The organism is Exiguobacterium abrahamii, assembly GCF_015645365.1.
GTDB lineage: Bacteria > Bacillota > Bacilli > Exiguobacteriales > Exiguobacteriaceae > Exiguobacterium_A > Exiguobacterium_A abrahamii.
On the sequence record NZ_JADOYC010000001.1, the window covers coordinates 1,708,771 to 1,765,401 of the forward strand.

Here is a 56,631-nt window from a genome sequence, read left to right on the forward strand (position 1 = left end):
CAGCGTTTCCTTGTGGAGCCGTCAACGCTTTTTTAAATGATGTATGAACATCCGTTAAATCGATCCGGTCTTGTGGACGTTTTGGTCCAGCAAGGGCAGGAACGATCGTCGAAAGATCAAGTTCGACTGTTTTCGTGAATGTTGGATCTTCGTTTTGTGGCGTGTAGAACAAACCGTTTGCTTTCGAGTAGTTCTCGACTTTTTCGATCAATTCTTCATCGCGACCTGTCAGACGAAGGTACGTCAATGTTTCTGTGTCGACTGGGAAGAATCCACATGTTGCACCGTATTCTGGCGCCATGTTCGCGATTGTTGCCCGGTCAGAAAGAGACATCAAGTGGAGTGATGGACCGAAGAACTCGACGAACTTACCGACGACGTTCTCTTGACGGAGCATTTCCGTTACACGAAGGGCAACGTCTGTTGCTGTCGTTCCTGGGTGCATCTCACCTGTGATGCGTACACCGATGACTTCAGGTACTGGGAAGAATGACGGCTGTCCGAGCATGCCCGCTTCCGCTTCGATCCCACCGACTCCCCAACCGAGGACGCCGAGACCGTTGATCATCGTCGTATGTGAGTCCGTTCCGACGAGTGTATCCGGGTACACATCAACTGTACCGTCTGCTGTTTCCTTTTCGAGGACGACAGATGCCAAGTACTCGAGGTTAACTTGGTGGACGATCCCTGTTGCGGGTGGTACGGCACGGTAGTTATCGAATGCCGATGTCGCCCAGCGAAGTAATTTGTAACGCTCTTCGTTACGTTCGAATTCGAGATCCATGTTTTCTGCAAGTGCTCCAGCAAAACCGTAAGCATCGACTTGAACCGAGTGGTCAACGACGAGGTCGACTGGTACTTCTGGGTTGATGACCGATGGGTCTCCACCGAGATCTTGCATGGCTTTACGAAGTGACGCGAGGTCAACGACCGTTGGAACACCTGTGAAATCCTGAAGGATAACGCGTGACGGTTTGAACGGAACATCGACATCGTTCGAAACTTGAGCTGTTCCCCATTTCGCCAAGTTCTCGACGTGTTCACGTGTGATCGAACGACCATCTTGTTGACGAAGTACTGACTCGAGTAGGACACGAATCGAGTATGGAAGACGTTTGACTTCCGTCAATCCGAGTTCTTCCAATTTTTCAAGACTATAGTACTGATAATTCTTACCGTTTGCTTCAAACGAACGGCGTGCGCCAAAGACATCTTGCGACACATCTGTTTGCTTCATGGTGATTCCCCCTTTAAGTGTTCACGACATCAAGCCCCTGATACCGCTTACTTGTACAGTTCTATCATAGTATAATATGGATTCCGTTACAATTTGAAAGAACAAAAGACTTTCGATAAGTTTTACTTATTGCCGATATTAGAAAATTATTCTGTTGTCCTGTTTTTCTCATATTTCCAGTCTCGCGTTTCCATTTAGAATGTTCAGGGTACTTAAAAAGTGTAGTATGATATCCGATTCTTGTGGAGGCGTTTATTATGGCGAAATATAAAAGCGATGCAACGCACGTTATTACGACAATCATTTTTAGTGATTTAGAAAAAGCAAAAACAGGCTTTGCGATGATTAAGGACCTCGAGGCAATCAAGGAAATCGAGATGGATCAGATGGTTCTCGCAAAACGTGACGAAGCAGAGGGTTTCTCTTTCATCGATGCCATCGACTTCACGCAACAGGACCAATCCTTCAAAGGCTCATTGATCGGCATGGCGATCGGTGTCGTCGGAGGTCCGTTCGGTATGCTCGTCGGTTCCGTTGCTGGTTATTTGATTGGTGCGAACAGGGATGAAAAGAACGAACGGGAATCGTTTGATTTATTCAACCGGACGCTGAATCAGATTGATCCCGACCATTACGGTGTCATCTTGATCAGTGAAGTCAACGAAGATTCAGAAGCCGTCAATGCGATCGCCGCTGAACTCGGAGCGACGATTCGCCGGACAGGTGAGACATTACCGGATGGTACAGTCTAATCAAATCAGAGTTGTCTTCTTTGCGTTCTCGTTTTAAACGGGAACGTTTTTTAATTCCTGGATTACCTGTTTTGCTGCTTCCTGCGTCGTGTTTGAATCGACTTTCTGTAAAGCATTTTGTTGCACGGTTATGAGGATATTTTTGTAGCTGATGATGAGGAGCTCGCCGTAATCACCGTTTGATTGATACTGAACCAAATCATTACCTATGTATCGATCCGTATACGCAAAATGAATCGCTAACTGCGTATCTTGTTTTTGGTTTTCAAAATAAAGTGTCTCCTGGGTCGATGGCGTGTCAATCGTTCCGTCAACCGTTAACCATCGTCTTTTCCCAAAACTCAAGGATTGGTCGACAGCCGTGAAGTCTGCACCGATCGTACTTCTCTTCAACTGAAACTGATCCATCTTCAAGTGTTCATTCATATGATTGAAAAGCTTTTCATACTGAACTGGATTTAAGATGGCGTGTTTCGTCTGATTCGTATGCGTAGTAGTTTTGACTTCTACTTTTTTCTGTTCCGTCGTGACCGTCTCATCCGTGCATCCAGCGATTAAAAACACACTTGAAAACAGAATCAGCATAGTCCCCTTATAGTTCATAGAACATCCTCCCCCATTGTTGATATCCTTCTATCACTTCGCCTTAAAGTTATACAGCGGTTTAATGATCTCGACGACATCGACCGTTTCTTTCGTGTTACGGATGATTTCATCCATCGGTTTGTAGACGAACGGCGACTCGTCACGCGTCGATGCGACGACTGAACTTGACCAGACATCGGTCATCGTCTTTTCGAACGCATCCAGTTCAACCGTTTTGAATGCTTTTGACCGCGACATGATGCGTCCTGCTCCGTGTGGCGCGGAATAGTTCCAATCGGGATTTCCTTTTCCGACGACGATCAAGGAACCATCACGCATGTTCATCGGAATGATTGCCCGCTCGCCGGCTTTTGCAGAGATGGCACCTTTTCGTAGAATCATCGCGTCAAGATCAATGTAGTTGTGGATCGTATCGAACTGATCCGCAGCCGTCCACCCCATCGCTTCAAAAATAACTTCGGTCATCGCCTGACGGTTCAATGCCGCGTATCGTTGGGCAATCTTGAGATCATGGAGGTAACGCTCCATCGCTTCGCCAGAAACAGATGCTAAATCTTTGTTAAACGTAGACCGTTTTTCCTTCAATTGCTGTAAGGTGGCTTGAATATCCGACTCGCGCCCTTGTTGCTTCAATTCGGCGATGACTTGGTCCGCGTCAAATTGGAAGCGTGCCGTTTCCGCTTCTGCTTGATAATGTTCGGCAATCGTCTTCCCAAGATTGCGACTACCAGAATGAATGACGAGATAGCGCTGTCCTGCTGCATCCTGGTTCAGTTCGATGAAATGATTCCCTCCACCAAGCGTACCGATTGATAATCGTGCCCGTGTCTCGTTAAACGGTGCAAGCACTTGATCAAACGGTACCTGTTCTGATAATGGATGAGCTTGCTGACGTACCGACATGCCACTTGGAACGAGACGCTGAATCGTCGCGTCAAGTTTTGCATAATCGATTGGTTCTTGTTCAGCAAGTCGTGTACATAACATGCCGCAACCGATATCGACCCCGACGAGATTCGGTACGACCTCGTCCGTCACATGCATCGTCGTTCCGATGACAGACCCTTTTCCAGCATGGCAATCCGGCATAATCCGGACGCGACTGTCTGTCGCAAATTGTTCCTCTAACATAGCTGCGACCTGCTTAATCGTCAGGTCGTCGACGTTATCTGTGAAAATCTTCGCTTCCCCATACGTGCCTTGAATCGTTTTCATACAATCTATCCTTTCTTTCCTGTCTGTTGATCAATCTGCTGTTTCTTTCATGATTTCAATGAATTGTTTTGTCAGTGTCGTCGGTCCCGTCTCCGTCAACCAGACGAAGGCTGTCGTACTTGCGGCACCGGATAGGTATGTCTGGTGCAGTCCTGTCATATCCAGTTCCCGCAACGTACTCTCCGGCAATACAGTCACCGCCTGTCCACTGCGGACAAGTCCGATCAGCGTCAAAACATCGGAACACGTCTCTTGCGATACGACGCCGAGCCGTTGACTTAACGTCTGAAAGACACCGAGTCCTTCTTGACTCGGAATGATGAGATCCGCGGTCGGGTGATCGGGGTGCCAGACTTGATGAAACGGTTCTTCTTCCATCCATTCAATCGAAATCCCTTGCGCATCAATCGGTAGACGGACGAACGCCGCATCAAGCGACCGTTCTTTCAACCGTTCGATGAGCGCACTCGATTCTCCTTGGTGGACTTGTAAGATGATGCCAGGATGCCGTCGTTTCATCTGTTCAATCCATTCGACGAGCCGACTGGCTGACAATGTGTTGACACCAATTCGCAAAATCCCTGTTCGCCCGGCTTCGATGTCGCTCACTTCCATCCGTGTCTCCTGCTCGAACTGTAGCAAAGAGACTGCTCGTTCATATAAGCGGTTGCCGCTTGAGGTAATCCGGATCCCGCGCCCTGCCCGCTCAATCAGACGAACACCTAGCTCTTCTTCCATTCGCCGAATTTGCTGCGTCAAGGCAGGTTGCGCCATCCGCAAGCGCTCCGCTGCCCGCGTGACGGATTGTTCCTCGACGACCGCACAAAAATAGCGGTACTGACGTAAATCCATATTCATCATCTCTTTCATATGTTTTCATGTATAAAGATATATGAATCATAACATCATTCATATGCTATGATGCAGGAATATCTGAAGTTTAAGAAAGGAGCTTTTTCATGAAACAAACGACTTCTACCTTCCAGTGGATCGTCTTTTTACTCGCGAACACGATCGCCTTACCAATCGTCGTCGCCAGTCTGTTCGACCTCTCTTCAGTCGAGACAGCTGCTCTTGTCCAACGGTCGTTCTTTGTAGGCGGGATTGCCTGTTTCCTACACGGAGCCTTCGGCCACCGGCTTCCGATCGTATCGGGACCTGCCGGATCATGGGTCAGCATCTTCGTCGTCATTGCCGCACTACCGGTCGATTCAAAAACGGCCTTTACGATCGCGATGGCAGCCGTCGTCATTGCCGGCGTCGTCCTCATCATTCTCGGTTTGACAGGATGGACGAAATACTTATTACCCGTCTTCACACCGCTCGTCAGCGGAACGTTTTTGCTCTTATTATGTATTCAATTAACAGGCGTCATGCTCGGTGCCGTTCTTGCCGTCGAGGCAACACGTCTCGCCGGAATCATCACGTTCTTGCTCGTACTCGGACTCAGCCAGTTTGGACCGAGTCGCTTACGTCCGTTTGCCTTGATGATCGGAATCATCGTCGGTTGGCTCGTCAGCCGTCCGTCGCTTCCTGCGTCGTCTAGTTTGTTCGCACCACCGCAAGCGTTACCGTTCGGATGGCCGCAGTTTGACGGTAGTGCGTTTCTTGTCGCAATTCCGTTCGCGATCTTGCTCGTCGTCAATTTGATTGCCGCTTTAAGCGCCGTCGAAGCGACGCTTCAAAAACAAGGACGTCTGCACCAAGGGTTATCCATCGAAGGCGTCATTCATTTACTCGCTGCTACATTCTCGACGCTTGTCCCGGTGCCGTTACCCATCACGAGCGGATTCATCGCGCAAACGGGAAGCCGGAAACGTCGCCCGTTCTTGATCGCCTCACTCGTCATCGCACTGATCGGTTTCTTCCCAAGCTTGATCGGAATCATCGCGACATTACCGCGTAGTGTCGCGAGTGCCGCGTTGCTTGCGACATTGCCGCACATGTTCCTGATTGCCTGGCAGTCTGCTGAAAGTAACATGGAGAATAGCCGTCGCCGCCATGCGTTTGCAATCAGTGCTGTCATCGGTATTAGTATCTTGTTACAATCAACCGTCATCGCAGAAGTCCTGCCTTTGACACTTCGTCCGTTCCTCAGTAACGGATTACTCGTCGGTACGATGCTTGTGCTCGGTTTCGAAATCATCGAAAAAGTGCGTTCTCGTCGTGCGAAACAAGCGGATCGATTGGCGAGCTAAATGAGATTGTACTACCGGACGATGTCATCATCCTTGCTTTCCTGTAAGGGTCGAGGATGAGCATCTCGTCTGTTTATTCACCTAAAAAAGTAGCCTTTTCGATGTGATTCGAAAAGGCTACTTTTTTATCATTTCATTCAATTAAAATCAAAAAGCTATCTTACTCAACGCACTTCCCGCCACCATTTTCGTGTCGTGCTCTCGGGTGTCACACTCTCCCCGATCATTGGTGTCAAAACTGGAATCTCATCGCGTTTTGCTTCCTTGAGCAACCGTTCGACCGGCTCGAACCATGCATGGAACGCGAGGATGAAGGCAGACCAATGAATCGGCATCAAGACGCGACCTTTGACGTCACGATGTGCTTGAACCGTTTGTTCCGGTAACATGTGCGAATTGGACCACCGGACATCATACTGCCCACATTCCATCATCGTTAAATCAAACGGACCATACTGTTCGCCAATCGCTTTGAAGTGTGGACCATACCCACTATCACCACTAAAGAAGACTTTTTGTGAGCCTTCGATAACCCATGACGCCCACAGCGTTGAAAATTGATCAAGACCATTTCGCCCTGAATAATGGCGCGACGGAGCCGCTGTCAGCTTAATGCCACCGACTTGCGTCGATTCATGCCAGTCGAGTTCCGTGATTCGCTCCGCCGAGACGCCCCATCCACGGAGACGACTACCGACCCCGAGTGGCACGATGAAGCGACCGACTCGATTTTTTAAGGCGAGGACGGATGGATAATCCAGGTGATCATAATGGTCGTGCGAATAGACGACGACATCGATCAACGGCAAGCGTTCGAGATCAACGGTCTGCGTCGTTTGAAAACGTCCTCCCCCCAGTTTCGGGAACGGTGATGGTGCGCGCCCGAGCATCGGGTCAAAGAAAATCGTTTGTCCATCGAGTTCGAGTAAAAATGCTGAATGTCCGAACCATGTAACGCGTGGTGCTTCACTATCGTCTTGACGTCGCTGATACGGAAGCGTCGGTAACGCTTTGACAGGACGCAGATTCGGAATGTTTCGTCCGTAATCCTTTAAGATGCTTTTCATCGAGTCCCATTCCATCTTCAACTGGAAATCCATCTCATTTTTGAACTTCCCGTCGACAAAACGATCTGATCGTTCAAAACTCCGCCGCTCTGCACGGCTTGGTCGTCTCCCGAACACCGGATATCGGTTGATGAACCAAGCACTGGCAAGACCGATTCCTGCTAAAGCTGTCACTATTTTTTTCATGTCTTATCACCTCTTCGATGCTCTCAGTATAGCACCTCGATTCCCCACACATCTCGCTTTGCGACTCCGGACGCGAGAAAAAAGTGAAGATCACCGATATGGCGCCTTCACTTCTAGGTATTAGTCGAGATCGTCCGCTTTCCACTTCGCCCGGTCGCTCTTCTCACCGTCCCCGCGGTGATCGGATTCATAGGCATTGTTCCCCGGATTTTCGACCTTATTGTCATCGTGCCGATGGTCATGATCGTGGTCATGGTGATGATGGTGCTCATGGTCGTGGTTATGATCATGGTCGTGATTTCGATCCTTGACGAACAATGCAAGACCGCCACGCTCGACTTCTGCGTAATGCCGTTCTGCCTCATCGTCCGAATGTCCGACACGTTTTAATGTCTCGCGGAGCGGTGGTTCTTTAGAAAATTTTGATTTGACCTGATCAATCCAACTTGCACCCGATGCTTCGTCTGCCGCGTCATCTCGACCGACGACAGAAAAATCCGAATCATGATGCCCCTGTTGTTTCAATTCCTCGATTTTTCGTTCCAGACTCGATTGATCCTGATAGATTCCAACAAACCGTTTCGCCATCACATGACACCTTCCTTTTTCATATGAATTCAAACTCGCTCTGTTTTTACCCTTGTTCGCTTGCCATCAAACGAGATTTCAGAAACGAAAAAACGGACCACTTCGAAAAGTAGTCCGTCAAAAACTTAGAGTTGTTGCGGTGAATCGACCAATGTGATCGTTCCTTCGTTTTTCTGAACGAATCGCTCGTAGACGAAATCATTCGCGAATAACAACACAGCATTATCCCAACGGTCGTAGACGAGAACCGTCCGTGAATCCGTCAATTGTTTGACGGCAGCGACTTCAGCTGGCTTGATCCATTTCGCGACTTGGAAGTTCGCAGCATCCTTCAAGATGTCAACGCCATACTCACCTTTGAGCCGGTGCTCGAAGACTTCGAATTGGAGTTGTCCGATCGCTCCGAGGATGATTTCGTTGTATTCCGTCTTGTAGACCTGGATCGCACCTTCTTGCGCGAGCTGTTCGACACCTTTTTGGAACTGTTTCGACTTCAAGGCGTTTTTCGTGTAGACCTTCAAGAAGAGTTCTGGTGCGAACGTTGGTAGTGCTTCGTATTGCAATGATGGATCACCGTTCGTGATCGTATCACCGATTTGATAGTTGCCTGAGTCGTACAACCCGATGACATCTCCTGCGAACGCTTCATTGACCGTTTCCCGCTCATCCGCCATGAATTGTGTCGATTGCGACAGTTTCATTTTCTTGCCTGTCCGTGTCAGGACGACGTCCATTCCACGATCAAATTTACCCGTACAAATACGGACGAACGCAATCCGGTCGCGGTGGTTCGGGTTCATGTTCGCTTGAATCTTGAAGACGAAACCGCTGAAGAAGTCTTGTGCCGGCTCGACTTTCCCTTTGTTCGACTCGCGTGGTGTCGGTGAAGGGGACAAGTTCAAGTAATGTTCGAGAAGTGGTGTGACACCAAAATCGACGAGGGCTGATCCGAAGAAGACCGGAGTCAGTTCACCTTTTGCGATCAATTCTTCATCGTATTCGTTACCTGCGCCGTCGAGTAAGTCAACTTCATCCATCAACGTCTCATACATTTCCGAGTTGATCGTCGTCGCGAGTTCTTCGTTCGCGAGACCTTCCTCACCGAGTTCGATCGACTTACGATCGTTCTTGAAACAATGGAATTGTCCTTTGACACGATCATAGACCCCTTCGAACTGTTGACCTGAACCTGCTGGCCACGTCACAGCAACCGACGGGATACCGAGGACTTCTTCGAGTTCTTCCATCAATTCGAGTGGGTCACGTGCTTGACGGTCCATCTTGTTGATGAACGTAAAGATTGGAATTCCGCGCATCCGACAGACTTGGAACAGTTTCTTCGTTTGCGACTCGATCCCTTTCGCCGCATCGATGACCATGATCGCTGAGTCAACCGCTGTCAGGATCCGGTACGTATCTTCACCGAAGTCCGAGTGACCCGGTGTATCCATGATCGAGACGATCTTTTTGTTGTATTCGAATTGCATGACCGAAGACGTAACGGAGATTCCGCGTTGTTTTTCGATTTCCATCCAGTCCGATTTCGCAAATTTCGAGTTTTTCCGTGCTTTGACAGAACCTGCCTCACGGATTGCCCCTCCGTGCAGGAGGAATTTTTCAGTTAATGTCGTCTTACCCGCATCCGGGTGGGAGATGATGCCGAAAATCCGACGCTTTTCGACTTCCGTTTGTAGAATGTTTGTCATGTATGGTAGTTCCTTTCACCGATATATTCAAAAGTCCGATCAATCTTTTTCGCAACTAGTCTATCATACCGAATTTTCAAGGTCTCGTCCATTTCACTTCATTGACTCAATTTTCAGATTTAAAGTTGACAATTCATCACGATCTTCTTTACGATGACTAGGAAGTTCACTATTACAGAAGGAGGAGACGTACAATGGTATTCCATCAAGCCCGGACATCTGTCCACACTGTCTTTGTATCGACTACAACTGTACGTCACCCAATCGTTTAATTTTTAATTAAGCAGGGTGTGCGTATGCGTATACGTACATGCTGCCCTCTTATATTAGGACGGGTATGCCCATATTTGTGCGTATCCGTCTTTTCTATTGTCTAAAAACGGAATATAAGGGGTTTTCACTATGTTTAACGCACTCAAACAGCTTGATCGCAATATCTGGATCCGGTTCGTCGGGGAAACGATCACGGGGATCATGATGTTCATGATCGCACCATTTTTAGTTCTTTATTATGCGGATCGACTCGATTCCTACTTCTTGGTCGGTGTCATCATGGCGACCGGACCGATCATGTCGCTCGTCGGCGCCGTTCTCGGTGGTCACTTCGCCGATAAATTCGGTCGAAAACCACTGATGGTCCTCTCAATCATCGGTGACGTCATTGCTTTAATCGGTTTTTCGTTCGCTGATTCATTCGGACCACTTCTCGCTTTGAACGCGTTGCTCGGTTTATCGAGTTCACTGTTCCATCCCGCGGCAAGCGCGATGGTCGCGGACGTCACACCACCAGAACGCCTGAACGAATCATTCGGTCTGTTGCGGATGGGACATAACGTCGGGGCCGCATTCGGTCCACTGCTCGGAAGTGCCGTCCTGTTCGTCGACCGTTCACTCATCTTCTACTCTGCCGCTTTCGTCTTTTTCCTGTACGGACTCGTTCTCTACTTCTTCATCGAAGAAACGAAACCAGAGTATATCGAAAAGACGGACGAAGTCAAAGTATCACCGCTCACTGTATTGCGGAAGGATCATGTCTTTTTAATCTTCATCGGGGCGGGTGTCTTCATCTCGATGGGATTTGCCCTCGTCGAGAGTATGTTGCCGGTCTTCTTGAAGGAAGCACTACCGGGATTACCAACGAAACAAAATCCGTTCCCTTATCTGATGGCTCTGAACGGGATCATGGTCGTCTTGTTCCAGTTCCCGATTGCTGCTCGCTTGTCCGGCAAAGCATTCGGAAAAGTCATGTTGCTCGGGGCATCGATTTTCGGCATCGGCATGATTTTCCTCGCGTTCGTGCCGTCCTACCTGTTCTCACTCGGAACGAGTTATGTTGTGCTCGTGACGGTATTACTTGCGATTTATGCGTTCTATACGCTCGGTGAGATGATCATGTCCCCTGTGCAGATGACGTTCATCGCTTTGATCGCCCCGGAACATCTCCGCGGAACGTACAACGGTGCTGCGAGTCTCCAGTGGTTGATTGGCGGCGTCACCGCACCGCTTCTCGGATCGTTATTCCTTGATACCGGAAAAGGTGACTTTGCGCTCGGATTTGTCGGACTGCTGTGTTGTGTATCAGGTGGGGTCTATCTCGCACTCGACCGGTCGATTCAACGCGCAAAGCGCTTAACGAAATCAGCTTAAAAAAGCGATGTGTCATGCTCCGACTTTTGTCAGAGCGTGTCACATCGCTTTTCTCGTTAAGAGGGTAATTGATTTGCCGCTACGAACGGACCGAACAGGACCGGTAACGGATCGAGTCGTTGCTGGATTTCTTCAATGAAATTCGTCGATCCACTGACGAAGACGATCGGATCATTTGCCGTGATCATCGTCAAGAATTCGTGCATCTGTTGTTCCCATCCTTCTTGACGAATGTGGTGAACGACCATCCCTTTCGTCGTCAAAGAGAGGACATTCGCTAACATTCGTTCTGCCAGTTCCTCAGCTGAGACATGTAACAAGGTCGTTTTGCGACCACTCAGAAGCGCATGCCGGGCTTCGTCAATGACGGCTCCGAGATGATGGTCTTCTGCAATCAACAAAATATCTTGTTGACGCCAGTTCTCAGCACGGCGGTATTTACAAAAATGGCGGCACGTATCGACGAGTTGATGGTGAACAATTGCCCATGCTTGAAGTAAAGGTGCATCTTCTTTAAGATCATATTCGATTTGAATAGCTTGAAGAATTTCACGACTGATAATGTCCGGGTACGTCAGTAGAAACGATTTCGTTTGATTGATTTCGTTCAATAAAATCAATTTAAACAGTTCACTCGATTCATGCTGATTGGTAATCTGGTTCAGTAGTTGACTCAAGCGTAAAATCCGCAAGGCGCGAGTTCCGTCCTGAGCCCCCGCTTCTCGAAGCGCGCGCAATTCTTCTTCGTACGTCGCCTCAAGCGAGTCATAGAAGCGCGTCGCGATCCGCAATCCCTTTTGCTCCATCGATGGTCCGAGCTGTTGCAAAAGGTGTAATGCCTGATCGAAATGCATAATTTAACCTACCTTTCACCGTCCATTATGCGTGAATCCACCCTCAAAAACAATCTCTAAAATGCATCTTAATTTTTGCACATTGAGAGTTGATAATGCTTGCGTCCCCCCCTAGTATGTGTGTTAAGTAGGTGATGAAAATGCGCATGACACGTTATACGGATTACGCGATTCGGTCCCTGCTGTTCGCAGCAGCCCATCCCGATCGTTTAGTCCGAATCCAGGAAGTAGCGGATTGTTACGACATTTCTAAGAATCATTTGATGAAAGTAGTCTATCGTTTAGGACAGAGTGGTTTGATTGATTCTGTCCGTGGTCGTGGAGGTGGGTTCCGCTTAGCAGGTCCTCCAGATGCAATTCATATCGGTGACGTCGTACAACTGTTTGAACCAACCGTTCATTTTCTCGATCCGCAAGAAGGCATTCACGAGGTCCCTTCGCTCAATCCGGCACGTGATGCCTTCGATGATGCCATTGCGGCGTTCCATCAAGTACTCAATAGTTACACGGTACATGATTTGCTACATCCGACAGCTGATACTCATCCACAAATACTTGAAATGATTCCGAACCGCGATTGAGCCGGTTCGGAATCTTTTTTTATTCCATCCTCGCTCAATTGCGATTTCTCAAAACGCTCGTGGTATACTTATATAAGAAAGGAGGGGTACAGATGAACCCTCAAGAAGAACTCCATCTCTTATATCTTCGCTTAAAGGAAGAAGAACCCTCCGTTGCACGCGGTGAGGCCTTATGGGCCATCTTTGAGGAAACAGCTGATGATTCACTCCGCTTCCTCTCCTTATGGGCATTTTCACAAAATCAATTTGATTTAGGACACTTCCGATCGTTTCTCGTGTCTTTCACGCTCTTGATGGAATGGATCCGAAAAGATGAGATGACACTGACTCCCAAACAAGAACTTGATTTGTACTGGAACTACAAGTCCTACTTGATCTATATGGCAGAACAAGAAGACGTGACGGTCTCGCTTCTCGAAGAAGATCTTGATCGCTTCATCGATTTCTGTGACGCGCATGGCTTTATTCGGACACGTGACTATATCAGCTTCATGGTCTACAGCAAACTCGGTGACGAGGAACAGGCTGATCATTATCTATCGGAATGGGTTGACGCGCCAAGTGACGAACTCAGTGATTGCCCGTCCTGTGAAGCATTCAGCCGGATGACGTATGCGATTGATCGTGGCTTCGAAGATCGTGCCTTGCTGCTTTATGCAGCACTGCGGCATGAACGCGGTTGCTCGCGGATGCCGGATCAGGCTCATCCATACATCCTACCGTTGTTCCTCAGTCGCAAAAAAGAACGCTTCGATTGGAGCGAACGCTTGATCGAAGAAGTCAAACGGGGTGAAACCCTCTTTACAGGCGGTGACGAACCATATCACCTGTATGCGAAGATGTATTATGATACGAACTATACTTGGTCGATGGAAGAGAAAAAACAATTGATCCCGTTCTTGACTGATCGTGGATATCTTCAGTTCCTACTCGCTCACTATGCCTTTGCTCATCGTCAATCGCTTGGTGAGGAAGCGTCGTATCTCGCAGCGCTTCGGACGAATCTCTATGAGATTGCACAGTCTCTCGATCGCCGGATCGAAGGTGTCTTCTACTTGAACCTCGTCGAACGTGAACTAAAACGAATCACCCAGTTCGTTGCTTGAATCTCATTCGTAAAGGAAGTGTCTTCATGTTAGATCATGTCCAGCTCGCTATGCCGAAAAACGAAGAAGATCGCGCCCGTGCATTTTATGCCGGGCTTTTACATATGAAGGAAGTCGAAAAACCGACTGGTGTTCAAGCCAGTGGCGGTGTCTGGTTCGAGAATCATGGTGCAGCACTTCATCTCGGCATCGAGGAGCCGTTCTCCCCTGCTAAAAAAGCGCATCCTGGATTAACCGTCGCTGCGTTCGAAGCCTTGAGCGATGCTCTTCAAGCTGCCGGTTATCCGGTTGAGCATGACACACGCCTTGCGCCACGTCGTCGTTTCTTCACAGCCGATCCCTTCGGTAACCGGTTAGAAATCATCGCTGCTCATCTGCCGACGTTAACACCGAAGAAATTGACGGATGGTTCTCATGTCCGTTTAGTCGCACCAGCCTCCAGTCTCTCGACAGTCGAGATGAAGATCATCGATGGTGCGATTCAAACCCTCGAATCACTTGGATTACGTGTCTCGATCAGTCAACATGCGCGTGCTGTCAATCCGTTTGGTTCCAGTGATCCTGAATTACGGGTTGCAGACCTCCATGCTGCGTTCGCTGATCCGAACGTTGATGCGATTCTGTGCGTTCGCGGTGGATTTAGTACGAATGAACTCGTCGACTTACTCGACTACGAATTGATTCGGACACATCCGAAAATCCTGTGTGGCTTCTCCGATATCACAGCACTCAGTCACGCCATTCTAACGAATACCGGCTTAGTGACGTACTCGGGACCAATGTTACGGGCTTTCCGTGATCGCGACGCCTATACGATCGATTACTTCAAGCAAGTGTTGTTTGGAACGGATCCCGTTACGATCAAGCCTTCGGTGCATTGGCGCGATACCGATCGCGGACACGTCATCACGTTACCAAACAAAGGACCGATTCTATTATCTCCGGGACAAGCAAGCGGTCGACTGCTCGGCGGGAATCTTTGTACGCTAAATCTCCTGCAAGGCACACCGCACTTCCCTGATTTACGGAATACGATTTTATTCCTTGAAGATGATTACGAAGTCCATCCAGCAACGTTCGCCCGTGATTTCGCCTCTTTGATGGCACAACCGGGCGCCGAAACGATTCGCGGGATCGTCTTCGGACGCTTCCAACTCACAACGAAGATGACGGAAGAGCATCTGCGATATCTGATCTCACTCTATCCATTCCTAGAGTACGTACCGGTTCTTGCGAATGTCGACTTCGGACATACGAGTCCTTTGTTCACGTTCCCGATTGGTGGTCAGGTGGAACTGCATGACGAGGTCATCCGACTTCATATTTCTTGAATATCAAAAGAAGGAGACGCGGCAATCCGCATCTCCTTCTTTTTTAATAGTCGAGCAATCTCGAAGCGTCGATTTGACGTTTCGACCCATCCGCAAACATCTCGAGTGTCGCGAAAATCTGGTCATTTGCCCATTCATAGTGAAGTAACGTGAAGTCTTCAAGAGTCGAGACCGTCTTGAACGTTTTCCCGACCGTAAACGCACGCTTCCGGCTCGCATCTTCTGCCGGAACGGTGACGAAGATGACTGTGATCTCCTCACCCTTCGTATCATAATAGAATTCAACGATCCGACCGTCCGCTGTTTCAGGTAAGACACCTTTACGGGGCTGTCCGGTCTCGTCCAATTGTACGTATGGTTGCAGCATTCTTTCGCCTCACTTTCTCCGTCATTCATCATAGCACGTCCACCTGATTTATGCTAATCTATATTTGATGTGAAAGGGGGATGAGTCGCGCATGGAATGGTTCATGAACGGGATTCTGCTCTGGGGCTTTATCATGATCACACTCATGGCAATTGGCGGGTTTTTCATGTTCCGGAAGTTCCTCAAGAAGTTACCGAAAGAAGACGGTAAATCGATGATGGACTGGGAAGATGAGTACATCGACCAAACACGACATCTTTGGACGGATGAGACGATGGAATTATTGAACGCTCTCGTCATGCCGGTTCCATCGGCATTTCGTGATGTCGCACGCCGCAAGATTGCCGGGCGAATCGGACAGTTCGCACTTGAAGAACGGGCGACAGAGATGACATCCGAACTGGTCGTCAAAGGATATATTTCTGCGACACCGAAACGCGATCATAAATTCTTGAAAAAAGCACTAACGGAGCACGCCATCGACTGGCGAGACTACGCATTATACTTCCAAAATTGAAGGATGCACGAAAAACCGCCGAAGTCGCCTTCAGCGGTTTTTTTAGTGAGGTAAGTGCGCAACCGGCACGGTGCCCGACTTGACTCGTTTGTATTTCATATACATCGCGAAGCGCCACGGTGCAATCATTCCAAAGGCAACGAGATAAAAAATCCCACCCGTTTCGAAGATATCGATCTGTCCGCCGATGAAGAACTTCGCAACCGTCCGAACGAGTAAGATGCCGAATAAGACGATGAAAAATGCTTTCGAACGTTGCAAATAAATTTGCCCTTCCGCTTCATAAAAATTGGATGTCTTGATCAAAAAGATACTGAAGATGGCTCCAACGAGCAATGCTTCTGCTACCTCCGTCCATGTCAGACGGGATGCTGGGTATAAAAACTGCAGCATCCCCGTCGACATCGCAAAAGGCGGGATCAAGATTTTTTTAGCATTCGTCGGTTTTGCTGATGCCTTCACACGAATGAAGCTGATCAGCAATCCCATGACGAGCGCTACCCCAGTTGATATCCAAATCATCCGATCACTTCCTTGATTAAAATCCAGTGAATCCGACGATGTCACTCATCCATGCTGCGAATTTACTCAAGCCATCAAAATACAGCATGACTCCGAACACCATCATCAAGGCTCCCCCGAATTTCGTTAATTTCAGACTATACTGCACGAACAAGCGCGAACGACCGACGAAGAACGCCATCAATAAGAACGGAATCGAGAAGCCAAGGACATACGCGAGCATGTAGAACATGCCTTGACTCGGATTGGTCGCAGCTAATCCGATGACTCCTGCGAGAATCGGACCTGTACACGGTGTCCAACCGGCTGCAAAACCGATTCCGACGAGTACCGTCCCGACGTATCCTCCTTTTCGTTCCCCGAGATTCAGTTTCTTTTCACGCATCAAGAATGTTGGTTGCCATAATCCGACGAGAACAATCCCAAAAACGAAGATGACGAGTGCCCCAACCATCCGTAACGTATCCCGATATGTGATAAAGACATCTGCGAACAACGATGTCGATAAACCGAGTACAACGAATACCATCGCAAAACCAATGAGGAACGCTAACGTATGAAACAAGGATCGTTTTTCTCGTACGCCCCGTTCTTTTAAATCCGTTACCGACACACCTGTGATGTATGAGAGAAACACAGGATACAGTGGTAGCGTACATGGAGAGACGAAAGATAATAATCCTGCTCCAAACGCTAACCATAATGAGAGCTCCATATGAGCATCCCCTTTCTTTACTACTATAGAAGAAGTTCCTCCTCTATTTTGCCAAACTCCTCTGCATTTAGCACCTATTATCTCACAGAAAGTTGCAAAAGATTCGTGTCCGCCAAAATTACAAAAAAATTACATTTCATCGATTTTACTGAAATCTCATTGCACCTAGTAAATGGACTTGCTAGAATATGGATACGACACCAATGTAAGGGAGACTGCTATGACGACACAACAACTATTGACGTTAGCCATCGAAGCCAAACGTAGCGAACTATATCATCAAGCTGACCAGTCCAGCTTCACCTCCCCGCGTGTTTTACAACTTAGCCATGAACTTGACATCCTGCTTTTAGAATATTCACGGACAGTCCAAAACTACACCATTCACGGTTCGAACGAACCGCTCTTATCTTAATGCACAATTTGGTCAGCATTCGAGTGTGAATGCTGACTTTTTTATGACTTTTTATTTCTGATGGAGGTGCTTCACGTCCGCTCTTACATTCATTGCTAGTTCTCGTCCCCTCTATATACCTGACGATCTCCCTCAACTATACGTACATGAAGTCGAACCGCTTGAATATGTCTCATTGAAGCGAGGTCGATTCACGATGCCTTACTTGTATACGATCGAAGGTGCCGATCAATGGGAGTTCATGATTTATCTACAGCGTTATATGGAAGAAGGAGATATCCTCGAGCTGCTCTATATCGAAAATCAAAATGACAGCATGCATGACCATCTCCCGTCCACTCCGCTACTAGAGCCAATCGAAATAAATATTCGCCAGCGAACGTACCAAACGATTCACGGCACGTTTCAACTTTCCACTAACGATTGGATGCAGGAATTGTATCATCGTTCTTACCTGACAGCGTTCGGCGTGACGACGATCTTCAAGTATTGATGATCCACTTCACTTTTTCATCATCAGACGATCGAAGGATTCAACACTTTCTATTTTTAAGACTTTTTTCTGTTGAATTGTGCGAATTTTTTATATTTAGTAAGCCAAAAGACCTATAAACCTTCGTTTTTCATAATCAGTATGTCCTATCGATGACAAAAACTGCTCTTTTGCAATCTTGTTGTCACAAAAGCCCGGTTTGTAACTCGAATGACATTGACCTGTAAACGCACAGGTCAGATTTGCCGTGTAAAGTAGGAACAGTAAACACAGCATATGTCAGGAGGACATCAATAATGAAAAAAGCAGTTTTCGCTGCCGGTCTTGCAGCAACAGCTCTATCAGTAGGATTTGCCCAAGAGACAGAGGCTGCCTCAGAAACGGTAACAGTAAATACACCAGTACTCAACGTACGCACAGCACCTACAACTGCATCAGCAGACGTAGGCAATGTATATAAAGGTCAAACATTAAATGTCGAAGGACGTTCTGGCGCATGGATCAAAACAACAGTTAACGGTCAAAAACGTTATGTCCATGGTGCGTATACGTCTGCAGCAGGCTCATTCGACTTTAAAAAAGCGACAGTTACTACGGCAGTACTAAACGTCCGCACACAACCAACGACAAGCTCGAAAGATGTCGGTAACCTCTATAAAGGCGAAAAAGTCAACGTAGAAGGTAAAGTTGGTGCATGGATCAAAACAACAATCAATGGTAAAACACGTTACGTACACAGTGCATACACAACACTCGGTAGCGTAGCAAAAGCTCCAGCAGCACAACCAGCTGCTAAACCAGCTGCGAAGCCAGCACCAAAAGCAGCAGCTAAACCAGCTACTGCAACAAAACAATCAACACCTGCAAAATCAGGTACAAAAGTGACGATGAACGTCAGTGCTTACACGAACGACCCATCAAGCAATGGTAGCCAACTTTACAACGGTCGTGCGTTGACAGCAAGCGGTTATGACGTTACGAATACGATCACGTACAATGGTATGCGTATCGTAGCAGCTTCTTCACAATACCCAATCGGTACACGTATGCACATCGAAGGCATTGGTGAAGCAATCGTACTCGACCGTGGTGGCGCAATCCAAGGTAACAAACTTGACCTTCTCGTTGGTTCACAACAAGAAGCACTCAATTGGGGACGCCAAAACGTTACAGTTACAGTCTACTAATCAAAACAAACAACCTGCCGGGCGAGACCGCCTGGCAGGCTTTTTTTTGTCTATTTTTTAAGAAACCGTGACATGACCGGATTGCAACTGATACATCTTCTTATACAGACCATCTTGTGCGATCAATTCTTGGTGATTTCCTTGCTCGATCACTTCCCCTTGATGCAATACAAGAATCAAATCTGCATCTTGAATCGTCGATAGACGGTGGGCAATGGCAATCGTCGTCCGCCCTTGACGCATCCGTTCAAGTGCGACTTGCACTTTCTCCTCTGTCTCCGTATCAATCGAACTCGTCGCTTCATCGAGGATCAGGATTTTCGGATCCCGCGCCATCGTGCGTGCGAAGGAGATCAACTGACGTTCCCCAGCTGAGAACGTCGCCCCCCGTTCCGCAACGGGACTGTCATATTGCTGGTCGAGTTGATTGATGAATCCGTCCGCTTGTACGAATTTAGCAGCCGCTTCGACACGATCAAAGGAAATCGAACTGTCGAATAATCGAATATTGTCAGCGACTGTTCCCGTGAACAAGAATGAATCCTGCAACACGAGTCCGACATGCTGTCGTAGTTCTTCTTCCGATAACTGCTCAAGCGGTTGACCATCGATCAAGATCCGACCCGATTGGTACGCGTAAAAGCGCATCAAAATATTGATGATTGAACTTTTTCCACTTCCCGTATGACCAACGAGCGCAATCGTCTGCCCTTTTTTCGCCTCGAACGAGATCCCTTTCAAGACATCCTTCTCTCCGTCATAACTAAAGCGCACGTCTTCAAAGACGATATGTCCTTCCGATACTCGTGCATCCCCTTCGAGTTGTTTCGTTGGTTCCGGCTCATCCGTATCGAGGACCTTGAATACACGGTCTGCTGAGACGACGGCTTGTTGGAACTCGGACAACCGTTGCATGATTTGCTGTACCGGTTGGAAAATCCGCTCCATGTAGCTGATGAAGGCATAGACGACACCGACTTGGACCGTTTGCGAGAACGATAGGACACCGAAATACGTCACGAGTGTCGCAATTGAAATGGCGAGTAACAATTCAATGATTGGTCGCAGCAACCAACTATCGAGCTTCAAGTTCTTATAACGTCCATTCTGGTGGGCGACGTTTGTCTCCTCGAACTCTGCCATCAAACGTTTTTCTTGGCGGAATTGTTGAATGATTGCCATCCCGTTGATGGATTCGTTCAGTTGGGCATTGATTTTCGACAATAAATCGCGGACTTCCGCGTAATACTTCGTCGAATACTTCCGGTAAATCCAAATGATGAAATAAAACAGCGGTAACAATAGTAACGCAATCGTCGCGAGTCGCGGCTCTAGTAGATAAAGGAAGATATATGTTCCAATCAACTGAACGCCGCTTTGCACGAATGTCGACAGGACACCGATGTAGAGCTCCTTGATCGCTTCCGTATCGTTCGTGATCCGGGATACGAGCACTCCAGCAGGCGTCCGGTCAAAATAGGCAAGCCGTAAGTGCATGACGTGCCGGAACACATCAATGCGTAAGCGTTGAATGACTTGCAAGGCAATCTTTTGGAATTCGAACGCCTGCAAGTAATCAACGATGATCCCTGTCGTATGAAGTAACAAGTACGCTGTAAACAAAAGTGCGACTTCCTGTACCGGATACGTACCCGGTGCGACGTATTCATCAATGAAAATCTTGACGAGATACGGTCCCCCGAGTTTTGCCGCTGTCGTAATGAACAGCAGGATGAAGGCGATGCTGACCTGCTTTTTGAACGGTTTGACGAAATCAAGCAATCGTTTCAGGACGGCTTTTTCATTGATATCATGATTCATTCGGAACGCCCTCCTTGTTCGACAAGTGATTCTAGTTGCTGGCGATCGTACGTCTCTTTATACCAACCGTCATGAGCGAGTAACTGCTCATGCGTGCCCCGTTCGATGATCCGACCGTCTTCAAGGACGATGATCTCATCGGTATGCGACACAGCCGACAGGCGATGGGCAACGATGATTTGTGCCTGATCGTGATCCGCCGTGCGGAAGTGGTGGATGATCGCTTCCTCGGTTTTAGCATCGACTGCAGACAAGGCATCATCGAGCACTAAAATCGGACAGTCTGCTAGTAATGCCCGGGCAATCGAGATCCGTTGTTTTTGACCGCCGGATAACGTCACCCCACGCTCCCCGACCATCGTCGCGTACCCTTCCTTAAACCCAAGAATATCATCATGAACCGCTGCGATCCGCGCTGCTTCCATGATGTCTTCCATTGATGCCTCCGGTTTGGCAAAGGCAATATTATCAGCAATCGACGCGGAGAATAAGAAATGATCCTGTGGAACGATCGCTACTTGACGACGGACGGTATCACGCGTCAATTGTTTGATGTCTCGTCCACCAATCGTGATGGCGCCTTGTTTGACGTCGTATTCGCGAGACAATAAGCGAACGAACGTCGATTTCCCGGCACCCGTCTTCCCGACGATTCCAAGCGATTTACCGGGCTTCAACGTCACATCGATGTCTTGTAAGACCGGTTGTGTATCATAGATGAAACGCTCAATCCCAACGTGGAGTTCTGGTGAGGAAACACTTGTTGCTGCTTCCTTCGCGTCTTTAATTTCCGGTTCGATCGCAAGCATCCGCTCGATCCGATCGTAAGAAGCACGACCACGCTCGACGATGTTGAACAACCAACCGAAGGCGAGCATCGGCCATGTCAATAAACCAAGATATGTAGTGAATGAGACGATGTCACCGATTCGGATTTCACCTTGTTGTAACAGATACGCACCATATCCGACAGCGATGATGTACGATAAACCGACTAATCCAAAAATCGTCGGATCAAACAGCGCGTCGATTTTTGCGACACGACGGTTCTTTTGGACGACGTCATCCGATAGATCCGTAAACGTCTGTACATCAGACTCAACTTCTCCTGTTGCTTTTAAGACACGGACACCACTAATGCTTTCCGCGACCTTGTCATTCAAATCGGAGAAGGCTTCCTGCGCGTCATGAAAACGCGAATGTAACATTTTCCCGTAGCGTGACGTCAAGTAGACCATCAGCGGCATCGGTAGAAGTGATACGAGCGTCAATTTCCAACTGATCGTCGTGACCATCGTGATGATGACGAAGCTCCCCATCGTCACCGAGTCGACGAGCGTTAGAATACCGGCACCTGCTGTCATCGATACCGCCTGTACGTCGTTCGTCGCATGCGCCATCAAATCCCCGCTCCGATATTTCTTATAGAACGATTGATCCAAATCTGAAAAATGACCATACAGTTGACTGCGTAACAATCGACCGAGACGAATCGATGCCCCAAAGATATGAAAACGCCAAAAATAACGAATAAAATACGTCGCGACCCCGATGAGCAACAATGTACCTGCTAGACGAATCAAATCATTCTTCGTCAAGCTCCCCTCACTTAGACCATTGACTGTCGTCCCGATGATCTTCGGTGGAATGAGTTCTAACGCTGCTACAAAAATCAAGCAGACGACCCCAAGACTATATGCTTTCCATTCTCGTCGGAAAAACCAACCGAGTTTCCTGAAGACTCCCATTCAAGTCTCCCCCCTTTTTTAAATCCTATGATTATTTGAAATAGTCTCACATTTTAGATTAGTTCTCTTTCTAAAAAATAGCAAACAAAAAGGAGACCATTTGGTCCCCTTTCGTACAGCTTATTTTTTAGGTGATTTCATTGAACCACTCATTGAACGCATCACTTGGTTGACTTTCTTTTGTGATGGCTTTTGACCCATTTGCATCATCAATGTCTTAATCATATCTTCGTTGATTGGTGGGTTTTGCTCCAAGTAGTTCATCATGTATCGACGAGCGATATAGAAACCAAGGGCGACACCTGCTACCAAGCAAAGAAGGGCAATTAAAATCCAAATCCATGTAGCCAAGTTGCTTCCTCCTCTAACTTAAAACGTCGCTTTTTACTATACTATAATTCCAATTGTTTGCATAGATGATAATAGATGAAAAACGAGCCCGACGTAAGATCGGACCCGTTTTCCGGAAGTGATTATCCGAGTTGCTTGACTGTCGCTAAAACGTTCTCAACAGACATGCCGTATTCTTTCAAGAGGAAGTCCCCAGGAGCAGATGCGCCGAAACGATCGATTCCGATGACTTGTCCTTCTGTTCCTACATATTTGTACCAACCGAGCGAAGCGCCTGCTTCGATCGCGACACGTTTCGTGATGTGTTTCGGAAGAACTGATTCTTTGTACTCTGCTGACTGTGCTTCGAATACTTCCCATGATGGAAGCGAAACGACAGCTGCTGATTCACCAAGTTCTTTTTGTGCTTCGACAAGAAGATGAACTTCTGAACCTGTACCGAGCAAGAGCGTGTCTGCTTTCGTGACGTCACCAGCGATGACATAACCGCCTTTTTCAGCGCCTTCTGTCGTCGTGCCTTCAAGCTCTGGAAGACCTTGACGTGTCAAGACGAGAAGTGTCGGTTTGTCTTTCGCTTGAACCGCTGTTTTCCATGCAGCAATCGTCTCTTTTCCGTCTGCTGGGCGGTAAACTGTAACGTTCGGCATTGCACGGAAACTCATCAAGTGTTCGACTGGCTCGTGTGTTGGACCATCTTCACCAACAGCGATCGAGTCATGCGTCAAGACGAAGATAGATGGAAGCCCCATTAATGCTGCAAGACGAACCGCCGGACGGAGGTAATCCGAGAAGACGAAGAATGTCGCACCGTAAGGAATGACGCCGCCGTGAAGGGCCATACCGTTGACAGCTGCAGCCATTGCGAATTCACGTACTCCGAACCAGATGTTACGACCGCTTGGATCAATGTCGAAGTCTGCTTCGCCTTTGAGCATCGTGTTATTCGATCCTGCAAGGTCAGCTGAACCACCGAACAATGTCGGAACGTTCTTCGCTAGACCATTCAAGACTTCACCACTCGTTTGACGTGTCGCTTTTTTCGACGACAAATCGTACGTCGGAAGATCCGCTTCCCAGTTGCTTGGCAATTCGTTTGCGATCGCGCGAACGAGTTCCGCATGCAATTCCGGGTGAGCTGCTTCGTATTGTTTCATCGTCTCGTTCCATGCGTCTTCCGCAGAAGCACCACGTTGGACGATGCGCTCGTCGAACAATGATTTGACTTCTTCAGGGACGTAGAACTCTTCGTGATCCCATACATAACTAGCTTTCGTCAATTTGATTTCTGCTTCACCGAGTGGCGCACCGTGAGAAGCCGATTTCCCTGATTTGTTCGGTGAACCGAAACCGATGACTGTCTTGACTTCGATCAATGTTGGTTTTGTCGTCTCTGCTTGTGCCGCCGCGATTGCTTTCGAAATCGAATCGATATCCGTTCCGTCTTCTACGCGAATGACTTGCCAGTTGTACGCTTCGAAGCGCTTTTGGACGTTTTCAGAGAATGATTTATCGAGATCGCCGTCAAGTGAGATATCGTTTGAATCATACAATACGACCAATTTCCCGAGACCTAGGTGACCTGCGAGTGAAGCCGCTTCAGCTGAGACACCTTCCATTAAGTCTCCATCTCCACAAATCCCGTATGTGAAGTGATCGACGACGTTGAGCTCGTCACGGTTGTATTTTGCTTCAAGATGACGTTCTGCCATCGCCATACCAACTGCCATTGCAATCCCTTGACCAAGTGGACCTGTTGTCGCATCTACACCAGCCGTGTGACGGTATTCCGGGTGACCTGGTGTTTTTGATCCCCATTGACGGAATGATTTAAGATCATCCATTGATAGATCATATCCCGATAGGTGGAGGAGTGAGTAGAGAAGCATCGAACCGTGTCCGGCTGAAAGTACAAAACGGTCGCGGTTGAACCATTCTGGATTTTTAGGGTTGTGGTTCATATGATCCGCCCAAAGCGAGAATGCCATCGGTGCTGCTCCCATTGGCATACCTGGGTGACCCGAATTCGCCTTTTGTACGGCATCAATCGATAAGGTACGAATCGTATTAATTGCTAATTGTTCTACTGTCGTCATGTTCGTCAAAACAATCATCCTCTCTCTTTTTCACAAATTCCTACTCATTTTAGCACACTCTTAAATGTGATACAACTTTTCTAAATAGTATGTCACATTAAAATGAATGCGCTATCTATAGCCGTTCTATCGACTCATACAGGATGCATGAATTGATGAAAGATCGTTATTAAGATGTATTGCTATCGTGCAATGTTTCCTCATCTAACAGCGCTAAACAAAAAAGAGGTCCGCTTAACGCGAAACCTCTTTCTTCTATAGAAGGAACAAACGATTATTGTTTATTCCGTTCTTCTTCTTGTGCTTGTTTTAATTTCTCAGGTGTTACGTCTGTGCCCTCTTCATCAACGATCTTCATGCCCATGAGTTGGTTTTTGAACGATCCACGGAATGCTGCGAGATACGCTGCACGTAACTCTTTTTGCTCTGCCGCTTCTGCTTCTGATAACGGCTCGACTTTTGATTTATTCGCTAATGCATTGATTCGATCTAATTGTTCTTGTGATAACATGGAATCCCTCTTTCTCTATGACTCAAACTTGAGTAGTTCAATTGTATTCTTACTGTAAAAGAGCTTACTAAAAAAAGCAAGTTAACCGCGTCAGTCGACGGGTTACTTGCTTCTCATTCCGGGCTAGGCGTCAATTCGCGGTATTCAAGATATCGACGATTGACTGTTGCCTTTGAGATATCATGTCCCATCCCGCGAAGCGTAATGGCGATATCTGAAAACGTCAATCCGAGTTCTCGAAGACGTACGATTTCTTCGATTGGTACGTCTTTTCGACTACGCCCAGCGTTCTCTCCTTGGCGATTGAGATTTCGTTCCGGGCGAAACCCTTGTTCGACAGCTCGCCGCATGCCGCGCGCGATTTTTGCGTTATGCAGTTTCCGTTGATATTCTTCCACCAGTGAGACGATCTCAAGGACCATCGCTTCTGCATCTGCAAGCTGGTATTCTCCATCGGAATCAAGCGTCATCAACCGAACACCGTGCTTCTTAAACGTGTGCAAAATAGCGATTTTCGCATTCCCACGACCAATCCGTGTATCATCCGTCACGAGGACCGCATCTACCGCGTCACGTGTCACATGATCAAGAACCGTCAGCATCCCTTCCCGATCGACGTCATAGCCACTCTCTTTTTCAGAGACGACATCCACGACATCAAAACCCTTTTGAGACGCGACCTTCGAAAGTTCCATCCGTTGGCGTTCAATCGAACTATCTTGTGCTTCTTTTTCGGTCGACACCCGACAATAAATCACGACCTTCATCGTACCTCACATCCCTGTTCGTTCTTTCACAACTTTTCCATTTTGTCATTGTTGTGCGATTGGTACAACGATTTTGCTTTTTGAAATGACGTGTTTTGTCTCGACATCATTATTTTTAATCAACCAGTTGACGTATTCTTCATTTGACATCGAACCATCATTGTAGACTTCAGCAATTTGTTCGACTGTAGCGTTCTCATCGACCGTAACGGAAGCAGTCATCAGTTGCGCCACTTTTTCATCCGGGCGTGGTGTGAGTAAAAAGATCACGAAGGCAATACTTAATGCATAGAAGAGAATTGAAAAAGCATGAGTACGAATCGTATGAATCATCATGAATCCCTCCAAATATGAAATGAATGAGTTAGAATAAATGTTCGCGGAACAATTGTTCGCATAACTCATAATAAACACAGAACCCGTGTTCGGTCAACACAAAATGTCGAACAATTGTTTGTACGCTCATTTGTTCTATGTTATAGTGAATCTAGAAACATATATTCTTACATTTCAAACTTCAATCCAGAAAGAGGTGGCAATTCGTATGCGGAAAATGTCTAAGCGCCAACAAGAGATTCTCGACTACATCGTCTCTGAAGTGAAACTGAAGGGGTATCCACCATCAGTTCGTGAAATCGGAGAAGCAGTCGGACTCGCGTCTAGCTCGACGGTACACGGTCATTTGGATCGACTCGAGAAACGGGGAATGATTCGCCGTGACCCGACGAAACCACGTGCGATTGAGATATTGCTTGATAAGCCTGAAGAAATCACGGAAGCCATCGTCCATGTTCCCGTCATCGGGAAAGTCACAGCGGGTCTTCCGATTACAGCGATTGAAAACATCGAAGAACAGTTCCCACTCCCTGCACATTATGTAGGAAACGAGACGGTCTTCATGTTGACGATCGATGGTGAATCGATGATTAACGCAGGTATTCTTGACGGCGATCGTGTCATCGTGCGCCAACAAAACACAGCAGAAAACGGAGAAATCGTCGTAGCTATGACCGAAGATAGCGAAGCGACGGTGAAACGGTTCTTCTTAGAAGATCAACAGGTACGTCTACAACCAGAAAATGACTCGATGGATCCGATGTATTTCGATAATGTCTCCATTCTTGGTAAGGTAATCGGCGTGTATCGGACGATTCATTGACGGAGGGACCAGTTACGACTGGTCTTTTTTCATGCCTTCAGGAAATGTTCATGATACCGTCAATACCGTCGCACTGACGGGTTACGTTGCGTATTCGGTCGCAACGCAACAAACCGATTGGTTACCAACCGCCATCGGTATCGCTGTTGGTACCCTTTGGTTGTCACCCGACCTCGATTTAAAGTCAGAACCGTATTATCGCTTTGGACCATTTCGAGTCTTGTGGATGCCTTATGTCAAGATCATGCCTCACCGATCGATTTGGTCGCATGGACTGATCATCGGAGACATCATTCGGCTTCTTTATAGTGCGGCGATTCTGATTCCGCTACTATTTTTAAGTCTATATTTTCAGGTTCTTGATTCTGCTACGATTGATTCGTGGTTCGCTTCCCTGCCTGCATTCGTCGTCGGGATCATGGTGGCGAGTACGATTCATATCCTACTAGATTATTCCAGCAGTTGGTTTCGACCTAAAAAAAGAAAAAAACGTCGTCGGTAACACCTCTTTTGCTTGCTTGCAAGCAGAATGAGGTGTTTTCTTATCCACTTTTTCGTATCTTTAAACATCAAAATAAAAAATTTCCATTCCTATATTTCAATTATATGTATTGAAAACGTTCTCAATTCGGAGTAATTTAAAGTAGAAAGGCCATTATCTGCTTTAATCCAAAGGGAGGGTTTTTGCATGAATAACTTTGTACTAGAAATGATTGGTACGATGATCCTCATCCTGCTCGGGGATGGAGTCGTCGCCGGTGTCGTCTTGAAAAAGACGAAATCGGAAAACAGCGGATGGATCGTCATCACGTTCGCTTGGGGTCTTGCCGTCATGACAGCAGCATTCGTCGCTGCTGAAAGTGGAGCACACTTGAACCCCGCATTGACGATTGCACTTGCTTTGAACTCTGACCTACCGTGGGCAGACGTTCCGATCTACATTGCCGGACAACTTGTCGGAGCTTTCATCGGCGCCATTCTCGTTTGGCTTCATTACATGAAACATTTTGAAGCGACTGATGATCAAGCTGCAAAACTCGGTGTGTTCGCAACAGGTCCAGCGATTCGTCATACGCCGTCGAACTTGATTTCTGAGATCATCGGGACATTCGTTCTTGTCTTCGGTATCTTGGCACTCGGTTTAACGACGTTCGGAGACGGCTTAAAACCACTCATCGTCGGTTTACTCGTCGTCGTCATCGGTCTATCGCTCGGTGGTACAACAGGGTATGCCATCAACCCGGCTCGTGACCTTGGACCGCGTATCGCGCACGCTATCCTACCGATTCCGAATAAAGGTTCATCTGACTGGGGCTATTCATGGATTCCTGTCATTGGTCCAATCATCGGTGGAGCGATTGCCGTATTCATCTATCAATTGATCTACTAAGATCACGTCTCACTAACACATAATGCTCAAGGGGGATTTCGAAATGGAAAACAAGTATATCCTAGCACTCGACCAAGGTACGACAAGCTCACGTGCAATCATCTTCGATCACGATGGGAAAATCGTCAACTCGGCACAACGGGAATTCAAGCAATACTTCCCACAACCAGGCTGGGTCGAGCATGATGCAAACGAAATCTGGGGTTCGATTCTTGCGGTTATGGCCGAAGCACTCGGAACGGCAGATATCAAACCTGAGCAAATCGCTGGAATCGGCATCACGAACCAACGTGAAACGACGGTCGTCTGGAACAAAGAAACAGGCAAACCTGTCTATCACGCACTCGTTTGGCAATCGCGCCAAACGTCTGGTATCTGTGACGACTTAAAAGAACAAGGCTTGAACCAGAAGTTCCGTGATAAAACCGGACTTCTGATTGATGCCTACTTCTCTGGTACGAAAGTCAAATGGATCCTCGATAATGTCGAAGGTGCGCGTGAGCAAGCGGAGAACGGTGAATTGCTCTTTGGTACGATCGATACGTGGCTCGTTTGGAAACTGTCTGGTGGAAAAACGCACATCACGGACTACACGAACGCTTCACGAACATTGATGTACAACATCTACGAACAAAAATGGGATGAAGAGTTACTCGATATCCTCGGTGTTCCTGCTTCGATGTTGCCAGAGGTTCGTCAGTCGAGTGAAGTCTACGACAAAACGGTACCGTATCACTTCTTCGGTTACGAAGTGCCAATCGCTGGTATTGCGGGTGACCAACAAGCAGCACTCTTCGGTCAAACGTGCTTTGAAGCGGGTGAAGGAAAAAACACCTACGGAACAGGTTGCTTCATGCTCATGAACACGGGTGAGAAAGCTGTTTCTTCTGACCATGGACTCTTGACGACGATCGCTTGGGGCGTTGATGGAAAAGTCGAATATGCGCTGGAAGGTTCGATCTTCGTCGCCGGTTCTGCGATCCAGTGGCTCCGTGATGGACTCCGTATGCTGAAACACGCGAAAGATTCGGAAGATTACGCAACAAAAGTCGACTCAACAGACGGTGTTTATGTCGTTCCTGCCTTCGTTGGTCTTGGTGCGCCGTACTGGGATTCAGATGTTCGCGGAGCAATCTTCGGATTAACACGCGGAACGGATAAGGAGCACTTCGTTCGGGCAACGCTTGAATCACTCGCTTACCAAACACGCGACGTGTTAACAGCGATGGAACAAGATTCTGGTATCGAACTGAAGACACTCCGTGTCGACGGTGGTGCTGTAGCTAACAACTTCTTGATGCAGTTCCAATCGGATATTCTCGGCGTTCCTGTTGATCGTCCAGAAATTAACGAAACGACAGCACTCGGTGCAGCTTACCTTGCTGGATTAGCTGTTGGTTACTGGAAAGATAAGGCGGAAATCAAACAACAATGGAAGCTGGATCACCAGTTCAAACCAGAGATGAAAGAAGACGATCGCGAGCAACGCTATGCTGGATGGCAAAAAGCGGTGGAAGCGACTATGGTCTTCAAACCATCAAAATAAAACAATTGACCCGGTCCCTTTTGCAGAGGGACCGGGTTTTTGATATCCAATAATATAAAAAACCACTCTTCGCTTTATTGCAAAGAGAGCTCAGACTGTAGACAAAAGGGCTGACACCAAAAATGATGCGTTTTTTCACGCCCTTTCCTCAGGCGAGACATAAGCCAGCTTTCCTGCTTCATTCAAGCAGGAAAGCGGGTCTTATTTGTCTCTGACAGCGCAAATATGCGCTTGTTACTGTAGGAGTGGCGTGTGACGCATCTTTTTTTATATTCGGAAGAAAGATCAGAGAAGCGTTTTGTTCACTCGACATCGCTTCCTAGGGAAAAACAAACAAGAGCGACCCTGCAGCGAAGCGAAGCGGCGCGATGCTTGTCCCAGGAAAACGATTCGAAGCGAACAAAAAAGCGCAATCCTTCTCGTTAGAGAACAATTGCACTTTGTCTTCAGTATCGAGGGCTTCACCAATTATTTACCGAACTCTTTTTTCAATCCGTCTTCAATCTCATCAACGGATTTCGACTGTCCGCTAAGAACAGCCGCTAAAAACGCGCCTTCGACGAGTGGTGCGTCGATAAAACGAACCGTCCGTTCGCCACTATATAGTTCAAGGGCCAGTTCCGTGTTCATCGTCGCAGAACCGATATCCGTTAAAACGACTCCATCATCGTCCAGTGTATTTAGTGTTTCTTCGATTCGCGTCGCGTCCGTTCCAATGCTACCGTCCTCAAGACCTGCCGCTACTAAGACTGGCGTATCCGGCGCCATCTCTGCTAACAGTTCCTTTAGTCCAGCTGCAAGTTTTTCACTATGGGAAACGAGTACAAGATTAACCATGAAGCACCTCCGCGATTTCGCCGAGTAACAAAGCACTCGATAGACTACCTGGGTCCTGGACGCCTTCCGTCGCTTCACCGAAGTAAGACGCACGACCTTTCGTTGCGATGCGCGCTTTCGTATCAGCAAGCGCTTGATCGATTGCCGCTTTCAAATCCCCTTCTTGCGAGAGCGCCTCTTGGAACGGTGTCCAGATATCGACCATCGTCTTTTGACCGAATTCCGATTTCCCACGCGATTTGATGCCTTCCGTCGCTTCATGGAAAGCATCTGCGAGCTCTGCACCTTCGACTTCCGTTTTCCCTTTGAACGCACCAGCGAACTTAACGAAGGCTGTGCCGTACAATGGACCCGATGCTCCACCGACCGTCTTGATCAGCGTCATCCCGACTTCTTTCGACAAAGCTCCTAAGTCCTCATATTCACCGTGTTCTTCTAACGTCTTTTGGACTGCTTGGAAGCCGCGTGACATATTGATCCCGTGGTCTCCGTCGCCGATTTCCCGGTCGAGGTCCGTCAATTCATCCTTGTGCTGTTCAATCTGTTCCGCGGCTTTAATGAGCGCGCTTCGCAACTGTTCCGTCGTCAACTTCATCTTTGTACACCCCGTTTATCTAAATTAGAATCCAATCGCTTTCGTTTCTGCATCGAGATACCCAAGCAGTTCATCATCTACTGGTAAGAGCGTGATTGAGAATCCGTGCATCTCGAGCGACGTCATATAGTTTCCAACGAACGAACGGGCAATCTCGTAACCATGTGCCTGAAGTTCTTCCGCGACATATTTATATGTGATATACAGTTCGGATTCTGGTGTTCCACCCATCCCATTCACCATGACGGCGACTTTTTTGTCTGGTACTTCTTTTGTCAGACGATCGAGCAACTCTTTAACGATCGCATCAACGGAAGCGACTGCTTTTCGTTCAAGTCCTTTTTCACCATGGATCCCGATTCCGATCTCCATCTCGTCATCGTGCAACTCAAATCCTGGCTTGCCGCTCTCTGGCATGTAACATGGTGAGAGTGCCATTCCGATCGAACGAACGCCCTGGATGACTTTTTCCGCGACTGCTTTGACTTCACTCAGTGATTTCCCTTCTGCAGCTGCAGCTCCGGCAATCTTATGGACGAAGACGGTTCCCGCGACACCACGACGATCCTCTTCCTTTTTGATCGCGATGTCATCATTGACAACGACCGTGTCGACTTCGATGTCCTCGAGTTCAGCGAGTTCCTTCGCCATATCGAAGTTCATGACATCACCCGAGTAGTTCTTAACGACGAGTAAGACACCTTTTCCACCATGGGCTGCCTTGATGCCTTCGAGCACCATGTCCGGTGTCGGTGACGTAAAGACTTCCCCGCAAACAGCCGCAGCAAGCATACCGTCACCCACGAATCCAGCGTGCGCTGGTTCATGACCACTTCCTCCACCAGAAACGAGTCCGACTTTTCCATCAAGTGGTACTTTCCGCGCGACGACATTGACCCCTTCGACCTTTTTATACAAATCAGGGTGAGCTAGTACGAGTCCGTCGACCATGTCTGAAACGAACCGGTTTGAATCTTTCATTAATTTGTGCATGAAAAACGCTCCTTTACCTAACTGATTTTTGCCGTACCACTTAGTCTTTACCACCAAATCAAGTCGAATATGTCGAAAAAAATGATGAAAATATTGACCAGTTGGTGACGATATTCCGCATGAATGCTATGCTCTTAAAAAAGAGGAGGAATCGAATGTCATTAGCCTTTCAAGCAGGTGTCCGTGCCTGTCTACCCACTGTCCTCGGATATATCGGCATCGGTTTTTCAGCTGGGATCGTCGGTCGTGCCTCCGGCTTATCCCCTCTTGAAGTCGGATTCATGTCCGTCTTCATCTATGCCGGCGCCGCCCAGTTCATCATCACGAGTCTCTTACTCTTAAATGGTCCTGCTTCTGCCATCATTCTGACGACGTTCATCGTCAATCTCAGGCACTTGTTAATGAGTCTGACGCTTGCGCCACATGTTGAGACACGACATCTCCGCGACCGTCTCGGTACCGGAACGCTACTAACGGATGAGTCGTTCGCTGTCGCGATGAACACTGCCCAAAAAGGAAAGCTCTCCCCGTCCTTCATGCATGGTTTGAATCTGACTGCTTACTTCAGTTGGATCGTCGCAACCGTTCTCGGTGCCCTTGTCGGAAGCTGGTTTCCTGATCCCGAGCGCTTCGGTCTCGATTTTGCCCTGACAGCGATGTTCATCGGCTTATTGTACTTACAGTTTGAAGGGGAACGTTCCCGTATTGCCGTGAATAGTTGCCTCCTACTGATTGTCTTTCTATTGCTTTACATAACCATGCGCTACTTTTCTCCAGAAGTCGCCGTTCTTTGCGCGACGCTCGGTGGTGCAAGTATAGGAGTCGTGATCACACGATGGAAATCCGTCCAGAATTAATCGCTCTTTTTTTAGCTTGTGGACTCGTCACATGGATTCCACGCGTCTTACCGTTTCTCGTCCTTCATGGACTGACGTTACCGCGCCTCGTAACAGAATGGCTCTCGTTCATTCCGATTTGCCTGCTTGGTGCCCTCTTTTTTCAGAATCTCCTCATCGCTCAAGATGAGGCATTTCCGACGGTTTCGACGCTTCATGTCTTCGCAGCATTACCGACGATGGCGGTCGCGATTTTCAGTAAAAGTTTATCCTGGACGGTCGTGACTGGCGTCGTCACGATGGCGTTTCTACGGCTGTATCTATAAGCAAGTCATTCATCTTTAGCCCATTTCGATGCATCTCTTGTGTTATCCTTATATATAGAAATAAATGGATAGTGAAGGAGGTCCTGATATGCCAAATAAGCAGTTCATACCCTATTTGATATTGCTGTGCGTCATCTTTATAATCGCGAGTCAAATGGATCTACCTTATCTGCTAAAACAAGGACTAATTGTGTTGTACGTCATCGCCTATTTCGGTACGCTGATGGTTTCTCGTAAAACGAAAGTCAGGAATCATAAACAATGACTCGAAAAAATCTCCTCTGGTCTAAAGAGACTGGAGGAGATTTTTGTGTTCACGTATTTGCTTGTACGTCCTGATAATCCGATTGATGTTCAAACTCTTTTTTCGCAAACGGACATAACGGTAACAGCTTGACGTTTACTTCCCGTGCCCAGTTGACGATCTCGGCAACGAGTTGTTCCCCGATCTGTTGATTGCGGTGCGCGGGATCGACGTATGTGTGATCAATGATCCACATGCCGTTGTTCGTATCGCTGTAAGTGATTTCCCCAATCACTTCACCTTCCTGATAGGCTTCGATTTTACGTTCCGCTCGTTTCAGCTCCATTTGCTTCCCTCCGTTCATAAGATAAGGCGCCGCTCGGACAACCGTCAACGACACGAATGACCTCTTCAACCGGTGCCCCGTCCGCTTCAATCCAAGGACGCCGCTTGACATCAAAGACAGTTGGTAGACTTTGTACACAATGACCAGAGTGAATGCAGACTTCCGAATCAAAATAGACCGTGATCTCTTTGCCTTCATATCCTTTTTTCATGATGTATCGTCTCCCTTTCTTTGTACTCTTGTATCTTTCCACACCCTTGACTCAATCCCTGTCGGCGCTATGAAAAAAGCACTTCCGGACAGAAGTCCAGAAGTGCTTGAGTTGGATTAGAACAAGACCATGTATTGATCGCGTTCCCATTCCGTGACTTGCGTCCGGAACATATCCCATTCGATTTCTTTCAATTCAACGAAGTGCTCTGCGATGTGATCGCCGAGAGCGTGCATGACAACGTCATCCGCTTTCAAGACTTCGAGTGCGTGGCTGAGTGTTGATGGAAGATCATCAATGCCGTTCGCAACACGTTCCGGTTTGTCCATGACGTAGATGTTACGGTCGATTGGAGCCGGTGCTTTCAAGTTGTTCTTAATTCCGTCAAGACCTGAAGCGAGCAATGTTGCAAGCGCAAGGTACGGGTTCGCTGCTGGGTCGACTGAACGAACTTCGATCCGAGTCGAGAGTCCACGTGCTGCAGGAACACGGACGAGTGGTGAACGGTTACGTGCTGACCATGCGACGTAGCAAGGTGCTTCGTAGCCAGGAACAAGACGTTTGTATGAGTTGACTGTCGGGTTACAAACCGCTGTGAACGCACGAGCGTGTTTGAGGATACCTGCCGTGAAGGCACGTGCATCATCCGACAATTGCATGTCTTCGTTGCCTTCATCGAAGAAGACGTTCTCGTTGCCTTTGAAGAGCGACATGTTCGCGTGCATTCCTGATCCGTTGACACCGAAGAGTGGTTTTGGCATGAATGTCGCGTGCAAGTTGTGCTTCGCAGCAATCGTCTTGACGACGAGTTTGAACGTTTGGATGTTATCCGCTGTCGTGATCGCATCCGCATATTTGAAGTCGATTTCGTGCTGACCTGGAGCAACTTCGTGGTGTGATGCTTCGATTTCAAAGCCCATGTTCTCGAGCTCGATGACGATTTCTTTACGGCAGTTTTCTCCGAGGTCGACTGGTGCGAGGTCGAAGTATCCACCTTGGTCGTTCAATTCAAGTGTCGGACGACCTTTTTCATCTTTCTTGAAGAGGAAGAATTCTGGCTCTGGTCCAACGTTGAATGATGAGAAACCGAGCTCTTCCATCTCTTTAAGTACCCGTTTGAGCTGACCACGTGGGTCTCCTGCGAACGGCGTGCCATCCGGATTGTGGATGTCACAGATTAAACGTGCAACTTTCCCTGTTCCATCTTCTGTCCATGGGAAGACGACCCATGTGTTCAAGTCTGGGAAGAGATACATATCTGATTCTTCGATCCGGACGAATCCTTCAATCGATGAACCATCGAACATCATTTTGTTATCAAGTGCTTTTTCCAATTGGCTTACTGGAATCTCAACGTTCTTGATCGTTCCGAGGATATCTGTGAACTGTAAGCGAATAAAGCGTACATCCTCAGCTTTAGCGATTTTCAAAATGTCTTCTCGTGTAATGTTGCGACGTGTCATGTGACAAATCCCCTCTCCGATTCGTTTTTATATGGTTACAGGTCCTTACTTGAAGAAACGCCCGAGCTCACCTTGGATGAGCGACGTCTTTCCATGTCGTCCTGCTTCCTTCAATTCATTTTTCAGGAGTTTATACAATTCGCCGTCAGATAGTTCCGGGCGCGTCTCGACGACGCTCTCCGCAACGCGTTCGCGTTTGACGAGATCGTTTTCAAAAATCAATTTGATCCCTGCGATATTCAGTCCCTGATCCAGGTATTCCTTGATCGACAACAGACGATCGACATCGTTGAACGAATAGAGGCGACGCTTCGTCTCTGTCCGCTCCGGTTTGATCAGTCCTTGTTCTTCGTAGTATCGGATCTGGCGGGCAGATAACGCGGTCAACTCTTGAACGACTCCGATGGGAAATAGTGGCTTGGACTGGCGTGATGAGTCTGCCATGTGGTTCCTCCTTTTTCCTTACTCCATGAGAATAAACCTCTGTCAGGCAACTTGTCAAGCAATGTAAGAAAAGTTAACACAACTTTTTTAATCACTTTACATGAAGTCGTTCAGAGGTCTTTTCACGAGATATTCTAGTATTAAACGTTTTTTTCTGGAATTAATTGTTTTTCCATCAAGTGATTGACGGCTGAGATGATGGCAATCTTGACGTGGCTATACGTCAAACCACCTTGGACGTATGCGGTATAGGGCGCACGGATCGGACCATCCGCTGATAACTCGATCGATGAGCCTTGCACGAACGTCCCTGCTGCCATGATGACATCGTCCGCATAGCCCGGCATATAATCCGGAATCGGTAGCGCATGTGCATTGACGGGTGAAGCGGCTTGAATCGCCTGACAGAAGGCAATCATCGGCTCTGGCGCATGGAACGAGACCGATTGAATCAAATCCGTCCGTTCTGCCGTATGATGAGGTGCCGTGTCAAAGCCAAACTGACCAAGCATGCTCGACGTGAACATTGCGCCCATCAACGCTTGGCTCACCGTATGTGGTGCCATATAGAAGCCTTGGTACATATCCGGAAGTGCGGATAACGATGGACCGGCTTCGGCGCCAATCCCTGGTGTCGTCATCCGGAATGACGCTCGTTCAATCAAATCAGTCCGACCGACGAGATAACCGCCAGTCTTCGCAAGTCCACCACCCGGGTTCTTAATCAACGATCCTGCCATCAAGTCTGCCCCGACGTGTGTCGGTTCGATCGTCTCGACGAACTCACCGTAGCAGTTATCGACGAAAATCAAGACGTGCGGATGAACGGCTTTGATGGCAGCGATTGCTTCTCCGATTTCGTTGACCGGCAGACTGCGTCGTGTCGCATAGCCTTTTGAACGCTGAATCCCGACGACCTTCGTCTGTGGTGTGATCCGTTCGAGAACGGCCGGTACGTCGATCGTCTCGGCGTTTTTCATCTCGACGACATCATACTGGACGCCCAGTTCCTTTAATGAACCGCGTCCGTCACCACGAATTCCGACGATCTCTTCAAGCGTGTCGTATGGTTTTCCTGTGATATAAAGCAATTCATCGCCAGGCAACAGTAAACCGAACAACGCGATACCGATTGCATGGGTTCCGCTGATGATTTGCGGACGACAAAGACCGGCTTCTGCACCGAAGACATCAGCATAGATCCGTTCGAGCGTATCGCGTCCTTCATCGTTGTAGCCGTAACCTGTTGACGGCATGAAGTGAAAATCACTGACCTTGTGACGTCGGAACGCATCGAGGACACGGAATTGATTATATTCCGCGACCTCTTGCGCTTTCTTGACGTACGGGGCAATTTGTTCCTCCGCCCGGTCAATGAGCGGACGGAGCGTTTCGTAATGGATTAATTCTGAAAACATGTTTACACCTCGTATTGTTTCAATGTCGCGTATAGACGCGTATCTTTCCGCAAGTAACCTTTAAGAATGACGGAACCATCTTCTTCGAACGATTCCTTCAAGTTCATCATGACTTCCTTCGCTGGATTGTAGTGGGCAAAGGCATCAACCGGAATGCGGATCTCGAGATACTCGAGGATTTCGCTGATTGACCGTTCGATTTCTTCAATCAAGCGCTCGATGTCCTGCGGATCTAGCGCAGAAATCAACAGCTTTCCACCTGTGAACAAGCGGTTCAGTTGATCCTTTTTGTTGTAGACTTCGAGCTGCGGAATGTCACCGGCACCGAGTTCATCGAGGACATCGTTCGTCGTCTGCATCTGATTCAAGTAATGCTCACTCGACGCATCAACGACGTGAAGGATCAAGTCGGCTTCCAGCACTTCCTCAAGGGTCGAGCGGAATGCTGCAATCAACTTCGTCGGCAGATCTTGGATGAAACCAACCGTATCCGTCAGCAAGACTTGTCCGCCTTCCGGCAAATCAACTTGACGTGTCAACGGATCAAGCGTCGCGAACAACTCATCCTTCTCGTATGTGTCGGCTTGAGTCAACCGGTTGAAGATCGTTGATTTGCCGGCATTCGTATAACCGACGAGCGCAATTTGGAACGTCTGGTTCTCTTTGCGACGTTCCCGGTAACGGGCACGGTGCGCGACGGATGTCTCGAGTTGTTTCGAGATCTCATCGACGCGACGCCGAATATGACGACGATCCGTCTCAAGTTTCGACTCACCTGGTCCACGTGTCCCGATTCCGCCACCAAGACGCGACAGTTGTGTGCCCTGCCCGGCTAGGCGTGGTAACAGATAACTCATCTGTGCCAGTTCGACCTGTAACTTCCCTTCGCGCGACTGGGCACGACCAGCAAAGATATCGAGAATCAATTGCGTCCGGTCGATCAATTTGATCGCTTCCGGATCCGATAAGGCGATCCGAATATTTTTCATCTGACCGGGTGTGACTTCAGCATTGAATATGATTAAATCAGGCTCAAGTTCGTCCGCTAAAGCAACGAGTTCTTCAACCTTTCCTTTTCCGATGAACGTACGGCGGTCAATCGCTTGTCGCTTTTGATCCAAACGACCGACGACGACACCATGCGCAGTCGTGACGAGTGCTTCGAGCTCCGCGACCGATTCCTCATAGACATGGTCCGGGACATCGGGGAGCTGGCAACCAACGACGATGACGCGTTCTGACATAATATCATTCCTTTCACGAGTAAAGACGTACTGCGCCCTTTATCATACCACAGGCACCGGTTCGTCTGAACTTTTTTGGACAGGAAACATCCGTTCGGTTTATGATGGAAGAAACACCATGAGGAAAGGGAGGAAAACGATGGCACGCGAACAGTCGTATACGCTTCCTGAGTTCATTGAACGCTACCTGTTTTATCTAACGACAAGTGGACGGCAACTTTCGACCGTCCGACGCTACCGCTATGATCTCATCGAAGTCCATCGCTACATGACGGATGTCGACCAACCACTCGAGACGATCGACGATTTTAAGGCGATTTCAATCGAAACGTGGAAGACGTTCATCAATGAGTACTTGATCGAAGAGAAACTCTACCAGCAAGCGACGGTCGCTCGAATCGTCACCGTCATCAATCAAGTCAATTACCAGATTCGACAAACGAAAGCGAAGCTGATCGAATACGCACAACCGACGCACGAATTAACGGCAAAACACGTCGCTTCCTTCAAAGAATACGAACAGTTGGTGCGGACGAATCAATCCGATCGCGGCTTGACGGAACATCAATTGAAAGCACGTCCGTATTTGATCGATCGAAACGAATTGATTCTTCGTCTGTTTTATCGTTACGGCTTACGTGTTCATCACATCATTGGTTTGAAGATGCACGACCTCAATTTCGCTCAGCAAGAGATGACCGTTCATGACCGACTCGGCAACCGTTACTTACTTCACCTCGAGCGGGAGGATCAAGATATCATGCTGCGTTATTTGAAGACGATTCCGGAGCCGGTCCGTCCCCGTTATCACAGCACCGACCCCTTTTTCGTCGCCTTCGACTTTGCTCGGATGACGTTCCGCTGGGTTTACAGTAAGAATGCACCGAAGCAACTGTCGATCGTCATGATCACGAAGATGATGCGTCAGCTGAATGAACGGTCGGATAACAAGCGGGTCCTGACGCCGTCGATGTTACGCAACAGTTTCATCCTGAAAACATATCAGGACGAGATGACGAAGGAAGAACGCCTACAGAAGACGTGTCTTTATAAGGATGTCTCACTCCGACGTTATGAAGAGGCGGTCGAGGAACTGACACCGTTACTGTAACGACACGTTTACGATGGAGTGAAGCAGCTGTCATTTTTCACTTCACTTGCGAAGCGTCACACCTAAATGAAGCCTAAAAAAAGACGACCCCCCGGTCGTCTTTTTCATTAGCGAGAGACTTCTTGTGTCTCTTCTTGCTCATATAACGTCACGTTGCGCGCTGGTGCGAACGTCGAGATCGCGTGTTTGTAGATCAATTGCTGTTTGCCTTCCGACTCCAAGATGACTGTGAAGTTATCGAATGACTTGATCAGCCCCCGTAATTGATACCCGCTGATTAAGAAAACCGTTGTCGGGACTGCATCTTTCCGTAATTGATTTAAAAAGACGTCCTGAATGTTGTATGTCGCTTTCATGATTCCCCGTGCCCCCTCTTTTTATCTGTTTCTGTCTTCGGGCAACTCTTATTTAACCGCTTTCAGAAACTCTACAGTTCTATCATAGATAATTTTGAACGTTTCTTCAAATGAAAACTTTCCCATATCCACCCAAACGCCATCAAATTGATGACGGAACCACGTCAATTGACGTTTAGCGAAGCGTCGCGTGTTCCGTTTCAGCATATCAACGGCAGGATCGAGTGGTGCCCCGTCAAGGACGGGTAGCATCTCTTTATAACCAATCGCTTGTAGCGCCTTCGTTTGACGGTACCCGGCAGCGTCCAGACGCGCCACTTCTTCAAGAAGCCCACTTTCGACCATCATATCTACCCGTTGATTGATCCGATCATACAAGCGATCCCGGTCTTCCATGTGTAGGACGAACAGTAGACTCTCATAAAGTGCCGGCTTACTACCGGTCGTTTGTGTCTGACCGGTCCGTGCAACCTCGATCGCCCGAACGACCCGCTGGATATTATTCGGATGAATCGCTTCGGCGCGCACCGGATCGAGTTCCTTCAACTGGTCATGCAATGCATTCGCTCCGTGCGTCGCCGCGTACGCTTCGAGTTCAGCCCGTAAGGCTGGATCTTCCGCCTGCTCAGTGAACTGGTAATCGTATAAAATCGACCGGATATAAAGCCCGGTTCCACCGACGATGATCGGTAACTTGCCCCGACTTGCGATCTCATCAATCTTCGCTCGGGCAACCGTCTGAAAACGCGCTACACTCATCTCATCATCCGGTGTCACGAGATCCAGCAGATGGTGCGGCACTCCTTCCATCTCTTCGGTCGTCACTTTTGCTGATCCGATGTCCATCCCTTGATAGACTTGGACGGAGTCTCCCGATAAGACTTCGCCGTTTAATCGTTTGGCTAGTTCAATGCCTGTCTTCGTTTTTCCGACTGCCGTCGGTCCGACGATGACGATGACTGGTTGTTTCTTCATTTTTCTTCACCCATTCTCTATCTTTTCATTCTGCTTCGAGTGTACCACAGCCATTTACTCGGGTTAAAAAAATCAACAAAAAAACCGCCCATTCTGGACGGCTTCCACTTGCTCGTCTTATACGCGACGGATGAAATCGTCATAAATGGCACTAAAGATGCACCACCCACAAATGACGACGCCTGTCAGCATGATGCCCCAATCTGCCATGGTCGTTCCTCCTCTAATCATCGTTATTCTCTCTTTTGACGGTTTACGCAGAATGTAAACCCTTTCGAGCAGGTTTGACACCAATTCTTGGAATCAGTATGATAAAAGTACGATTGGTACGTAGCGCGGAGGCTGACCTGCATCGGCTTCCCATTAGAGGCACTGCCTCTCGATTCCATGTCTTGTGCTTGCACGAGGCAACATAGGGAGAATTCGTTCTTCCAAGCGACAGGTCCGGCATCATGCCCGGGCCTGTTCTGCGTGCCGGTACATTATTTCAAAAGGAGCTGATTGTCGTGCGCATTCAAATCATTGGTGGATCAGGTACCGGAAAAAGTACACTGGGCGCCTTCATCGGGCAAGCTGAACAGATTCCCTGGATTGATACCGACCATTATCTTTGGACAGATACGACGTTCACTGAAAAGCGAGACGTCTCCGAGCGATTTTCCATGTATGAAGCAGATATTTTGTCTTACAGCGATTACATCGTCTCCGGCTCTGTCTTCGCTTGGCATCCGAACGGTTTCATCAATCGGGACTTACTCGTCTTCCTGTCGCTCGACGAATCGGTTCGGATGGAGCGCCTCATCGCACGCGAAAAAGCACGGTACCCAGATTTTACAGGCTCTAATGAATTCCTCGACTGGTGCCGGACGTATCACACGGCGACGGATCCATCGATGATCGGTACGTTCGCAGAACAGCAGTATCAGATGGACCGGTCGATTTCCCCGATTCTCATAGTAGATGCTTCGTTATCGACACAACTTCAGTATCAAAAAATAATCGAGACATACGATCGATTGTCGCTTTAGAAATAAACAGCCTCATCTGTTCAAGCGAGCTAATTGTTTCTCGATACTGAGGTATCCATTTTTAAAATTTAAGGCAGTACACGTAAGCATTACTTACATTAAAAAAATCTCCCAGTCCATGAGATCGGAGGCGACGAACAAAAGATTACCCGAAGTTCAATCACTTGTGTATGAATGAGAACTTTTGTCTATTCGATGGGCATCCATATTTCGATAAGATCATCCGCTCCGCCCTGCCCATGGATATAGCGTTCAAAGTCGACCGCATCCCGTAGCGTTACACCTGGAACACTTACCAACTGTTCATAAGTAGATGAAATCATCGAGATCCCTCCATCGACTATGGCGACGATATAATTCCCTTTCGTTAGTTCGACACGGCACGTATCTTCCTCCGCTAACAACTCCGTCATCCCAGCGACATAACCGTTTTCCTGTGTGAGACAAACGCCATAGGACTCATCCGTCGTCAGATTTGGTTGAAGCTTCGTCCACAAATGTGGAATTTCTTCTAAAGTTCCTGCATATCCGTAGACTGGAATTGCTTCATTCAATGTTTCATATCGAACTTTCATGTCGTTCCCTCCTGATTGCATTAGTCTAATCTGTTTCTCGATTCGATGAAGCTGTTCAATTTCTGATTGAACTTCATCTAATCTTGTTTCAAGTAACATTTCGACCGGTAGACCGGACTGAATTTTTTCTAAACTGAGTCCAATCTGACGCAAGCGTTTGATTTCGCTCAAACGTCGGATATCTTCCATCCCGTACATCCGATATTGATTACCGGACCGTATGGGGTGGACCAACCCACGTTCTTCATAAAATTTGATCGCTTTTACTGACAAACCGGTTACATGTGCGACTCTTCCAATTGGAATCATCTTTTCCCCACCTCCTCCTTTCACTGTACAGCCGTACCTGAGAGGCAGGTCAAGCCTTACTTTTCTGGAACTTGAATACCGACATATATATATAGTGGTTGTCGTCTTGCATCGATCCCCCTCTACTTCATAGAGAACAATACCCGGTTTAACTCTGCCGATATAAGTTCCGTAATTTTTAGCTCGTTGAACCGCTCGACGTCGTTTGTTCTACATCACGGACCACGTCAATTCGGTCTTTTGGTTTGACAGGGATCCGTTGAAGATCATTTACTTCCGGTAGTTCATAATATGCACATCTCTTTTGACTGCCTCTCCTCATGTCAATTTTCATAAAAAAAGACCCACTTTCGTGAGTCTTAGAGTCTTAATACATATCTTTTTGTGTGAAGTTCCAGAACGCAACGATTAGCGCTGCGACTGTCCAACAGCCAAGGACAGCGAGTGAGAACGGAAGCGTCATCCCTTCGATTGGTGGTGCTTGTCCATCGAGATAATTGATTAGTCCGAAATTGACGTTGACGAGATATTTCGAGCTCGTCCAACTTGAACCGAGCGTCGTCAGTAACGTACCGGAAATCAAGACTGCCATCATGATCCCAATCCCTGTCGCTGTGTTTTTAACGAGAACAGAGACCATCAAAGCGATCGTTCCGACGACAGCTGTGACGATCCACGCTAGACCGACTGCCATCAAGAGGTACTCCCACATCGGTAACGTATGCACGAACTCGGTCGAGAACGTACCGCTCGGTGAGGCTTGGAACCCGGTCAAGATCGGTGCGGTCCATCCGTCATAGCCGAGGACGATCCCGGATATCGCATAACAGACGGCAACGGTCAATGCCATCAGCATCGACGTATAGAGTAACACCGTCAACCATTTCGCCATCAGGATCTTCCAGCGCCGGACTGGTCGCGACAGCAATGTCTTGATCGTTCCATCATTTTGCTCCCCACTGACGATATCCGCCATGATGACGATGATGAACAGCGGTAAGATCAGCGTCAATCCTTGCGAGAAGAATATCCGGATGAACGTCGGGGCTCCCGGATAGTTCGGGTTGATGTCGTTATCGAGATAATACTGATTTTGTTTCAGATCGAACTCAAGGAACTGACGGAACTCATCTTGAATACTGCTAGAAGCAAGACGGTTCTGCGTGTCGACGATGTCTTGTTGTAACTCAACCCGCCAATCGAGCGTTCCCTGCTTTTTGATCTGTTCTTGGATGTCTCGGTACTGTGCGTACGTAAACATCGAGACGAGGACGACGAGAATGATCGCAACGACGGCAAAACGACGTTTTGAAGCAATTTTCGTCACTTCATTTCGTACGAGACCGATCATGTTCGGATTACGCAATGTGATCGCCTCCCGTTAACGTGATAAACAGATCTTCGAGCGTTTGGACTTTTCGTTCAATCGTCCAGACTTCGACCCCTGCTTCGAGCAGCTGCTTATTGAGCGCTGGTGTCTTGCTTGCATCCATCAAAGTATGAACTGTATTCGCATCGACGACTTCGGACACTTGGACTAAATCAGATGCCGATAAAATCTCATTCGCCTTAAAGGCATCGTCAACACGCCAATCAACTCCTGGTGCGAGCGACTCGACTAGTTCCTTGACCGTTCCGACTTGAACGATTTTGCCATAACTCATAATCGCAACTCGATCGGCAAGCATTTCGATCTCAGCCAAGATATGACTCGAGACGAGGACCGACAGTCCCGTTTCCTCGACGAGCCGGCGGATGAATTGACGTAAATCCCGAATCCCCATCGGATCGAGACCATTCGTCGGTTCGTCGAGAATCAAGACGCTTGGTCGTCCGAGTAACGCTTGTGCGATTCCGAGACGCTGCCGCATCCCGAGCGAGTATGTCCGGACTTGATCGTCAACACGCGCCGTCAAATCGACGAGATCAATGACTTCCTGAATCCGTGCCTCATCGACATTCGGTAACATCCGGGCAAAGACTTGTAGATTTTCGCGCCCTGTCAAATACTTATACAACTCTGGATTTTCGACGATCGAGCCGATTCGCTCCATCGCTTGGACGAACTGTTTGCGAACGTCGAAATCACAGACCGTGATTTTACCGGACGTCGGTTTAATCAAGCCGACGAGCATCCGGATTGTCGTCGTTTTCCCAGCCCCGTTCGGTCCAAGGAAGCCAAAGACTTCACCTGGTTGAATCTCAAACGAGATATTATCGATGATCGTCTTTTTTCCGATCACCTTTGTTACACCTTCTAATTTCACTGTTGGTTTCACGTCTCTCACCTCTTATTGTCTATTCTAGCGGAATAATGAATCATTTGACTTGTCAGAACACTTCATTTCCGCACATTCTTTCAACTTTTGCTACAATCAGATTAGAACCTAGAAGGAGGAACGTTCATGAAGCGATTACGCTGGCCCCTGTTTTTAACCGTCTCACTCGTTTTGACGGCAATCTTTGGATACGGCTTCGTCAGTGCCTATAGTGACGTCGTCAACCCACCAAAACGCGCCGTCCTGACACCTACAAAGGAAGAACCTGTCAAAAAAGGCGGGACGTATGTCGCGCTTGGTGATTCCTTGACACGTGGTGTCGGAGCATCAAACGGCAATAGTTACGCAGCAATCGTCGGACGCGATCTTGTAAAAGATAACACGGTCGAGCGCTTCCAGAATCTTGCCGTCAGTGGTGCCCGGACGGAAGATTTACTGAAACAACTCAAACAAAAAGAAGTCTTACGTTCAATCGAACAAGCAAAAGTCATCTCGGTGACGATTGGCGGAAATGACTTATTCAACCGTGGTGAAGGCGTCGCGAACTTCAATGCGAAGAAGACAGCCGAAACCGTCACGACGGCACAAGCGAACTTGAAAAAGACGTTCAGTATCCTACGAGAACAAAATCCGGATGCTGTCATCTTCTACGTCGGGCTCTATAATCCTTTCCGCGCGACGGAAAACGGTGAAGCATTCGACGCCATCGTACAAGATTGGAATGCAAAATCGCGGACGCTCGGTATTGAGTACGATGTCGAAATCATCGACACATTCAATCTCGTCCGTGACGTCAAACGCGATTTATCGAGTGACCAGTTCCACCCGAATGATTCTACCTATGAAGAGATCGCAAAAGCTTCCTTACTTGCTGTCAACAAACGTTTCTAACAATAAAAGCCGCCAATTTGGCGGCTTTTTGTTCCGATTCATTTCAGGCGTTTCGCAAGAGAGACGAGTCCCCATTGGAGCGGCAACCGTGTCCAAAGCAACCAAGACGGAAGACGTTTTCCATTAATCGGCTTCGGATTGACTGCCATGTTGACGTTTGCGGGTAAGACTGCATATAAGAAGGCAGGAAGCGTCTTACGGACGAGGTGCACCCCTTTTCCTGTCAACAACATGACACCGTAAGCGATTTCGATGACACCTGTCACTTGAACGAAAAAGCGCTTGAACGGAATGAACGACGGCATGATGCTGACGAATCCTTTTTCATTGCGGAAATGACCAACTCCCGCAAACAGTAATCCTGCTCCATAGACTAGACGCAATAGCATTATGTTCCACACTCTCTTTCTGTTAATGAAATATATGTTCGAGACAGCTTCAGTGTATCGAACTGACCTGATTATCTCAACTTTTAGAAATTGTCGTCGAATTATGGGGAATGATGAGTCATTTCGGAATGTCTCCCGTAATCAGTGAAGAGGTTGTTTCATTTGCTATGATGAAGTCAGAAATCATACAGAGAGGAATGATGACTTATGGCTGGAAAAACGAAAGCACTTTTACCTGGATTGACTGGAGGAATTATCGGCGCGGTCTTGACGGCTACGGTTGCCTTTCCGATCCTACTCGATCAAGAACAGCAGGTCGCTGATACACCACTATCAAATGGTATGCCAAAACAAGTCTCAACGACGACGAATGATCCGGTGACGAACGCAGTCGCCACGGCTCAAAAATCCGTCGTGACCGTAACGAACTATCAAGCGGGCAACTCGATGTCGCAACAAGAAGCAGCGGCTGGTTCAGGGTCCGGTGTCATCTATAAGAAAGAGGACGGCAAAGCATACATCATTACGAACCATCACGTCGTCGATGGGGCATCAAAACTCGATGTAACGTTGAATGACGGCAAGACGCTCTCGGCTAAACTGCTTGGTAGCGACGAAACCTATGACTTAGCTGTGCTTGAAGTTGACGCAAGCGATGTTCCGGGCGTCATCACACTCGGGAAATCAGCGGACTTAAAAGCCGGACAAACGGTCCTTGCAATCGGTAACCCGCTCGGTGAGTTCCAAAACTCCGTCACACGCGGAATCGTCAGTTCGAAAGACCGGACCGTACCGGTCGATACGAACAGTGATGGACAAGACGACTTCAATACGACAGTCATTCAAACGGACGCTGCCATCAACCCTGGTAACTCAGGGGGTGCCTTGATCAATGAACAAGGACAACTCGTCGGAATCAACTCGATGAAAATCGCTGAGTCTGGTGTCGAAGGTGTCGGCTTCAGTATCCCGATCGATGATGCATTACCAATCCTCAAACAGCTTGAAACAAACGGTAAAGTCGAGCATCCGACGCTCGGTGTATCCTTACAAGACGTTGCGGCGTTCCCTGCCGGTTATCTTAAAGATCAAGTCAAACTACCAGACAGTCAAAAAACAGGTGTCGTCGTCATGTCGGTCGAACCGAACAGTCCAGCTGCTGCGGCTAAACTGAAAACAGGTGATGTCATCACGAAAATCAATGATTCTGAAATCAAAGCATTCGTTGACATCAAAACGGCACTGATCAAATCAGATGGACCGCTCTCCTTGACGATCATCCGTGATGGGAAAACGATGACGGTCGAAACCAAAACAACGACGACCGACCAGCTGTAAAGCTTCAGCCTGACGTTTCGTCCGCCTTCCTTTTCGGGTATTGTTTTAGAACAATATCGAATTGGGAGGCTTTTTCTATGTATGATTTAATCGGCATTGGCATTGGTCCGATGAATTTAGGATTGAGCGCACTTGCGCATCCGACAGATTTAAAGACGTTATTTTTTGACGAAAGCGAACAATTTTCCTGGCATCCCGGCATGATGATCCAGGACTCGATGATGCAGACAAGCTTCATCTCCGATCTCGTCACACTCGCCGATCCGACAAGTTCGTTTTCCTATCTCAATTACTTACGATCGATTCACCGTCTCCACACGTTTTATTTCTATGAAAAACTTTTGATTTCAAGACAAGGTTACAACGATTACTTACGCTGGGTCGCAACACAACTTGAAGATCTCCGCTTTTCGACGCGTGTCATCGACGTTCAAGACACCGGTGATAGTTTTGAAGTCCTCGTCGAAGATGTCTCGACCGGTAAACGCGAAACGTTCGAAGCACGAAACGTCGTCATCGGCACTGGTTCAAAACCCGCCATTCCGGACACGTTTGACGAACATGTCATTCATAATACGCAATATGTCATGAATAAGGCAGAACTACTGCAGCGCAACAAAATCAGCATCGTCGGCTCCGGTCAAAGTGCCGCCGAGATTTTCCTTGATCTCTTGACGACGCCTGCTCCAGAGCGTCCTGAACTCGAGTGGATTGCGCGTTCGACACTGTTTGAGACCCTTGAGACCGGCAAACTCGGAGAAGAAATTTTTTCACCGAGCTACGTCACGTACTTCAACCAACTTCCACTCGAAGTACGTCAAGAATCGGTCAAGAAGTTCGCCCGCTCTCAGAACGGTATTAGTCCGGAGACCCTACAATCGATCTACGCCCATCTCTATGATTTGACGGAAGAGGAACAACGACAGGTCGCGATCCGCGCAAATCTCGAAGTAAAAGAGATTACGTACGATGAGCGGTTCACGATTGCGATGCAACATCAAGAACTTGAGGACGAGCGCTCGTCCGTAACCGATGCCGTCATTGCGGCAACTGGTTTTTCTCCATCCCTTCCGAGCTTCATCTACCGACTCGATATCGTGTTCGAAGCACCGAATGCCTGGAAAGTCAATGCCGACTACCAAATCGTGCGTTCGGTCGAGACAGCCCATCATCTGTATGCAACCGCTAATTTAGAGTTATCACACGGTCCGGCTGCGGATAATCTCGGGATGTCCGTCTCGCGGAACCAGTTGATCTTGAACGCGGTCGCCGGGACGGAACTGTATCCGGTCGAGCGACATGCGACGTTTACGACGTTCGATTAAGTCACTAAACCAAACGAACGAGGAATGGCGCGCGCCACTCCTCGTTCGTTTTTCGTTTTACGGTTTTTTCGTCAACTCTAATGCAGCCAGCAATAATAACGTGGCTTGAACTCGTGTCACACCTGTTTTAGCGAGCAACAAATGAAAGGCAATCAACCAGTTGACCTCGTCTGAGAACCGATTCCGTGCCCGCTCCCGGTCGACGATCCGGGTCACGTAAATCCAGTCAACACGTTCCATTGTAGGCAGTAACGCAAGAATCGGCATTAAACGATCCCAGATGATGATTTCCCTCCGCTCTAACAATTCCCGCCACGCAATGATTCGTTCCTGTTGCGCTGAAGGATCTGGATGCGCCGCTAAGATTTGCGCTGTAATGACGCGTTCACTCGTCCGTTCCATATATTGCGCGAGCCATTCTTCCGATGTATCGACACGCTCTAAAAATTCCTCTGGTAATGGCTGCTGTTCAAGCAAGGTCGATGTCACGACGTACTGTTTCGCGGCATTCAAATGAGGTCGTGTCGCATGTAATCGTTCCATATAAGGGAACGCATCAATTCCTTGTCGCCGGTTCAGCACTTCGTTGAGTGCAAAAAATGGGCGAACTCCTTTATCACGAATCAAGCGATGTTTAATCTTCTTTTCCGCAACGATGATTTCTTCGATGAGAACATCGGGATCCGTACTATTCAATTGAACATGGGCGACAAGCAACGGTGTATAACGACTCCGAAGTGCTGAAAAACGCGATGTCTTATGTTTGATCGTCCGCATCAGCCGTTCGTAGACAGTTTGTTCAAAGACAGTATCATGAATCGTATAGGACAGTGCAAAAAAACGATGGAAATCATGTGACGTCTCTTCCCGCAAGACGGGATAACTCTCATCATAGTTCTCACAGAATTGACCGTACATCCTTCCACCTCGCCTTCTTTTCTATAAATCGTTTTCCCTAAAATTGGCTTGTACAACCTTATTTTTAGGCGAACAAAAAAAGGCGACAGAACATGTCCGTCGCCTCTCATTCTTTCAATTCGATTCAAACTCGTTGTCTCTCTAACAGACGGGAGAAGTAACCACCTTGAACCATCAGTTCGTCATGCGAGCCTTCTTCGACGATGCCGTCCTTCGTGACGACGAAAATCTTATCGGCATTTCGAATCGTCGCTAAGCGATGGGCAATGACGAGCGTCGTCCGGTTCTCAGACAGTTCGGCAAGCGATTCTTGGATCAGTGCTTCCGTTTCTGTATCAAGCGCAGATGTTGCTTCATCAAGAATCAGAATCGGCGGGTTCTTGAGGAACATCCGCGCAATCGCGAGTCGTTGCTTTTGTCCACCCGACAATTTGAGTCCCCGTTCGCCGATCTGTGTCGCGTAGCCATCAGGTAGATCCGCGATCATCGGGCCGAGATGGGCACGTTCTGCCGCTTGCACGATGTCTTCTTGCGTCGCATTCAGATCACCGTAGGCGATGTTTTCAGCAATCGTTCCTGAGAATAAAAAGACATCCTGCTGGACGATCCCGATTTGTTGTCGCAGAGACTCCTTCGTCATCTGCCGAATATCGATTCCGTCAATCGTGATTGCGCCATCTAGAACATCGTAAAAACGTGGAATCAATGAACAGATCGTCGTCTTCCCTGCCCCTGATGTTCCGACGAACGCAACTGTCTGACCCGGTTCGACCGTCAGATTGATATTCTCTAGAATGAGACGATCGGCTTCATAACCGAACGCGACATCCTTGAATGTGATGCCACCGTTCAACCGATCAACGACGAGTGCGTCTGGCGCATCCGGAATTGATGCATCCTCATCAATCATCGAGAGGAAGCGTTTGAAGCCAGCCATTCCTTTTGGATACATCTCAAGTAATGCGGTGATTTTGTCAATTGGCTTCAGCAAGATGTTCATATAAAGAATGAATCCGACGAGTTCCCCTGCAGACAATGAGCCACGGTACGTTAAATAGGCACCGACGACTAAAACGGCAAGCGTCATCAAACGGGTCGTCAAGTAAATGCCGGATAGACTCTTACTCATGACCTTGTAGGCATTGATTTTCGACTGCCGGAACGTCGCGTTGTCTTTTTCAAAACGCTCGATTTCGTAAGCTTCGTTCGTGAATGACTGGACGACACGGACACCAGAGACACTGTCCTCGACGCGTGAATTGACTTCCGCGATGTTGCCATACATCCGGTCCCACGATTTATTCATCCGTACGTTCGCATAACTGATCAGCCAGATCAGGAATGGTACGGCGATGATTGTCACGAGTGCGAGTGGCACATTGATCGTCAACATGATCGAAAATGCACCCAGCAACGTCATGACGGCAATGAAGGCATCTTCCGGACCGTGATGCGCAAGTTCTCCGATATCAAACAAATCATTCGTGATCCGACTCATGATATGACCCGTCTTCGTATTGTCGAAGAAACGGAACGACTGTTTCTGCACATGGCTGAACAGTTGACGACGCATATCGGTCTCGATATTGATCCCGAGCTTATGTCCAAAATAGTTGACGACGAATTGCATCAACGTACTGATGATGTAGAGCGCTAATAATCCGACGCTGACGAGGATGATCCAGTTCATCTCACCGTTTGGCAACAAGGAGTCGATGAACCACTGGACTGCGAGTGGAAAAGCAAGTTCTAAAACCCCGACGAATAAGGCAGATATGAAATCGAGCCAGAATAATCGTTTGTGCGGGATATAATACTGATAAAAACGGCGTAACATGTGTAGCCTCCTTCCGAGTACTTCTAGTGTACTTGAACTTTTTTGAAAATACTCATTCTACCTATTCGTTTTTTGAAAAACGGTATTACAGTTTTCCAGACAAAAATTATATTTTTAAATCAGGGGAATCAGCGCTTTTTATGACAAAATGGTAACAACGATTTTTACCTATCTATTGGAAGGAGCTATGTCACGTGAAAAAGACTGTTCTCGCCCTCACGACACTCGCTTTGATCGGTACCACGGTTCCGGTTTCAGCCGCGTCAACGACACTGACTTTGACGGATAACGTCAACATTCGCACGGCTGCCTCGACTTCCGCGAAGGTCATCACGACGCTAAAAAAAGGTACGAAGCTGACAGCTGTCAAGAAAGTCAACAGCTGGTATGAAATCCGCTATCAGTCGAAACCAGCCTTCATCACTTCAGCATATGTCAAAGCGACGACGGAAAAGGCTCCAACAACTACGACTTACATAACGAATACCGATGCCGTCAACATTCGTCAAAAAGCAACGACGAGTTCGAAATCACTCGGAAAACTGGCAAAGAACACAATCCTATCTGTTAAGAAAAAAACAGGTGATTGGTACCAAATCACATATAAAAAGCAAACGGCTTATGTCCATGCGACGTTAGTCAGCAAAAAGACGTCGAACGTCACAACGGACTCCAAGCCACCAGCGACGACTCCCGTCAAAAAAGTCGTTAAAGCGGTTGATCGCTCGAAAGTCTACACGGTCAATGCGAAGGAAGGCTTGAACGCACGAACTGCCGCAGCGACGAACGCAAAAATCTACAAGACATTACCGCATCAGACGGTGCTCGATGTCACAGGTGCCGTTGATTCGTGGTACCAAGTCAAGCTTGACGGAAAAGAAGCATATGTCGCTTCGACCTATGTCAAAGCTTCAACAAAAGCATCACCACCAACAACGCCAACGACTCCTGGAGTCTCTTTGACGCCGGTTGATGCCTCGAAGACGTATCGCGTCAATGCACCTACCGGTCTGAACGTCCGTACGTTGCCTTCGACGTCATCTAAAGTCTTCACACAAGTCGGACACGGTTCGACAGTCAATGTCACGGGTGAAACGACAGGAAAAGATAGCGGCTGGTACCAGATCAAGATTGGAACAGGTCTCTACTATGTCGCGAAGAGTTACATCACGACGGGATCCGTCACGACGACGCCTCCGGTCACACCGACGACACCTCCTGTGACGACCGTTCCTGGTTCGACATTGATGGAACGTGCGATCTCGATTGGTCAACAATATCTCGGTACACCATACGTCTGGGGATCAAGCAGCCCCGTCAATGGTGGATTCGACTGCTCTGGATTTGTTAACTATACGTTGAATGCCGCTGGCTATGCAGTCGGACGAACGAACGTCAACGGCTACTGGAACGATGATCGGTACCTCGGAGCGAAGTTATCAAAATTACGTCAACCGAAGCGCGGCGATATCATCTTCTTCGAAAACACATATGCTGCTGGTCCGACGCATATCGGGATCATGCTGAACAACGATCAGTTCATCCATGCCAACACACCGGCACTCGGCATCAGCCGTGTATCGGAACGTTACTGGACGCAAAAACTATTAGGCTTTAAATCACTTTAAATTTTCCTCATCCATCCCTCGGGATGGATGTTTTTTTGCCTTAACACCCCTTTTGGGATATACTGGATATGGAAAGGATGTGTCCGCATGTCTTACAAAACACTGTATGTCCGGCTTCTCTTTCTTGCCTTATTGATTTTTGGTGGCTCGATGCTCTTGCATTATATCCAGACGGGAGACGTCTATATCGGACACTTGATCGTTTCCGTCGCCGCATGCGTCTTATTGATTTTCAGAAGAACGACATCCTCACACGAACAGGCATGAAGCGCACTCGCTTCATGCCTGTTTTTTCGTCATTGAACATTAATCAATGCTTGTATCTCTCGCTCAAGATCGTCTTTGAGCCGTTCACTTTGAAGATCATCCTTCAATCTAATGACATCCTTCAGCCGTTCCTGACCAATCCCTCGTTGCATCGCTAATACGAGCGTCTGTAGCATCATCGCTTGGTCAAATCCACTCGCCGCAAGCCAGGCATCTTGCATCTCCCATATCTTATCGACGCTCTGCTGCAGCGTCTGATTCGGTAATTCGATACCGTTGACAAGGAGATGGACTTCGAGTTGTCCGATGTAATGTTTCGCGTCGTCGATCGCCACAGTGACGAGTTTTTCCCACGCCATTTGCATACCGGTCGTATCGTTTTCAAAAATCGCGATGAGTCCTTTCGTCAAATCGACTTCGATTCGTCCGACGGCAGTCGTTTCACTAAATGCAAAAAACTGCTCCAATCGATCAAACTCTTGCTGTGATTGTTCGATTTCCCCTTCTAGATATAAAAACAATCCGAGGAAACGTTGAAACGAAATGACATGATAATAGACATCTTGCTCCCGCATATACTGAACCCCTTCACGCAATAAGGCGATCGCTTCTGTATAGTGATCATCGAACAAACTTGCTCGAAGTGCACGCAAGATTTGGAAATTTAAATAGGTTTTCGGTGCAAGTGGAATCTCACGTGGTACATCCATTGCTTCGATCAGCTCGTATGCTTCCTTCGTCCGTTTGAGATTGAACAAAAAATAGACTGTCGAGATCTGAACGAGCAACTGCTCATCTTGGCGACCGAGCTGTTGAAAAATCCGCCCCGCTTTCTCGTAATATGTCAAACCAAGCTCCGGGTCAGACACTCGGAGGGCATCGCCGTATTTATGGTAGACCTGCCCCTGCCAATAGGAAGTCGTTTCCGGAACCAAGTAAGGTTCTAGAAGTTCCTGAATTTTTTCGTCTGAAAAATATGGGGTATGCCGTGAACGGATTGTTTCGATAAGTTCCCGCATCTGAACATCCCGCGGATCGAGCATCAATTCTTCGACCGTCACCTGTAATCGCCTAGCAATCGCCTGTAATGCGGGTACAGATGGTGTCGCTTTCCCGTTCTCGACCATACTGAGCATCGACTTCGTGATGATACCGGTCGCAACATCCGTTTGCGTCATTTTTTTCTGTTTTCGGATCTGTTTGATACGTTCCCCTAACACACTGGTCACTCCTTTTATTATAAAAGTTAAATTATATTGAACTTTATCTTTACATTTTTCTTCCACTCCTTTATTCTACACTAAAGTTCAATAAAATTTAACTCTAAAGGAGTGAACAGGATGTCATTTAATTTAAAGCGTGTTTTATTCGGAAAGTTTTGTTCATTATTCGCAGCTAGTCTCTTTACGTTCGTCGCCGGACTGACCGTCTTACGGGAAACATCGTCTGGTTTTCAGTTTGCGCTCGTCCTGCTTGCAGGATCAGTGCCACGGATTTTACTCTCACCGGTTGCTGGTGTCCTCGCTGATCGTTGGAACCGGAAACGAATCATCGTCATGACCGAAAGCTTAAGTGCACTCGTCTTGTTCGTACTTTTGTTCTATTCGCTACAAGCCCCTCTACATACCGTTCATTACATCGTTGCTAGCGTCCTCTTGACGATCCTGTCGACGTTCCTGTCCGTTACCTTATCAAGCTCGTTACCGCGACTCGTAGAAGAAGAGGAGTTACAACGCGGGAACGCGCTCTTCTCGACGATTCAATCGACCTCA

60 protein-coding genes (2 of these 60 cut by a window edge) are annotated in these 56,631 nt (G+C 47.9%); 24 read left to right on the forward strand and 36 right to left on the reverse strand.

The window, feature by feature from the left end; genetic code table 11:
* A protein-coding gene (acnA, locus tag ITJ88_RS08875; protein WP_023467797.1) for an aconitate hydratase AcnA crosses the window boundary here: on the reverse strand, positions 1–1,237 show its beginning. The gene continues 1,490 nt to the left of window position 1, outside the view; the window shows 1,237 of its 2,727 coding nt (coding positions 1–1,237); it begins with the start codon at positions 1,235–1,237; its stop codon lies beyond the left edge, outside the window.
* A 257-nt stretch (positions 1,238–1,494) separates the two neighbouring features.
* On the opposite strand from acnA, the gene ITJ88_RS08880 reads away from it, so the two are divergent.
* Positions 1,495–1,989, forward strand: a complete 495-nt coding sequence (locus ITJ88_RS08880) for a hypothetical protein (RefSeq protein ID WP_195865405.1) — start codon at positions 1,495–1,497, stop codon at positions 1,987–1,989.
* 33 nt (positions 1,990–2,022) lie between these two features.
* Here the strand turns inward: ITJ88_RS08880 and ITJ88_RS08885 are convergent, their stop codons facing one another.
* Genes ITJ88_RS08885 through ITJ88_RS08895 form a run of 3 tightly spaced genes read right to left on the reverse strand, consistent with a single transcriptional unit; the run spans position 2,023 to position 4,662 of the window.
* Positions 2,023–2,592 carry a hypothetical protein gene (locus ITJ88_RS08885; protein ID WP_195865406.1) on the reverse strand — a complete coding sequence of 190 codons (570 nt, stop codon included), beginning with the start codon at positions 2,590–2,592 and terminating at the stop codon, positions 2,023–2,025.
* A gap of 33 nt (positions 2,593–2,625) precedes the next feature.
* Positions 2,626–3,810 (reverse strand): RtcB family protein, encoded by a 1,185-nt coding sequence (locus ITJ88_RS08890; RefSeq protein ID WP_195865407.1) that lies wholly within the window; start codon positions 3,808–3,810, stop codon positions 2,626–2,628.
* A 30-nt stretch (positions 3,811–3,840) separates the two neighbouring features.
* Positions 3,841–4,662 carry a LysR family transcriptional regulator gene (locus tag ITJ88_RS08895; protein WP_133208048.1) on the reverse strand — a complete coding sequence of 274 codons (822 nt, stop codon included), beginning with the start codon at positions 4,660–4,662 and terminating at the stop codon, positions 3,841–3,843.
* A 107-nt stretch (positions 4,663–4,769) separates the two neighbouring features.
* Here ITJ88_RS08895 and ITJ88_RS08900 point away from each other — a divergent pair, with 107 nt between their 5' ends.
* Positions 4,770–6,008: a purine/pyrimidine permease gene (locus ITJ88_RS08900; RefSeq protein ID WP_149427056.1), complete on the forward strand. Its 1,239-nt coding sequence runs from the start codon at positions 4,770–4,772 to the stop codon at positions 6,006–6,008.
* A gap of 164 nt (positions 6,009–6,172) precedes the next feature.
* On the opposite strand, the gene ITJ88_RS08905 is transcribed toward ITJ88_RS08900, so the two are convergent.
* From ITJ88_RS08905 to ITJ88_RS08915, 3 genes are all read right to left on the reverse strand, one after another.
* On the reverse strand, positions 6,173–7,261 hold the full coding sequence (locus ITJ88_RS08905; protein ID WP_195865408.1) for an MBL fold metallo-hydrolase: 1,089 nt from the start codon (positions 7,259–7,261) through the stop codon (positions 6,173–6,175).
* A gap of 120 nt (positions 7,262–7,381) precedes the next feature.
* Positions 7,382–7,849, reverse strand: a complete 468-nt coding sequence (locus ITJ88_RS08910) for a YflT domain-containing protein (RefSeq protein ID WP_195865409.1) — start codon at positions 7,847–7,849, stop codon at positions 7,382–7,384.
* Positions 7,850–7,974: 125 nt separating this feature from the next.
* Positions 7,975–9,555: a peptide chain release factor 3 gene (locus ITJ88_RS08915; RefSeq protein WP_195865410.1), complete on the reverse strand. Its 1,581-nt coding sequence runs from the start codon at positions 9,553–9,555 to the stop codon at positions 7,975–7,977.
* A 402-nt stretch (positions 9,556–9,957) separates the two neighbouring features.
* On the opposite strand from ITJ88_RS08915, the gene ITJ88_RS08920 reads away from it, so the two are divergent.
* Complete coding sequence (locus ITJ88_RS08920; protein ID WP_023467788.1) at positions 9,958–11,202, forward strand: MDR family MFS transporter; 1,245 nt, start codon at positions 9,958–9,960, stop codon at positions 11,200–11,202.
* Positions 11,203–11,258: 56 nt separating this feature from the next.
* Here ITJ88_RS08920 and ITJ88_RS08925 read toward each other — a convergent pair whose 3' ends face one another.
* Entirely contained in the window at positions 11,259–12,056 is a 798-nt protein-coding gene (locus tag ITJ88_RS08925) for a hypothetical protein (RefSeq protein ID WP_195865411.1), read from the reverse strand.
* Between the two features lie 140 nt (positions 12,057–12,196).
* Here ITJ88_RS08925 and ITJ88_RS08930 point away from each other — a divergent pair, with 140 nt between their 5' ends.
* The 3 genes from ITJ88_RS08930 to ITJ88_RS08940 all read left to right on the forward strand — a co-directional run bounded on the left by ITJ88_RS08930 (position 12,197) and on the right by ITJ88_RS08940 (position 15,074).
* Positions 12,197–12,637: an RrF2 family transcriptional regulator gene (locus ITJ88_RS08930; RefSeq protein ID WP_029341264.1), complete on the forward strand. Its 441-nt coding sequence runs from the start codon at positions 12,197–12,199 to the stop codon at positions 12,635–12,637.
* A 92-nt stretch (positions 12,638–12,729) separates the two neighbouring features.
* Positions 12,730–13,743: a hypothetical protein gene (locus tag ITJ88_RS08935; RefSeq protein ID WP_058265204.1), complete on the forward strand. Its 1,014-nt coding sequence runs from the start codon at positions 12,730–12,732 to the stop codon at positions 13,741–13,743.
* 26 nt (positions 13,744–13,769) lie between these two features.
* The gene (locus ITJ88_RS08940) at positions 13,770–15,074 is read left to right on the forward strand and encodes an LD-carboxypeptidase (protein WP_195865412.1); all 1,305 of its coding nucleotides are present in this window, start codon (positions 13,770–13,772) and stop codon (positions 15,072–15,074) included.
* 43 nt (positions 15,075–15,117) lie between these two features.
* On the opposite strand, the gene ITJ88_RS08945 is transcribed toward ITJ88_RS08940, so the two are convergent.
* A complete protein-coding gene (locus ITJ88_RS08945) occupies positions 15,118–15,441 on the reverse strand; it encodes a hypothetical protein (protein WP_023467783.1) in 324 nt (107 codons plus the stop codon).
* Positions 15,442–15,532: 91 nt separating this feature from the next.
* Here ITJ88_RS08945 and ITJ88_RS08950 point away from each other — a divergent pair, with 91 nt between their 5' ends.
* Complete coding sequence (locus ITJ88_RS08950; RefSeq protein WP_023467782.1) at positions 15,533–15,958, forward strand: DUF2621 family protein; 426 nt, start codon at positions 15,533–15,535, stop codon at positions 15,956–15,958.
* Positions 15,959–16,000: 42 nt separating this feature from the next.
* On the opposite strand, the gene ITJ88_RS08955 is transcribed toward ITJ88_RS08950, so the two are convergent.
* Together ITJ88_RS08955 and ITJ88_RS08960 are read right to left on the reverse strand one after the other, a co-directional pair.
* Positions 16,001–16,480: a CcdC family protein gene (locus ITJ88_RS08955; RefSeq protein ID WP_035398107.1), complete on the reverse strand. Its 480-nt coding sequence runs from the start codon at positions 16,478–16,480 to the stop codon at positions 16,001–16,003.
* A 16-nt stretch (positions 16,481–16,496) separates the two neighbouring features.
* A complete protein-coding gene (locus ITJ88_RS08960; protein ID WP_195865413.1) occupies positions 16,497–17,195 on the reverse strand; it encodes a cytochrome c biogenesis CcdA family protein in 699 nt (232 codons plus the stop codon).
* 220 nt (positions 17,196–17,415) lie between these two features.
* On the opposite strand from ITJ88_RS08960, the gene ITJ88_RS08965 reads away from it, so the two are divergent.
* The 3 genes from ITJ88_RS08965 (at position 17,416) to ITJ88_RS08975 (ending at position 19,290) form a co-directional block, all read left to right on the forward strand.
* Positions 17,416–17,610 carry an aspartyl-phosphate phosphatase Spo0E family protein gene (locus ITJ88_RS08965; RefSeq protein ID WP_195865414.1) on the forward strand — a complete coding sequence of 65 codons (195 nt, stop codon included), beginning with the start codon at positions 17,416–17,418 and terminating at the stop codon, positions 17,608–17,610.
* A 196-nt stretch (positions 17,611–17,806) separates the two neighbouring features.
* A complete protein-coding gene (locus ITJ88_RS08970; protein WP_195865415.1) occupies positions 17,807–18,103 on the forward strand; it encodes a hypothetical protein in 297 nt (98 codons plus the stop codon).
* A gap of 296 nt (positions 18,104–18,399) precedes the next feature.
* Positions 18,400–19,290, forward strand: coding sequence for an SH3 domain-containing protein (locus ITJ88_RS08975; RefSeq protein ID WP_195865416.1), 891 nt, complete (start codon positions 18,400–18,402; stop codon positions 19,288–19,290).
* Positions 19,291–19,347: 57 nt separating this feature from the next.
* Here ITJ88_RS08975 and ITJ88_RS08980 read toward each other — a convergent pair whose 3' ends face one another.
* The 7 genes from ITJ88_RS08980 to yneA all read right to left on the reverse strand — a co-directional run bounded on the left by ITJ88_RS08980 (position 19,348) and on the right by yneA (position 26,914).
* Positions 19,348–21,111, reverse strand: a complete 1,764-nt coding sequence (locus tag ITJ88_RS08980) for an ABC transporter ATP-binding protein (RefSeq protein ID WP_058705250.1) — start codon at positions 21,109–21,111, stop codon at positions 19,348–19,350.
* On the reverse strand, positions 21,108–22,859 hold the full coding sequence (locus tag ITJ88_RS08985) for an ABC transporter transmembrane domain-containing protein (protein WP_195865417.1): 1,752 nt from the start codon (positions 22,857–22,859) through the stop codon (positions 21,108–21,110). The genes ITJ88_RS08980 and ITJ88_RS08985 overlap by 4 nt, the downstream gene beginning before the upstream one ends.
* A gap of 120 nt (positions 22,860–22,979) precedes the next feature.
* Entirely contained in the window at positions 22,980–23,210 is a 231-nt protein-coding gene (locus tag ITJ88_RS08990; RefSeq protein WP_012370001.1) for a YneF family protein, read from the reverse strand.
* Between the two features lie 122 nt (positions 23,211–23,332).
* Positions 23,333–25,303, reverse strand: coding sequence for a transketolase (tkt, locus tag ITJ88_RS08995; RefSeq protein WP_230088686.1), 1,971 nt, complete (start codon positions 25,301–25,303; stop codon positions 23,333–23,335).
* Between the two features lie 274 nt (positions 25,304–25,577).
* Entirely contained in the window at positions 25,578–25,814 is a 237-nt protein-coding gene (locus ITJ88_RS09000; RefSeq protein WP_023467773.1) for a DUF896 domain-containing protein, read from the reverse strand.
* Positions 25,815–25,927: 113 nt separating this feature from the next.
* The gene (locus ITJ88_RS09005; protein ID WP_029341251.1) at positions 25,928–26,581 is read right to left on the reverse strand and encodes a YneB family resolvase-like protein; all 654 of its coding nucleotides are present in this window, start codon (positions 26,579–26,581) and stop codon (positions 25,928–25,930) included.
* A gap of 45 nt (positions 26,582–26,626) precedes the next feature.
* Positions 26,627–26,914, reverse strand: a complete 288-nt coding sequence (yneA, locus tag ITJ88_RS09010; protein WP_195865419.1) for a cell division suppressor protein YneA — start codon at positions 26,912–26,914, stop codon at positions 26,627–26,629.
* 211 nt (positions 26,915–27,125) lie between these two features.
* On the opposite strand from yneA, the gene lexA reads away from it, so the two are divergent.
* From lexA to glpK, 4 genes are all read left to right on the forward strand, one after another.
* Complete coding sequence (gene lexA, locus ITJ88_RS09015) at positions 27,126–27,740, forward strand: transcriptional repressor LexA (RefSeq protein ID WP_023467770.1); 615 nt, start codon at positions 27,126–27,128, stop codon at positions 27,738–27,740.
* 31 nt (positions 27,741–27,771) lie between these two features.
* The gene (locus tag ITJ88_RS09020; protein WP_047391185.1) at positions 27,772–28,242 is read left to right on the forward strand and encodes a metal-binding protein; all 471 of its coding nucleotides are present in this window, start codon (positions 27,772–27,774) and stop codon (positions 28,240–28,242) included.
* A gap of 186 nt (positions 28,243–28,428) precedes the next feature.
* Entirely contained in the window at positions 28,429–29,130 is a 702-nt protein-coding gene (locus tag ITJ88_RS09025; protein WP_195865420.1) for an MIP/aquaporin family protein, read from the forward strand.
* Positions 29,131–29,173: 43 nt separating this feature from the next.
* Positions 29,174–30,676 (forward strand): glycerol kinase GlpK, encoded by a 1,503-nt coding sequence (gene glpK / locus ITJ88_RS09030; RefSeq protein ID WP_195865421.1) that lies wholly within the window; start codon positions 29,174–29,176, stop codon positions 30,674–30,676.
* A gap of 468 nt (positions 30,677–31,144) precedes the next feature.
* On the opposite strand, the gene dhaM is transcribed toward glpK, so the two are convergent.
* From dhaM to dhaK, 3 genes are read right to left on the reverse strand one after another with little or no spacing between them, the layout of a single operon-like run.
* Positions 31,145–31,513, reverse strand: coding sequence for a dihydroxyacetone kinase phosphoryl donor subunit DhaM (gene dhaM, locus ITJ88_RS09035; protein WP_195865422.1), 369 nt, complete (start codon positions 31,511–31,513; stop codon positions 31,145–31,147).
* Complete coding sequence (dhaL, locus tag ITJ88_RS09040; RefSeq protein WP_029341247.1) at positions 31,506–32,108, reverse strand: dihydroxyacetone kinase subunit DhaL; 603 nt, start codon at positions 32,106–32,108, stop codon at positions 31,506–31,508. Before dhaL ends, dhaM begins: the two co-directional genes overlap by 8 nt.
* A gap of 24 nt (positions 32,109–32,132) precedes the next feature.
* Complete coding sequence (gene dhaK, locus ITJ88_RS09045; RefSeq protein WP_023467763.1) at positions 32,133–33,101, reverse strand: dihydroxyacetone kinase subunit DhaK; 969 nt, start codon at positions 33,099–33,101, stop codon at positions 32,133–32,135.
* Between the two features lie 155 nt (positions 33,102–33,256).
* Here dhaK and ITJ88_RS09050 point away from each other — a divergent pair, with 155 nt between their 5' ends.
* Positions 33,257–33,958, forward strand: a complete 702-nt coding sequence (locus ITJ88_RS09050; RefSeq protein ID WP_195865423.1) for an AzlC family ABC transporter permease — start codon at positions 33,257–33,259, stop codon at positions 33,956–33,958.
* Positions 33,937–34,263, forward strand: coding sequence for an AzlD domain-containing protein (locus tag ITJ88_RS09055; protein WP_058713287.1), 327 nt, complete (start codon positions 33,937–33,939; stop codon positions 34,261–34,263). The genes ITJ88_RS09050 and ITJ88_RS09055 overlap by 22 nt, the downstream gene beginning before the upstream one ends.
* Before the next feature lie 314 nt (positions 34,264–34,577).
* Here ITJ88_RS09055 and ITJ88_RS09060 read toward each other — a convergent pair whose 3' ends face one another.
* The 6 genes from ITJ88_RS09060 to hflX all read right to left on the reverse strand — a co-directional run bounded on the left by ITJ88_RS09060 (position 34,578) and on the right by hflX (position 39,633).
* Complete coding sequence (locus ITJ88_RS09060; protein WP_195865424.1) at positions 34,578–34,853, reverse strand: GNAT family N-acetyltransferase; 276 nt, start codon at positions 34,851–34,853, stop codon at positions 34,578–34,580.
* A complete protein-coding gene (locus tag ITJ88_RS09065; RefSeq protein ID WP_195865425.1) occupies positions 34,828–35,064 on the reverse strand; it encodes a (4Fe-4S)-binding protein in 237 nt (78 codons plus the stop codon). The genes ITJ88_RS09060 and ITJ88_RS09065 overlap by 26 nt, the downstream gene beginning before the upstream one ends.
* A 116-nt stretch (positions 35,065–35,180) precedes the next feature.
* Complete coding sequence (gene glnA / locus ITJ88_RS09070) at positions 35,181–36,527, reverse strand: type I glutamate--ammonia ligase (protein ID WP_023467759.1); 1,347 nt, start codon at positions 36,525–36,527, stop codon at positions 35,181–35,183.
* A gap of 45 nt (positions 36,528–36,572) precedes the next feature.
* Positions 36,573–36,971: a MerR family transcriptional regulator gene (locus ITJ88_RS09075; protein ID WP_023467758.1), complete on the reverse strand. Its 399-nt coding sequence runs from the start codon at positions 36,969–36,971 to the stop codon at positions 36,573–36,575.
* A 140-nt stretch (positions 36,972–37,111) separates the two neighbouring features.
* The gene (locus ITJ88_RS09080) at positions 37,112–38,389 is read right to left on the reverse strand and encodes a methionine gamma-lyase family protein (RefSeq protein ID WP_195865426.1); all 1,278 of its coding nucleotides are present in this window, start codon (positions 38,387–38,389) and stop codon (positions 37,112–37,114) included.
* 2 nt (positions 38,390–38,391) lie between these two features.
* A complete protein-coding gene (gene hflX / locus ITJ88_RS09085) occupies positions 38,392–39,633 on the reverse strand; it encodes a GTPase HflX (protein WP_195865427.1) in 1,242 nt (413 codons plus the stop codon).
* Between the two features lie 139 nt (positions 39,634–39,772).
* On the opposite strand from hflX, the gene ITJ88_RS09090 reads away from it, so the two are divergent.
* Positions 39,773–40,744, forward strand: a complete 972-nt coding sequence (locus ITJ88_RS09090) for a tyrosine-type recombinase/integrase (protein ID WP_056060521.1) — start codon at positions 39,773–39,775, stop codon at positions 40,742–40,744.
* A gap of 107 nt (positions 40,745–40,851) precedes the next feature.
* Here ITJ88_RS09090 and hfq read toward each other — a convergent pair whose 3' ends face one another.
* Together hfq and miaA are read right to left on the reverse strand one after the other, a co-directional pair.
* Positions 40,852–41,100 (reverse strand): RNA chaperone Hfq, encoded by a 249-nt coding sequence (hfq, locus tag ITJ88_RS09095; protein ID WP_023467753.1) that lies wholly within the window; start codon positions 41,098–41,100, stop codon positions 40,852–40,854.
* A gap of 48 nt (positions 41,101–41,148) precedes the next feature.
* Entirely contained in the window at positions 41,149–42,075 is a 927-nt protein-coding gene (miaA, locus tag ITJ88_RS09100; RefSeq protein WP_195865428.1) for a tRNA (adenosine(37)-N6)-dimethylallyltransferase MiaA, read from the reverse strand.
* A gap of 506 nt (positions 42,076–42,581) precedes the next feature.
* Here miaA and ITJ88_RS09105 point away from each other — a divergent pair.
* Positions 42,582–43,103 carry a P-loop NTPase family protein gene (locus tag ITJ88_RS09105; RefSeq protein WP_195865429.1) on the forward strand — a complete coding sequence of 174 codons (522 nt, stop codon included), beginning with the start codon at positions 42,582–42,584 and terminating at the stop codon, positions 43,101–43,103.
* Between the two features lie 188 nt (positions 43,104–43,291).
* Here ITJ88_RS09105 and ITJ88_RS09110 read toward each other — a convergent pair whose 3' ends face one another.
* From ITJ88_RS09110 to ITJ88_RS09120, 3 genes are all read right to left on the reverse strand, one after another.
* Positions 43,292–43,987, reverse strand: coding sequence for a MerR family transcriptional regulator (locus tag ITJ88_RS09110; RefSeq protein ID WP_195865430.1), 696 nt, complete (start codon positions 43,985–43,987; stop codon positions 43,292–43,294).
* 367 nt (positions 43,988–44,354) lie between these two features.
* Complete coding sequence (locus tag ITJ88_RS09115) at positions 44,355–45,353, reverse strand: ABC transporter permease (protein WP_023467749.1); 999 nt, start codon at positions 45,351–45,353, stop codon at positions 44,355–44,357.
* Positions 45,346–46,266 (reverse strand): ABC transporter ATP-binding protein, encoded by a 921-nt coding sequence (locus tag ITJ88_RS09120; RefSeq protein WP_023467748.1) that lies wholly within the window; start codon positions 46,264–46,266, stop codon positions 45,346–45,348. Before ITJ88_RS09120 ends, ITJ88_RS09115 begins: the two co-directional genes overlap by 8 nt.
* 126 nt (positions 46,267–46,392) lie before the next feature.
* Between ITJ88_RS09120 and ITJ88_RS09125 the strand changes: the two genes are divergently transcribed.
* Positions 46,393–47,157 carry an SGNH/GDSL hydrolase family protein gene (locus ITJ88_RS09125; protein ID WP_195865431.1) on the forward strand — a complete coding sequence of 255 codons (765 nt, stop codon included), beginning with the start codon at positions 46,393–46,395 and terminating at the stop codon, positions 47,155–47,157.
* Between the two features lie 38 nt (positions 47,158–47,195).
* On the opposite strand, the gene ITJ88_RS09130 is transcribed toward ITJ88_RS09125, so the two are convergent.
* Positions 47,196–47,546, reverse strand: coding sequence for a DoxX family protein (locus ITJ88_RS09130; RefSeq protein ID WP_029341233.1), 351 nt, complete (start codon positions 47,544–47,546; stop codon positions 47,196–47,198).
* Positions 47,547–47,753: 207 nt separating this feature from the next.
* Here ITJ88_RS09130 and ITJ88_RS09135 point away from each other — a divergent pair, with 207 nt between their 5' ends.
* Together ITJ88_RS09135 and ITJ88_RS09140 are read left to right on the forward strand one after the other, a co-directional pair.
* Entirely contained in the window at positions 47,754–48,884 is a 1,131-nt protein-coding gene (locus ITJ88_RS09135) for a S1C family serine protease (RefSeq protein ID WP_023467745.1), read from the forward strand.
* A gap of 77 nt (positions 48,885–48,961) precedes the next feature.
* A complete protein-coding gene (locus ITJ88_RS09140; RefSeq protein WP_195865432.1) occupies positions 48,962–50,209 on the forward strand; it encodes a lysine N(6)-hydroxylase/L-ornithine N(5)-oxygenase family protein in 1,248 nt (415 codons plus the stop codon).
* A gap of 57 nt (positions 50,210–50,266) precedes the next feature.
* On the opposite strand, the gene ITJ88_RS09145 is transcribed toward ITJ88_RS09140, so the two are convergent.
* Together ITJ88_RS09145 and ITJ88_RS09150 are read right to left on the reverse strand one after the other, a co-directional pair.
* Complete coding sequence (locus ITJ88_RS09145) at positions 50,267–51,127, reverse strand: DUF4003 family protein (protein WP_195865433.1); 861 nt, start codon at positions 51,125–51,127, stop codon at positions 50,267–50,269.
* A 124-nt stretch (positions 51,128–51,251) separates the two neighbouring features.
* Entirely contained in the window at positions 51,252–52,964 is a 1,713-nt protein-coding gene (locus tag ITJ88_RS09150) for an ABC transporter ATP-binding protein (protein ID WP_195865434.1), read from the reverse strand.
* Between the two features lie 194 nt (positions 52,965–53,158).
* On the opposite strand from ITJ88_RS09150, the gene ITJ88_RS09155 reads away from it, so the two are divergent.
* Positions 53,159–54,592 carry a C40 family peptidase gene (locus ITJ88_RS09155; RefSeq protein WP_064300211.1) on the forward strand — a complete coding sequence of 478 codons (1,434 nt, stop codon included), beginning with the start codon at positions 53,159–53,161 and terminating at the stop codon, positions 54,590–54,592.
* A gap of 87 nt (positions 54,593–54,679) precedes the next feature.
* Positions 54,680–54,859 carry a hypothetical protein gene (locus ITJ88_RS09160; protein ID WP_174316089.1) on the forward strand — a complete coding sequence of 60 codons (180 nt, stop codon included), beginning with the start codon at positions 54,680–54,682 and terminating at the stop codon, positions 54,857–54,859.
* A gap of 29 nt (positions 54,860–54,888) precedes the next feature.
* Here ITJ88_RS09160 and ITJ88_RS09165 read toward each other — a convergent pair whose 3' ends face one another.
* A complete protein-coding gene (locus ITJ88_RS09165) occupies positions 54,889–56,079 on the reverse strand; it encodes a helix-turn-helix domain-containing protein (protein WP_195865435.1) in 1,191 nt (396 codons plus the stop codon).
* A gap of 120 nt (positions 56,080–56,199) precedes the next feature.
* On the opposite strand from ITJ88_RS09165, the gene ITJ88_RS09170 reads away from it, so the two are divergent.
* Positions 56,200–56,631, forward strand: partial view of an MFS transporter gene (locus tag ITJ88_RS09170; protein WP_195865436.1) — the 5' end (the start) only. Its footprint extends 837 nt past the window's final position; the window shows 432 of its 1,269 coding nt (coding positions 1–432); the start codon lies at positions 56,200–56,202; its stop codon lies off the right edge, out of view.

Excerpts from the sequence above, each read along its gene's own strand:
- ITJ88_RS08880 (WP_195865405.1), top strand. The coding sequence starts at position 1,495 with ATGGCGAAATATAAAAGCGATGCAACGCACGTTATTACGACAATCATT.
- ITJ88_RS08885 (WP_195865406.1), bottom strand. The coding sequence starts at position 2,592 with ATGAACTATAAGGGGACTATGCTGATTCTGTTTTCAAGTGTGTTTTTA.
- ITJ88_RS08890 (WP_195865407.1), bottom strand. The coding sequence starts at position 3,810 with ATGAAAACGATTCAAGGCACGTATGGGGAAGCGAAGATTTTCACAGAT.
- ITJ88_RS08895 (WP_133208048.1), bottom strand. The coding sequence starts at position 4,662 with ATGGATTTACGTCAGTACCGCTATTTTTGTGCGGTCGTCGAGGAACAA.
- ITJ88_RS08900 (WP_149427056.1), top strand. The coding sequence starts at position 4,770 with ATGAAACAAACGACTTCTACCTTCCAGTGGATCGTCTTTTTACTCGCG.
- ITJ88_RS08905 (WP_195865408.1), bottom strand. The coding sequence starts at position 7,261 with ATGAAAAAAATAGTGACAGCTTTAGCAGGAATCGGTCTTGCCAGTGCT.
- ITJ88_RS08910 (WP_195865409.1), bottom strand. The coding sequence starts at position 7,849 with ATGGCGAAACGGTTTGTTGGAATCTATCAGGATCAATCGAGTCTGGAA.
- ITJ88_RS08915 (WP_195865410.1), bottom strand. The coding sequence starts at position 9,555 with ATGACAAACATTCTACAAACGGAAGTCGAAAAGCGTCGGATTTTCGGC.
- ITJ88_RS08920 (WP_023467788.1), top strand. The coding sequence starts at position 9,958 with ATGTTTAACGCACTCAAACAGCTTGATCGCAATATCTGGATCCGGTTC.
- ITJ88_RS08925 (WP_195865411.1), bottom strand. The coding sequence starts at position 12,056 with ATGCATTTCGATCAGGCATTACACCTTTTGCAACAGCTCGGACCATCG.
- ITJ88_RS08930 (WP_029341264.1), top strand. The coding sequence starts at position 12,197 with ATGCGCATGACACGTTATACGGATTACGCGATTCGGTCCCTGCTGTTC.
- ITJ88_RS08935 (WP_058265204.1), top strand. The coding sequence starts at position 12,730 with ATGAACCCTCAAGAAGAACTCCATCTCTTATATCTTCGCTTAAAGGAA.
- ITJ88_RS08940 (WP_195865412.1), top strand. The coding sequence starts at position 13,770 with ATGTTAGATCATGTCCAGCTCGCTATGCCGAAAAACGAAGAAGATCGC.
- ITJ88_RS08945 (WP_023467783.1), bottom strand. The coding sequence starts at position 15,441 with ATGCTGCAACCATACGTACAATTGGACGAGACCGGACAGCCCCGTAAA.
- ITJ88_RS08950 (WP_023467782.1), top strand. The coding sequence starts at position 15,533 with ATGGAATGGTTCATGAACGGGATTCTGCTCTGGGGCTTTATCATGATC.
- ITJ88_RS08955 (WP_035398107.1), bottom strand. The coding sequence starts at position 16,480 with ATGATTTGGATATCAACTGGGGTAGCGCTCGTCATGGGATTGCTGATC.
- ITJ88_RS08960 (WP_195865413.1), bottom strand. The coding sequence starts at position 17,195 with ATGGAGCTCTCATTATGGTTAGCGTTTGGAGCAGGATTATTATCTTTC.
- ITJ88_RS08965 (WP_195865414.1), top strand. The coding sequence starts at position 17,416 with ATGACGACACAACAACTATTGACGTTAGCCATCGAAGCCAAACGTAGC.
- ITJ88_RS08970 (WP_195865415.1), top strand. The coding sequence starts at position 17,807 with ATGCCTTACTTGTATACGATCGAAGGTGCCGATCAATGGGAGTTCATG.
- ITJ88_RS08975 (WP_195865416.1), top strand. The coding sequence starts at position 18,400 with ATGAAAAAAGCAGTTTTCGCTGCCGGTCTTGCAGCAACAGCTCTATCA.
- ITJ88_RS08980 (WP_058705250.1), bottom strand. The coding sequence starts at position 21,111 with ATGAATCATGATATCAATGAAAAAGCCGTCCTGAAACGATTGCTTGAT.
- ITJ88_RS08985 (WP_195865417.1), bottom strand. The coding sequence starts at position 22,859 with ATGGGAGTCTTCAGGAAACTCGGTTGGTTTTTCCGACGAGAATGGAAA.
- tkt (WP_230088686.1), bottom strand. The coding sequence starts at position 25,303 with ATGACGACAGTAGAACAATTAGCAATTAATACGATTCGTACCTTATCG.
- ITJ88_RS09000 (WP_023467773.1), bottom strand. The coding sequence starts at position 25,814 with ATGTTATCACAAGAACAATTAGATCGAATCAATGCATTAGCGAATAAA.
- ITJ88_RS09005 (WP_029341251.1), bottom strand. The coding sequence starts at position 26,581 with ATGAAGGTCGTGATTTATTGTCGGGTGTCGACCGAAAAAGAAGCACAA.
- yneA (WP_195865419.1), bottom strand. The coding sequence starts at position 26,914 with ATGATTCATACGATTCGTACTCATGCTTTTTCAATTCTCTTCTATGCA.
- lexA (WP_023467770.1), top strand. The coding sequence starts at position 27,126 with ATGCGGAAAATGTCTAAGCGCCAACAAGAGATTCTCGACTACATCGTC.
- ITJ88_RS09020 (WP_047391185.1), top strand. The coding sequence starts at position 27,772 with ATGCCTTCAGGAAATGTTCATGATACCGTCAATACCGTCGCACTGACG.
- ITJ88_RS09025 (WP_195865420.1), top strand. The coding sequence starts at position 28,429 with ATGAATAACTTTGTACTAGAAATGATTGGTACGATGATCCTCATCCTG.
- glpK (WP_195865421.1), top strand. The coding sequence starts at position 29,174 with ATGGAAAACAAGTATATCCTAGCACTCGACCAAGGTACGACAAGCTCA.
- dhaM (WP_195865422.1), bottom strand. The coding sequence starts at position 31,513 with ATGGTTAATCTTGTACTCGTTTCCCATAGTGAAAAACTTGCAGCTGGA.
- dhaL (WP_029341247.1), bottom strand. The coding sequence starts at position 32,108 with ATGAAGTTGACGACGGAACAGTTGCGAAGCGCGCTCATTAAAGCCGCG.
- dhaK (WP_023467763.1), bottom strand. The coding sequence starts at position 33,101 with ATGCACAAATTAATGAAAGATTCAAACCGGTTCGTTTCAGACATGGTC.
- ITJ88_RS09050 (WP_195865423.1), top strand. The coding sequence starts at position 33,257 with ATGTCATTAGCCTTTCAAGCAGGTGTCCGTGCCTGTCTACCCACTGTC.
- ITJ88_RS09055 (WP_058713287.1), top strand. The coding sequence starts at position 33,937 with ATGGAAATCCGTCCAGAATTAATCGCTCTTTTTTTAGCTTGTGGACTC.
- ITJ88_RS09060 (WP_195865424.1), bottom strand. The coding sequence starts at position 34,853 with ATGGAGCTGAAACGAGCGGAACGTAAAATCGAAGCCTATCAGGAAGGT.
- ITJ88_RS09065 (WP_195865425.1), bottom strand. The coding sequence starts at position 35,064 with ATGAAAAAAGGATATGAAGGCAAAGAGATCACGGTCTATTTTGATTCG.
- glnA (WP_023467759.1), bottom strand. The coding sequence starts at position 36,527 with ATGACACGTCGCAACATTACACGAGAAGACATTTTGAAAATCGCTAAA.
- ITJ88_RS09075 (WP_023467758.1), bottom strand. The coding sequence starts at position 36,971 with ATGGCAGACTCATCACGCCAGTCCAAGCCACTATTTCCCATCGGAGTC.
- ITJ88_RS09080 (WP_195865426.1), bottom strand. The coding sequence starts at position 38,389 with ATGTTTTCAGAATTAATCCATTACGAAACGCTCCGTCCGCTCATTGAC.
- hflX (WP_195865427.1), bottom strand. The coding sequence starts at position 39,633 with ATGTCAGAACGCGTCATCGTCGTTGGTTGCCAGCTCCCCGATGTCCCG.
- ITJ88_RS09090 (WP_056060521.1), top strand. The coding sequence starts at position 39,773 with ATGGCACGCGAACAGTCGTATACGCTTCCTGAGTTCATTGAACGCTAC.
- hfq (WP_023467753.1), bottom strand. The coding sequence starts at position 41,100 with ATGAAAGCGACATACAACATTCAGGACGTCTTTTTAAATCAATTACGG.
- miaA (WP_195865428.1), bottom strand. The coding sequence starts at position 42,075 with ATGAAGAAACAACCAGTCATCGTCATCGTCGGACCGACGGCAGTCGGA.
- ITJ88_RS09110 (WP_195865430.1), bottom strand. The coding sequence starts at position 43,987 with ATGATTCCAATTGGAAGAGTCGCACATGTAACCGGTTTGTCAGTAAAA.
- ITJ88_RS09125 (WP_195865431.1), top strand. The coding sequence starts at position 46,393 with ATGAAGCGATTACGCTGGCCCCTGTTTTTAACCGTCTCACTCGTTTTG.
- ITJ88_RS09130 (WP_029341233.1), bottom strand. The coding sequence starts at position 47,546 with ATGCTATTGCGTCTAGTCTATGGAGCAGGATTACTGTTTGCGGGAGTT.
- ITJ88_RS09135 (WP_023467745.1), top strand. The coding sequence starts at position 47,754 with ATGGCTGGAAAAACGAAAGCACTTTTACCTGGATTGACTGGAGGAATT.
- ITJ88_RS09140 (WP_195865432.1), top strand. The coding sequence starts at position 48,962 with ATGTATGATTTAATCGGCATTGGCATTGGTCCGATGAATTTAGGATTG.
- ITJ88_RS09145 (WP_195865433.1), bottom strand. The coding sequence starts at position 51,127 with ATGTACGGTCAATTCTGTGAGAACTATGATGAGAGTTATCCCGTCTTG.
- ITJ88_RS09150 (WP_195865434.1), bottom strand. The coding sequence starts at position 52,964 with ATGTTACGCCGTTTTTATCAGTATTATATCCCGCACAAACGATTATTC.
- ITJ88_RS09160 (WP_174316089.1), top strand. The coding sequence starts at position 54,680 with ATGTCTTACAAAACACTGTATGTCCGGCTTCTCTTTCTTGCCTTATTG.